This is a genomic window from Pseudorhodobacter sp. W20_MBD10_FR17, from assembly GCF_052119765.1.
Classification (GTDB): Bacteria; Pseudomonadota; Alphaproteobacteria; order Rhodobacterales; family Rhodobacteraceae; genus Pseudorhodobacter.
In genome coordinates this window covers 1-55,388 of record NZ_JBGQOQ010000022.1, presented here as the reverse complement: position 1 = coordinate 55,388, position 55,388 = coordinate 1, and the positions used below count along the sequence as shown (strand labels likewise).

General features: G+C 59.4%; 56 protein-coding genes, 1 tRNA gene and 1 riboswitch (1 of these 58 running past the window's edge). Of the genes, 17 read left to right on the top strand and 40 right to left on the bottom strand.

The window, feature by feature from the left end; genetic code table 11:
* The 5 genes from ACEN2J_RS14590 to ACEN2J_RS14570 form a co-directional block, all read right to left on the bottom strand.
* Window positions 1-1,783 carry the 5' portion of an acetate--CoA ligase family protein gene (locus tag ACEN2J_RS14590; protein WP_442106836.1) on the bottom strand. It extends 212 nt beyond the left edge of the window, so the window shows 1,783 of its 1,995 coding nt (coding positions 1-1,783); its start codon is at window positions 1,781-1,783; the stop codon falls past the left edge of the window.
* Between the two features lie 298 nt (window positions 1,784-2,081).
* On the bottom strand, window positions 2,082-3,245 hold the full coding sequence (locus ACEN2J_RS14585) for an acyl-CoA dehydrogenase family protein (RefSeq protein ID WP_442106835.1): 1,164 nt from the start codon (window positions 3,243-3,245) through the stop codon (window positions 2,082-2,084).
* Window positions 3,246-3,248: 3 nt separating this feature from the next.
* Window positions 3,249-3,995 (bottom strand): SDR family oxidoreductase, encoded by a 747-nt coding sequence (locus ACEN2J_RS14580; protein WP_442106834.1) that lies wholly within the window; start codon window positions 3,993-3,995, stop codon window positions 3,249-3,251.
* A complete protein-coding gene (locus ACEN2J_RS14575) occupies window positions 3,992-5,452 on the bottom strand; it encodes a carnitine 3-dehydrogenase (RefSeq protein ID WP_442106833.1) in 1,461 nt (486 codons plus the stop codon). The genes ACEN2J_RS14580 and ACEN2J_RS14575 overlap by 4 nt, the downstream gene beginning before the upstream one ends.
* 133 nt (window positions 5,453-5,585) lie before the next feature.
* Entirely contained in the window at window positions 5,586-6,500 is a 915-nt protein-coding gene (locus ACEN2J_RS14570; RefSeq protein WP_442106832.1) for a 3-keto-5-aminohexanoate cleavage protein, read from the bottom strand.
* 69 nt (window positions 6,501-6,569) lie between these two features.
* Between ACEN2J_RS14570 and ACEN2J_RS14565 the strand changes: the two genes are divergently transcribed.
* Complete coding sequence (locus tag ACEN2J_RS14565) at window positions 6,570-7,535, top strand: GlxA family transcriptional regulator (RefSeq protein ID WP_442106831.1); 966 nt, start codon at window positions 6,570-6,572, stop codon at window positions 7,533-7,535.
* A 34-nt stretch (window positions 7,536-7,569) separates the two neighbouring features.
* Here the strand turns inward: ACEN2J_RS14565 and ACEN2J_RS14560 are convergent, their stop codons facing one another.
* Window positions 7,570-9,582 (bottom strand): M3 family metallopeptidase, encoded by a 2,013-nt coding sequence (locus tag ACEN2J_RS14560; protein WP_442106830.1) that lies wholly within the window; start codon window positions 9,580-9,582, stop codon window positions 7,570-7,572.
* 11 nt (window positions 9,583-9,593) lie between these two features.
* Between ACEN2J_RS14560 and ACEN2J_RS14555 the strand changes: the two genes are divergently transcribed.
* The gene (locus tag ACEN2J_RS14555) at window positions 9,594-9,791 is read left to right on the top strand and encodes a hypothetical protein (protein WP_442106829.1); all 198 of its coding nucleotides are present in this window, start codon (window positions 9,594-9,596) and stop codon (window positions 9,789-9,791) included.
* 73 nt (window positions 9,792-9,864) lie between these two features.
* Window positions 9,865-10,332 carry an MmcB family DNA repair protein gene (locus ACEN2J_RS14550; protein ID WP_442106828.1) on the top strand — a complete coding sequence of 156 codons (468 nt, stop codon included), beginning with the start codon at window positions 9,865-9,867 and terminating at the stop codon, window positions 10,330-10,332.
* Between the two features lie 95 nt (window positions 10,333-10,427).
* Here the strand turns inward: ACEN2J_RS14550 and ACEN2J_RS14545 are convergent, their stop codons facing one another.
* A complete protein-coding gene (locus ACEN2J_RS14545) occupies window positions 10,428-10,637 on the bottom strand; it encodes a DUF6324 family protein (RefSeq protein WP_442106827.1) in 210 nt (69 codons plus the stop codon).
* 114 nt (window positions 10,638-10,751) lie between these two features.
* Between ACEN2J_RS14545 and ACEN2J_RS14540 the strand changes: the two genes are divergently transcribed.
* Together ACEN2J_RS14540 and ACEN2J_RS14535 are read left to right on the top strand one after the other, a co-directional pair.
* Window positions 10,752-10,828 (top strand) — tRNA-His (locus tag ACEN2J_RS14540).
* A 159-nt stretch (window positions 10,829-10,987) separates the two neighbouring features.
* The gene (locus ACEN2J_RS14535; RefSeq protein WP_442106826.1) at window positions 10,988-11,410 is read left to right on the top strand and encodes a hypothetical protein; all 423 of its coding nucleotides are present in this window, start codon (window positions 10,988-10,990) and stop codon (window positions 11,408-11,410) included.
* A gap of 338 nt (window positions 11,411-11,748) precedes the next feature.
* Here the strand turns inward: ACEN2J_RS14535 and ACEN2J_RS14530 are convergent, their stop codons facing one another.
* The 4 genes from ACEN2J_RS14530 to ACEN2J_RS14515 all read right to left on the bottom strand — a co-directional run bounded on the left by ACEN2J_RS14530 (window position 11,749) and on the right by ACEN2J_RS14515 (window position 14,271).
* Window positions 11,749-12,177: a Panacea domain-containing protein gene (locus ACEN2J_RS14530; RefSeq protein WP_442106825.1), complete on the bottom strand. Its 429-nt coding sequence runs from the start codon at window positions 12,175-12,177 to the stop codon at window positions 11,749-11,751.
* 399 nt (window positions 12,178-12,576) lie between these two features.
* Window positions 12,577-13,179 carry a hypothetical protein gene (locus tag ACEN2J_RS14525; protein ID WP_442106824.1) on the bottom strand — a complete coding sequence of 201 codons (603 nt, stop codon included), beginning with the start codon at window positions 13,177-13,179 and terminating at the stop codon, window positions 12,577-12,579.
* Window positions 13,169-13,495 (bottom strand): hypothetical protein, encoded by a 327-nt coding sequence (locus tag ACEN2J_RS14520; protein ID WP_442106823.1) that lies wholly within the window; start codon window positions 13,493-13,495, stop codon window positions 13,169-13,171. The genes ACEN2J_RS14525 and ACEN2J_RS14520 overlap by 11 nt, the downstream gene beginning before the upstream one ends.
* 566 nt (window positions 13,496-14,061) lie before the next feature.
* Window positions 14,062-14,271 (bottom strand): hypothetical protein, encoded by a 210-nt coding sequence (locus tag ACEN2J_RS14515; protein WP_442106822.1) that lies wholly within the window; start codon window positions 14,269-14,271, stop codon window positions 14,062-14,064.
* A 360-nt stretch (window positions 14,272-14,631) separates the two neighbouring features.
* Here ACEN2J_RS14515 and ACEN2J_RS14510 point away from each other — a divergent pair, with 360 nt between their 5' ends.
* Window positions 14,632-15,876: an ImmA/IrrE family metallo-endopeptidase gene (locus ACEN2J_RS14510; RefSeq protein ID WP_442106821.1), complete on the top strand. Its 1,245-nt coding sequence runs from the start codon at window positions 14,632-14,634 to the stop codon at window positions 15,874-15,876.
* Between the two features lie 9 nt (window positions 15,877-15,885).
* Window positions 15,886-16,365 carry a DUF4411 family protein gene (locus ACEN2J_RS14505; protein ID WP_442106820.1) on the top strand — a complete coding sequence of 160 codons (480 nt, stop codon included), beginning with the start codon at window positions 15,886-15,888 and terminating at the stop codon, window positions 16,363-16,365.
* Window positions 16,366-16,471: 106 nt separating this feature from the next.
* On the opposite strand, the gene ACEN2J_RS14500 is transcribed toward ACEN2J_RS14505, so the two are convergent.
* The 13 genes from ACEN2J_RS14500 to ACEN2J_RS14440 form a co-directional block, all read right to left on the bottom strand.
* Window positions 16,472-16,870: a hypothetical protein gene (locus ACEN2J_RS14500; protein ID WP_442106819.1), complete on the bottom strand. Its 399-nt coding sequence runs from the start codon at window positions 16,868-16,870 to the stop codon at window positions 16,472-16,474.
* Window positions 16,867-17,349 carry a hypothetical protein gene (locus tag ACEN2J_RS14495; RefSeq protein WP_442106818.1) on the bottom strand — a complete coding sequence of 161 codons (483 nt, stop codon included), beginning with the start codon at window positions 17,347-17,349 and terminating at the stop codon, window positions 16,867-16,869. The genes ACEN2J_RS14500 and ACEN2J_RS14495 overlap by 4 nt, the downstream gene beginning before the upstream one ends.
* Entirely contained in the window at window positions 17,346-17,837 is a 492-nt protein-coding gene (locus tag ACEN2J_RS14490; RefSeq protein WP_442106817.1) for a hypothetical protein, read from the bottom strand. The genes ACEN2J_RS14495 and ACEN2J_RS14490 overlap by 4 nt, the downstream gene beginning before the upstream one ends.
* Window positions 17,827-18,300: a hypothetical protein gene (locus ACEN2J_RS14485; RefSeq protein WP_442106816.1), complete on the bottom strand. Its 474-nt coding sequence runs from the start codon at window positions 18,298-18,300 to the stop codon at window positions 17,827-17,829. The genes ACEN2J_RS14490 and ACEN2J_RS14485 overlap by 11 nt, the downstream gene beginning before the upstream one ends.
* Before the next feature lie 2 nt (window positions 18,301-18,302).
* Entirely contained in the window at window positions 18,303-19,100 is a 798-nt protein-coding gene (locus ACEN2J_RS14480; RefSeq protein WP_442106815.1) for a hypothetical protein, read from the bottom strand.
* A gap of 430 nt (window positions 19,101-19,530) precedes the next feature.
* The gene (locus ACEN2J_RS14475) at window positions 19,531-20,097 is read right to left on the bottom strand and encodes a hypothetical protein (protein ID WP_442106814.1); all 567 of its coding nucleotides are present in this window, start codon (window positions 20,095-20,097) and stop codon (window positions 19,531-19,533) included.
* Window positions 20,090-20,479 (bottom strand): hypothetical protein, encoded by a 390-nt coding sequence (locus tag ACEN2J_RS14470; RefSeq protein WP_442106813.1) that lies wholly within the window; start codon window positions 20,477-20,479, stop codon window positions 20,090-20,092. The genes ACEN2J_RS14475 and ACEN2J_RS14470 overlap by 8 nt, the downstream gene beginning before the upstream one ends.
* A 79-nt stretch (window positions 20,480-20,558) precedes the next feature.
* Window positions 20,559-21,374, bottom strand: a complete 816-nt coding sequence (locus ACEN2J_RS14465; RefSeq protein ID WP_442106812.1) for a hypothetical protein — start codon at window positions 21,372-21,374, stop codon at window positions 20,559-20,561.
* A complete protein-coding gene (locus tag ACEN2J_RS14460; RefSeq protein ID WP_442106811.1) occupies window positions 21,367-21,897 on the bottom strand; it encodes a hypothetical protein in 531 nt (176 codons plus the stop codon). Before ACEN2J_RS14460 ends, ACEN2J_RS14465 begins: the two co-directional genes overlap by 8 nt.
* Window positions 21,887-22,825, bottom strand: coding sequence for a helix-turn-helix domain-containing protein (locus tag ACEN2J_RS14455; RefSeq protein WP_442106810.1), 939 nt, complete (start codon window positions 22,823-22,825; stop codon window positions 21,887-21,889). Before ACEN2J_RS14455 ends, ACEN2J_RS14460 begins: the two co-directional genes overlap by 11 nt.
* Before the next feature lie 97 nt (window positions 22,826-22,922).
* Window positions 22,923-23,120 carry a helix-turn-helix transcriptional regulator gene (locus ACEN2J_RS14450; protein WP_442106809.1) on the bottom strand — a complete coding sequence of 66 codons (198 nt, stop codon included), beginning with the start codon at window positions 23,118-23,120 and terminating at the stop codon, window positions 22,923-22,925.
* A 137-nt stretch (window positions 23,121-23,257) separates the two neighbouring features.
* Window positions 23,258-23,962, bottom strand: a complete 705-nt coding sequence (locus ACEN2J_RS14445) for a hypothetical protein (RefSeq protein WP_442106808.1) — start codon at window positions 23,960-23,962, stop codon at window positions 23,258-23,260.
* The gene (locus tag ACEN2J_RS14440) at window positions 23,955-25,226 is read right to left on the bottom strand and encodes a tyrosine-type recombinase/integrase (protein ID WP_442106807.1); all 1,272 of its coding nucleotides are present in this window, start codon (window positions 25,224-25,226) and stop codon (window positions 23,955-23,957) included. Before ACEN2J_RS14440 ends, ACEN2J_RS14445 begins: the two co-directional genes overlap by 8 nt.
* Before the next feature lie 502 nt (window positions 25,227-25,728).
* Between ACEN2J_RS14440 and ACEN2J_RS14435 the strand changes: the two genes are divergently transcribed.
* Window positions 25,729-28,074, top strand: a complete 2,346-nt coding sequence (locus tag ACEN2J_RS14435; RefSeq protein WP_442106806.1) for a Tex family protein — start codon at window positions 25,729-25,731, stop codon at window positions 28,072-28,074.
* Window positions 28,075-28,122: 48 nt separating this feature from the next.
* On the opposite strand, the gene ACEN2J_RS14430 is transcribed toward ACEN2J_RS14435, so the two are convergent.
* The 7 genes from ACEN2J_RS14430 to ACEN2J_RS14400 all read right to left on the bottom strand — a co-directional run bounded on the left by ACEN2J_RS14430 (window position 28,123) and on the right by ACEN2J_RS14400 (window position 35,451).
* A complete protein-coding gene (locus tag ACEN2J_RS14430) occupies window positions 28,123-28,818 on the bottom strand; it encodes a hypothetical protein (RefSeq protein WP_442106805.1) in 696 nt (231 codons plus the stop codon).
* A gap of 114 nt (window positions 28,819-28,932) precedes the next feature.
* Window positions 28,933-29,832, bottom strand: coding sequence for a carbohydrate kinase family protein (locus tag ACEN2J_RS14425; protein WP_442106804.1), 900 nt, complete (start codon window positions 29,830-29,832; stop codon window positions 28,933-28,935).
* Window positions 29,829-30,878 carry an ABC transporter ATP-binding protein gene (locus tag ACEN2J_RS14420; protein WP_442106803.1) on the bottom strand — a complete coding sequence of 350 codons (1,050 nt, stop codon included), beginning with the start codon at window positions 30,876-30,878 and terminating at the stop codon, window positions 29,829-29,831. Before ACEN2J_RS14420 ends, ACEN2J_RS14425 begins: the two co-directional genes overlap by 4 nt.
* A gap of 3 nt (window positions 30,879-30,881) precedes the next feature.
* Window positions 30,882-32,369, bottom strand: a complete 1,488-nt coding sequence (gene argH, locus ACEN2J_RS14415; protein ID WP_442106802.1) for an argininosuccinate lyase — start codon at window positions 32,367-32,369, stop codon at window positions 30,882-30,884.
* Window positions 32,366-33,202 (bottom strand): carbohydrate ABC transporter permease, encoded by an 837-nt coding sequence (locus ACEN2J_RS14410; protein WP_442106857.1) that lies wholly within the window; start codon window positions 33,200-33,202, stop codon window positions 32,366-32,368. The genes argH and ACEN2J_RS14410 overlap by 4 nt, the downstream gene beginning before the upstream one ends.
* 29 nt (window positions 33,203-33,231) lie before the next feature.
* Window positions 33,232-34,128: a carbohydrate ABC transporter permease gene (locus ACEN2J_RS14405; RefSeq protein ID WP_442106801.1), complete on the bottom strand. Its 897-nt coding sequence runs from the start codon at window positions 34,126-34,128 to the stop codon at window positions 33,232-33,234.
* 66 nt (window positions 34,129-34,194) lie between these two features.
* Window positions 34,195-35,451 carry an extracellular solute-binding protein gene (locus ACEN2J_RS14400; protein ID WP_442106800.1) on the bottom strand — a complete coding sequence of 419 codons (1,257 nt, stop codon included), beginning with the start codon at window positions 35,449-35,451 and terminating at the stop codon, window positions 34,195-34,197.
* Between the two features lie 155 nt (window positions 35,452-35,606).
* On the opposite strand from ACEN2J_RS14400, the gene ACEN2J_RS14395 reads away from it, so the two are divergent.
* The 3 genes from ACEN2J_RS14395 to ACEN2J_RS14385 are packed head-to-tail and all read left to right on the top strand — an operon-like array spanning window position 35,607 to window position 40,068.
* On the top strand, window positions 35,607-36,830 hold the full coding sequence (locus tag ACEN2J_RS14395; RefSeq protein ID WP_442106799.1) for an ROK family transcriptional regulator: 1,224 nt from the start codon (window positions 35,607-35,609) through the stop codon (window positions 36,828-36,830).
* Window positions 36,817-39,168, top strand: a complete 2,352-nt coding sequence (locus ACEN2J_RS14390) for a PIG-L family deacetylase (protein WP_442106798.1) — start codon at window positions 36,817-36,819, stop codon at window positions 39,166-39,168. Before ACEN2J_RS14395 ends, ACEN2J_RS14390 begins: the two co-directional genes overlap by 14 nt.
* The gene (locus tag ACEN2J_RS14385) at window positions 39,169-40,068 is read left to right on the top strand and encodes a DMT family transporter (protein ID WP_442106797.1); all 900 of its coding nucleotides are present in this window, start codon (window positions 39,169-39,171) and stop codon (window positions 40,066-40,068) included. It begins immediately after the preceding gene.
* 27 nt (window positions 40,069-40,095) lie between these two features.
* On the opposite strand, the gene ACEN2J_RS14380 is transcribed toward ACEN2J_RS14385, so the two are convergent.
* The 3 genes from ACEN2J_RS14380 to ACEN2J_RS14370 are packed head-to-tail and all read right to left on the bottom strand — an operon-like array spanning window position 40,096 to window position 43,156.
* Window positions 40,096-41,145: an ABC transporter substrate-binding protein gene (locus ACEN2J_RS14380; RefSeq protein ID WP_442106796.1), complete on the bottom strand. Its 1,050-nt coding sequence runs from the start codon at window positions 41,143-41,145 to the stop codon at window positions 40,096-40,098.
* A complete protein-coding gene (locus ACEN2J_RS14375; RefSeq protein WP_442106795.1) occupies window positions 41,115-42,494 on the bottom strand; it encodes a sensor histidine kinase in 1,380 nt (459 codons plus the stop codon). The genes ACEN2J_RS14380 and ACEN2J_RS14375 overlap by 31 nt, the downstream gene beginning before the upstream one ends.
* Window positions 42,491-43,156 carry a response regulator transcription factor gene (locus ACEN2J_RS14370; protein ID WP_442106794.1) on the bottom strand — a complete coding sequence of 222 codons (666 nt, stop codon included), beginning with the start codon at window positions 43,154-43,156 and terminating at the stop codon, window positions 42,491-42,493. Before ACEN2J_RS14370 ends, ACEN2J_RS14375 begins: the two co-directional genes overlap by 4 nt.
* A 122-nt stretch (window positions 43,157-43,278) precedes the next feature.
* On the opposite strand from ACEN2J_RS14370, the gene ACEN2J_RS14365 reads away from it, so the two are divergent.
* The 5 genes from ACEN2J_RS14365 (at window position 43,279) to ACEN2J_RS14345 (ending at window position 48,020) form a co-directional block, all read left to right on the top strand.
* A complete protein-coding gene (locus ACEN2J_RS14365) occupies window positions 43,279-44,247 on the top strand; it encodes a Bug family tripartite tricarboxylate transporter substrate binding protein (protein ID WP_442106793.1) in 969 nt (322 codons plus the stop codon).
* The gene (locus ACEN2J_RS14360; RefSeq protein WP_442106792.1) at window positions 44,247-44,687 is read left to right on the top strand and encodes a tripartite tricarboxylate transporter TctB family protein; all 441 of its coding nucleotides are present in this window, start codon (window positions 44,247-44,249) and stop codon (window positions 44,685-44,687) included. Before ACEN2J_RS14365 ends, ACEN2J_RS14360 begins: the two co-directional genes overlap by 1 nt.
* Before the next feature lie 73 nt (window positions 44,688-44,760).
* A complete protein-coding gene (locus ACEN2J_RS14355) occupies window positions 44,761-46,275 on the top strand; it encodes a tripartite tricarboxylate transporter permease (RefSeq protein ID WP_442106791.1) in 1,515 nt (504 codons plus the stop codon).
* 90 nt (window positions 46,276-46,365) lie between these two features.
* Entirely contained in the window at window positions 46,366-47,724 is a 1,359-nt protein-coding gene (locus ACEN2J_RS14350; protein WP_442106790.1) for an acyclic terpene utilization AtuA family protein, read from the top strand.
* Complete coding sequence (locus ACEN2J_RS14345) at window positions 47,721-48,020, top strand: DUF4387 family protein (protein WP_442106789.1); 300 nt, start codon at window positions 47,721-47,723, stop codon at window positions 48,018-48,020. Before ACEN2J_RS14350 ends, ACEN2J_RS14345 begins: the two co-directional genes overlap by 4 nt.
* Before the next feature lie 92 nt (window positions 48,021-48,112).
* Here the strand turns inward: ACEN2J_RS14345 and ACEN2J_RS14340 are convergent, their stop codons facing one another.
* From ACEN2J_RS14340 to gcvT, 5 genes are all read right to left on the bottom strand, one after another.
* Window positions 48,113-48,736, bottom strand: a complete 624-nt coding sequence (locus ACEN2J_RS14340; protein ID WP_442106788.1) for a flavin reductase family protein — start codon at window positions 48,734-48,736, stop codon at window positions 48,113-48,115.
* Between the two features lie 85 nt (window positions 48,737-48,821).
* Window positions 48,822-49,271 (bottom strand): thioredoxin TrxC, encoded by a 450-nt coding sequence (gene trxC, locus ACEN2J_RS14335; RefSeq protein ID WP_442106787.1) that lies wholly within the window; start codon window positions 49,269-49,271, stop codon window positions 48,822-48,824.
* An 83-nt stretch (window positions 49,272-49,354) separates the two neighbouring features.
* A complete protein-coding gene (gcvP, locus tag ACEN2J_RS14330; RefSeq protein ID WP_442106786.1) occupies window positions 49,355-52,198 on the bottom strand; it encodes an aminomethyl-transferring glycine dehydrogenase in 2,844 nt (947 codons plus the stop codon).
* 91 nt (window positions 52,199-52,289) lie between these two features.
* Window positions 52,290-52,649, bottom strand: coding sequence for a glycine cleavage system protein GcvH (gene gcvH / locus ACEN2J_RS14325; protein WP_442106856.1), 360 nt, complete (start codon window positions 52,647-52,649; stop codon window positions 52,290-52,292).
* Window positions 52,650-52,681: 32 nt separating this feature from the next.
* A complete protein-coding gene (gene gcvT / locus ACEN2J_RS14320; protein ID WP_442106785.1) occupies window positions 52,682-53,806 on the bottom strand; it encodes a glycine cleavage system aminomethyltransferase GcvT in 1,125 nt (374 codons plus the stop codon).
* Between the two features lie 154 nt (window positions 53,807-53,960).
* Window positions 53,961-54,062, bottom strand: a riboswitch (glycine riboswitch).
* Window positions 54,063-54,135: 73 nt separating this feature from the next.
* Here gcvT and ACEN2J_RS14315 point away from each other — a divergent pair.
* A complete protein-coding gene (locus ACEN2J_RS14315; RefSeq protein ID WP_442106784.1) occupies window positions 54,136-54,702 on the top strand; it encodes a gamma-glutamylcyclotransferase family protein in 567 nt (188 codons plus the stop codon).
* Between the two features lie 85 nt (window positions 54,703-54,787).
* On the opposite strand, the gene ACEN2J_RS14310 is transcribed toward ACEN2J_RS14315, so the two are convergent.
* Entirely contained in the window at window positions 54,788-55,264 is a 477-nt protein-coding gene (locus tag ACEN2J_RS14310; protein ID WP_442106783.1) for a YHS domain-containing (seleno)protein, read from the bottom strand.
* Window positions 55,265-55,388 lie beyond the last annotated feature (124 nt).

Sequence of the window (55,388 nt, the reverse complement as noted above, 5' to 3'; positions counted from 1 at the left end):
CGATTTCATCGGTTGTTGCAGGGCAAATCAGGGTCACCGTATCGGCCAACAACTCAGCCGTGACACCCCCAAACCCAAGCGTCAGCGTGACGCCGTAAACCGGGTCGCGGCGAATGCCGATCAACAGCTCGGCCACAACGCCCGTCACCATTTCCTCGGCCAAATAACCTGTGGCGCCGATCATAGGGGGGTGGCCTTGCAGCGTCTTAAGCCCCAAACGCACCGCTCCGTTTTCGGATTTATGCGCGAACCCCATACCTTTTAGCGCAAGCGGGGGTGTAAGCTGGCCTGCCAATGCGCCCAGCGTCTGCAAATCAAGTGCCGAAACACCGCGCGGCACGGCAAGCCCTGCTTGGGCCAACAGCCCCTTGGCCGTCGCTTCATCCATCAAGACAGCGCGGGTCGGCTTGCGCGACGGCAAGGGCCGCCACCCCGCCAGACCCGGCGGCGTTTGCGCCGCAACCAAGGCCCCAAGCGCCGTCTCAAGCCCCATCAACGGCACGGTGCCCCGCGCCATCATCGCGATTGCACGGTCCTCATCAAAGTTTTCGGGCAGTGATGCCACGGGAAAGGCCGGTTTCCCCGTGATTTGCGCAGCATCCTCGATCGCTTGCAACGCGGGTTCGAATGACGATGGGTCACACAGATCAGGGCGCGGCGGATCAATGATGAACACGCCCGCATCATAGCCCGCCAGCATAGTCGCAAAGACATCAGTAGTGCGCGGGCCATCGCCCCAAATAAAGGTATGATAATCCAATGGGTTTGAGATTGTAACGATCGGCCCCAGAATATCGCCAAGGCGCGCACGCTGATCGGCGGACGGCGGCGCGAAGGTGATGCCAAAGGGAGCGGCCAAATCGGCAACCAAGCCGGCCTCGCCACCCGAACACGACAGCGAACACAAACGCGGCCCGATTTGCGGCCCATGCACATGGATGATTTTAAGGGTTTCGAGCAGTTCCGGCAGCGTCGCCACCTCTGCCAAGCCCGCTTGGCGCAAAAATGCCGAAGATGCCGCCCCGCCCCCCGCGAGAGCCGCCGTATGCGATGCCGCCGCCACACGCGAGGCCTCGGTCTTGCCCGATTTCAAGCAGACGATGCCCTTGCCCGCCATACGTGCAGCCTCGGCCACCGCCGCAAACCCGGGCGCATCATCAATGCCTTCCACATAAAGGCCCAGCGCGGTTACCCGTTCATCCGCCAAAAGCGCCGCCGCCATATCGGCCAACCCCACCTGCGCCGCATTGCCCAAGCAAGCCACATAGGCAATCGGCAAACCCCGCGCCTGCATGGTCAGATTGATCACGATGTTTGAAGATTGCGACAACAGCGCCACGCCGCGTTCCACACGGCGCCCGCCATGCTGATCGGGCCACAGCAACGCCCCATCAAGATAATTTATGACGCCATAGCAGTTCGGCCCAAGGATTGGCATGTCGCCTGCCGCCTGCACCAAGTCGCCCTGCAAACCAGCCTCGCCCGCCTCGGTCCAGCCCGAAGCAAAACAAATCGCACCACCTGCATTCATTGCAGACAGCTCTGCCACCACACCAACAGTTGCGTGACGGTTTACCCCAATAAAGGTCGCGTCCGGGGCTTCAGGCAAATCAGCAAGGCTGGCAAAGGCGGGCAGACCGCCAATCGAAGGCTTTGTCGGGTGAATCGGCCAAACCGGCCCTTCAAACCCCATTTTATGGCATTGTGTGATAACGTTTTCGGCCCATACCGACCCGAAAACCGCAATGGATCGCGGGCGCAAAAGGCGAGAGAGGTCTTTCATGCGACCGCCCCGCTTGCGGATAGGTCTTTAGGGCGCTGCCCCGCCTCGCTTGGCAAGCCAATCGAGGCCCCCCGGGATATTTTCAAACAGATGATGCTGCGAACACGTCGCCCTGCCCCCAGCCAAGGGAGCAGGGAAACATCACCTGTTACGGTCATCGGCGTCCCCGCCTGTACCGTGTATTCACAATAGCCCAGCATGGTTAACAATCCATTATCATCTGTTTGAAAGTATCCTCGGGGGGAGTTCCTTTGCGACGCAAAGGAACGTGGGGGGCAGACAGCCCCCCTGCCCAGTGTCACCCACCATGCGCCCGTAGAAGTTGGCGACTGATAATATGGCGCTGAATTTCAGACGTTCCTTCCCAAATCCGCTCAACCCGCGCATCACGCCAAATCCGTTCCAAGGGCAAATCATCCATCAAGCCCATGCCACCGTGAATCTGGATTGCCTCGTCGGCAACCATCGCCAAGACCTCACTGGCTTTCAGCTTTGCCATCGACATATCGGCCTCGGTGACACTGCCCTCATCAAAGCGCCAAGCGGCATCCCACGTCAGCAATTCGGCAGCTTTTAGCTCCATCGCCATATCTGCCAGCTTGAACGAAACTCCTTGGAACTTGCCGATCTGCTGGCCAAATTGTTCACGCTCGGCGGCGTATTGCACTGCATGGCCCAAGGCGCGGTCGGCACGGCCAAGACAGGTGGCGGCGACTTGCAAGCGGGTCGCGCCCAGCCAAGCATTCGCCACTTCAAAGCCTTTATGGACCTCGCCCAAAACTTGGCTTGCGGGCAAACGGCAATTGTCGAATTCCAGCACCGCGTTGGTATAGCCACGGTGCGACACGTTGCGATACCCATCACGGACCGAAAACCCCGGTGTGCCTTTATCGACAAAAAATGCGGTGATCAGCTTTTTCTTGCCGCGTGGAGTGTCTTCCTCGCCGCTGGCCATAAAAACAATCGCGAAATCGGCAATATCGGCGTGGCTGATAAAATGCTTGGTGCCATTCAGCACCCAGTCGTCCCCATCCAAACGCGCGCTGGCCTTCATACCGCGCAGATCGGACCCTGCCCCCGGCTCGGTCATCGCCAAGCAGTCCCATTTTTCACCACGGATACAGGGGTGCAGATAACGCTCGCGTTGCTCCTCGGTGCCCGCCAACAGGATATTCGACGGCCGCGCCACGCAGGTCCAGTGCAAGGCATAATTCGCCCGCCCCAGCTCGCGCTCATAGAGCAGCCAAGACAGCGTATCAAGGCCTGCGCCGCCCACATCCTCGGGCATGTTCGCTGCGTAAAGCCCCGCGTTGATCGCCTTGGCTTGCACCTCTCGGATAATCTCCATCGGCAGGTGGCCCGTACGTTCCACCAGCGCCTCATGCGGATACAACTCGGCCTCGACAAAGGCTCGGGTGGTGTCAACGATCATGCGTTGTTCGTCAGTCATGCCAAAATGCATTGGTTAAACCTTTGGATCAGGGTTAATGGTAAAGCCGTCAACGGCGATGACTTGGCCGGAAATACGCGGCGCCGAGGCGAGGAAAACCGCCATATCGGCCACGTCCTGAGCCGTCACCAAACAGCCCATCGCGGTGCCTGCAGCATAACCTTGTGCCACCGCCTGTGCCGTCATGCCCTTCGCTTCTGCCTCGGCGGCGAAAACACGGTCGATGCGCGGCCCTTCGACCGAACCGGGGGCGATGGCATTACAGCGAATCCCTACTGGCCCCAGCTCCATCGCTGCCGTTTTCATCAGCCCGATGATCGCCCATTTCGCCGCCGCATAGGGACTGCGATACGGAAAACCGTACAGCCCTGCGGTGGAAGAGGTAAAGATCATCGCGCCCCCATCTTGCACCAAGGGCGCAGCGTGTTTCACCGTCAGAAATGCGCCATCCAGGCAAATGGCCAAGCAGTCACGCCATGCGTCCAGATCGGTATCGACAATCGCCGAGGTGGGCCCTTTGATGCCTGCATTCACGCAAACCACATCCAGGCCGCCCCACGTCGCTTGCACCTCGGCCATCAGCGCCGCCATACCCTGCTCATCCGCCACGCTAACCGTGCTGCCGCGCAAGCCCGCGGGCAAGGCGGCAATCGCGGCGGCGTCAACATCAGTGACCCAAACCTGTGCACCGGTCGCCGCAAAGGCCTGCGCCATCACCAAACCGATGCCATTGGCCCCGGCCGTGATCAGAACGCGGCTCATTTACGCTGGCCCGTGAACCGCCCTACGCTTGCGTCATGTGGCAGCGCTGCATGCGCCTTGGCCACCGGCATCAACCGATCCAAAATCGCCGCAGGGGCTCCAACCGCGCGCCCTGCCTTCATATCGACATGCAGCAGCATCTGCTCAATCGTTGCCACATCCGCCCCGTCTTTTTGGATGCGGACAAAGATGTGCAGCCGCTTGTCATCTGCCGACAAAACCTGCACCGAACCGGTCAAGCGGTCGCCCAGCTTTGCCTCGCCCTTATGCATGATATGGCTTTCAGCCGTGTAATAGCTAAATCCAGTGGCGACATAGTCCATATCCGCGCCGATAAAGCGCAAGAACGCGTCAGAAACCTCTGAACTTGCGAACAAATAGCGGCTTTCGGTCATGTGGCCGTTGTAATCGATCCACGATGGCAAAACCTGCAAATGCGCCAAGGCCATCGGCTCGGCGGCAACGTCACGGCTTCCATCGGCATAGGCCACGCGGCGGCGTTCGTCATGTTCCCGTAGCACCTTGCCAGCGCCCCAGTTCCGATCTTTCAGGCTGCGCAAAAAGCCGACCAAGTTACCATCGCGGATGCGTTCCAGCTCGCGGATGGTATAGGCACCCGATTGCGCATCGGACTGGCCCGCGATCAGGTCTACCAGCTCGTCCGTAAACTCGGGCACGTCGGTCAGCTTGGTCCAAGGCCATTGCAAACACGGACCAAATTGCGCCATGAAATGCTTCATCCCCGCCTCACCCCCCGCAACGCGGTAGGTTTCAAACAGTCCCATTTGCCCCCAGCGCAGGCCAAAGCCCATGCGGATTGCTTCGTCAATTTCTTCGGTCGTGGCGACGCCGTCTTTGACCAGCCACAACGCCTCACGCCAAACGGCTTCTAGGAACCGGTCGGCGATATGCGCATCGATTTCCTTTCGCACATGCAGGGGAAACATGCCAATCTCGCGCAAAATCTCTTTGGCGCGCTCAATCGCGGCCAAATCGCTGGCGGCCGAGGGCACGACTTCGGCAAGCGGCAGCAGGTACACAGGATTGAACGGATGGGCGACAAAGATCATCGCGGGGTTGGCCGCGTTTTGTTGCAATTCTGAAGGTTTAAACCCCGAAGTCGAAGAACCGATCAGAGTATCGGGGCAAGATTGTTGGATTTGTGCAAAAACACGGTGCTTCAGCTCTAGCCGTTCCGACACGGATTCCTGAATATACTCGGCGCCTTCAACCGCTTCTGTAATCGTATCGGCAAAGCTCAAAACGCCCTCGGCCATCATCGGAATATCCGACAGTGCAGGAAGTGCCGCCCGCGCATTCGCCAGCACCTCACCGATTTTGCGCGCGGCTTCAGGGTCGGGGTCGAACACCGAAACATTCCAGCCGTTCAGCAAGAACCGCGCCGCCCAACCGCCGCCAATCACCCCACCACCAATAATCGCCGCTTTCCGTGTCATGCCTTCGCCCCTTACTTAGGACAGAGATCGGCGCACCGAACCTGCCTTTTTATTCAATGAAACACTGTCGCCCTGCCTTACGCAAAACAGCGAATGCAGGCTGCCCGACGCGAGCCCGCATCCAAAGCTTGCGTCACTTAGGCAACGGCGCCCGTTTTTCCAGCTTCAGGCGCGTGCGCACCTCAGCAGGGGTAATCACCCGCGCCCCCATTGCGGTGATGATGCCCGCCGCGCGTTCAACCAGCTGCGCGTTGGTCGCCAGAACACCCTTGTCCAGCCACAGGTTGTCTTCCAACCCAACGCGCACGTTACCGCCCGCCAAAACAGATGCCGCAACATAGGCCATCTGATTGCGCCCGATAGAAAATGCTGACCAGTTCCAATCGCTTGGCACGTTGTTCACCATTGCCATAAAGGTGTTCATGTCATCAGGTGCCCCCCACGGCACGCCCATGCACAGCTGAACCAGCACCGGATCAGGGATCACGCCCTCGCGCGCCAATTCCTTGGCCAACCACAAATGGCCCGTATCAAAGGCCTCTATCTCAATCCGCACACCTGATGCGGCCATACGCTTGGCCATATCGCGCAACATGCCAGGCGTGTTGACCATCACATAATCGGCCTCGTTAAAGTTCATCGTGCCGCAGTCGAGCGTACAAATCTCGGGGCGGCACTCCACCACATGCGCCACGCGCTCTTCGGCACCCGCCATATCGGAATGGGCGGCCATCTGGCCCATCTTTTCCGTGCCATCAAACAGTAAATCGCCCCCCATGCCCGCCGTCAGGTTCAGCACGACATCGGTATCAGAGTCGCGGATACGCTCGGTCACTTCGCGGTACAGCGCCGGGTCACGGCTCGGCTTACCCGTCTCGGGGTCGCGCACATGGCAATGCACAATCGCAGCCCCCGCCTTTGCCGCCGCAATCGCGCTCTCGGCAATCTGCTGGGGTGAGCGTGGCACATGCGGGCTACGGTCTTGTGTGCTGCCCGATCCGGTTACGGCACAGGTGATAAAAACATCGCGGTTCATTTGCAGCGGCATTGGATTCTCCCTTTTGAAAGGCAGCTTAACGCCCTTGGCAAAACCTGTTTTGCATTTTACGAAGTATACATGACAAAACCCGCAACTCTTTTCGCCCCCTCAAACGCACCACTGACCCTCGCAGTGCTGGTATTGCCGCAGGCTTCGATCCTAGAGGTGGCAAGCACCTTGGACCCGATGCGCTCGGCAAACCGCCACCTTGGCACACAGGCCTACCGCTGGCGTATACTTACCCCTGATGGCGCGCCGGTGCCGCTGACCTGCGGGATAGAGCTGCCATCCACCGGTACTTTGGAACAAGCCGGACAGGCCGACGCATTGGTGGTGATCGCAGGCTTTAAACAAGCCGAGGTCGCCACCCGCCCGCTGATTGCCGCCCTGCGCCGCGCCGCGGGCCGCTATACGATGATCGGCGGCATAGATGCAGGGCCTTGGGTGCTGGCCCGCGCGGGGCTGCTAAATGGCTATCGCGCGACGGTGCACTGGGAGGACTTCGAAGACCTCGCTGCAGCCCACCCCGAAATTGATGTGGCCCCAGATCGCTTTGTGATTGACCGCAACCGCTTTACCGCAGGCGGGGCCGCACCTGCGGCTGACCTTATGCTGCACCTTATCGCGTCACGCCATGGTGCAGCACTTGCGCGGCAAGTGGCTGCCAGCTTCATCACCACACCGCACGCGGGGTCCGAGCCGCAAATGCAGATAAGCCGACAAAGAGTCGATCCGCGCCTCGCCAACGCCATCGCCCGCATAGAATCGCAACTCGACAGCCCCGAACCAATCGCCGAGCTTGCCCGCAATCTCGGCCTGTCATCGCGCCGCTTGGAAACCCTATTTCGTACCACGTTGAACCAAAGCCCAGCGGCCTATGCACTTGGCCTGCGGCTCGCCTCCGCCCGCAGGATGATTACAGACACCCACCACCCACTGGCCGAGGTGGCGCTGCGGACTGGGTTTTCCAGCCAATCCGCTTTTAGCCGCGCCTTTCAGCGCGCGTTTGGCCATACGCCATCAAGCTTGCGAAACCATAAATAGGGCCCGCGAATTTTCACAGAAAATTCGCAGACGGTTAGACCACGCCTAACAATCCGCGCCCTTTCAACAAAGGCTCCACGCCCGGCATACGCCCCCGAAACTGCAAATACAGCGCTTCGGCATCCTGTGATCCGCCCGCCGACAGGATGAATTCCTCCAGCCGCGCCGCAACCTCTGGATCAAACGCATCACCAACCTCTTCAAAAGCGGCAAAGGCGTCGGCATCCATGACCTCGGACCACATGTACGAATAATAGCCCGAGGAATATCCGTCACCCGAAAACACATGCGCGAAATGCGGCGTTGCGTGACGCATGCGAATGGCATGTGGCAAGCCAAGCTCGGCCAAAACTTCGGCCTGTTTCGCCATCGGGTCAGCCGGTGCCGAAGCTTCATGAAAGCTCAAATCCACCAAGGCGCTTGCCAAAAACTCTACCGTGGCAAAGCCTTGATCATAGGTCCCCGCCGCCAACAGCCGCTCTAGCATATCGGCAGGCATCGGCGCGCCGGTTTCAACATGCCGCGCGTGTTTTTGTAACACTTCCGGCACTTCTAACCAATGTTCATAAAGCTGGCTTGGCAGCTCCACAAAGTCGCGCGCAACGCTGGTGCCCGAGATAAACCCATATGTTACATTCGACAGCATCTGATGCAACGCATGGCCAAATTCATGGAACAACGTCCGCGCATCATCGTAAGACAACAGCGCAGGGTCACCCTTGGCAAAGTTGCACACATTCACCACGATTGGCCGCACATCACCGCCCAGCTTTTTCTGCGACCGCATGGCCGAACACCACGCGCCCGAGCGTTTAGACCCACGCGCAAAATAATCGCCCAAGAACACCGCAATATGCTGCCCTTTGCGTGTGACTTCCCAAGCGCGCACATCCTTGTGATACATCGGCACATCAAGCGCCCGAAACTCCAACCCGAACAGCCGGTTGGCGCAATCAAACTGCGCAGCCAGCATCGCCTCAAGGCTCAAGTACGGCTTCAGTACCGCCTCATCTAAATCATGCTCTGCCTTTCTGCGCTTTTCTGAATAATAGCGCCAATCCCAAGCCTCTAACACGCCGTTGATGCCATCCTTATGCATCATCGTTTCCAATACCTTGGCATCCGCATTGGCTTTGGCCTTTGCAGGCTCCCACACCCGCATCAACAAATCCCTAACGGCTTGCGGGGTTTTCGCCATTTCCGGCTCTAATTTAAAATCGGCAAAACTGGCATAGCCCAACAGCTTTGCCCGCTCATCGCGCAACGCCAAAGTTTCCGCCGCAATGGCGCGATTGTCATTGGCATTGCCATTTTCGCCACGCGCCACCCAGGCCTCATAGGCCCGCTGCCGCAACGCGCGGCGGGGTGAAAATTGCAAAAATGGAACAATAAGCGACCTATTCAACGTGATAACTGGGCCAGAAACACCCTTTTCCGAACCTGCGGCCCGTGCGCTGGCAATCACAAAATCGGGCAGGCCTTCCAGATCATCCTCGCTGATTTCCATGAACCATTCCCGTTCATCCGCCAGCAGGTTTTGGCTGAACTGGGTGCCCAGCACCGCAAGCCGCGCCTTGACCGCCGTCAACCGATCAGCCGCATCGCCACGCAATTGCGCACCGGCGCGGATAAACATTTGACGGTACAGTTCCAGCACCCGCAACGGCTCACCCTCCAGCGCGTCCCGCGCATCCCAAACCGCCTCGACCCGCGCAAAAAGGGCAGCATTATTGGTGATTTCAGACGAAAACGCGCTTAACTTTGGCGCCAAATCGCGTTGCAACGCTTCTCGCGCAGGCGTGCTGTCAGCACCGGCAAGGTTGTAAAACACCCCAGCCACACGATCCAACATAGCCTCGGATTGCTCCATCGCCTCAATCACATTGGCGAAATCGGGTCTGGCCGGGTTTGCGGCAATGGCGGCCACATTTTCGCGCGCCTCGGCCAGTGCGGCCTCAAAAGCGGGGGCAAAATCGTCATCTGAGATTGCAGCAAACGGCGGAAGGGCAAAATCTTGGGTCCAGTCGGACAAAAGCGGATTGGTCATGGGGATCTCCTTTGAAGCGCAAGCTATGCAGCCCCGCTGCATTCGTCCAGTGCGCGCGTATCGAATTGTCACTAGACCACAGCACTGGCACGCCACGGTCATTGGATCAGGCCCGCGCTTTACTGGCCCCGCATAAGGCACTGCTGTTTACTTTCATCGCCCCAAACACCACGCTGAAACTGGCCCAAAACACGACCGAGGCCTTGTGACTTATCTGGAAAATGCGTAACCTCCAGCCCAACACCCTTGCAAAATGTTCCCGTTTCGTTCACAAATATAGGCATGATACCGCAACCGCCAGCACTTACCCCCGGCCAAAAACTGGCGCGCGGCACCTGCCGCCACCTGCAATCGCGCGGCTTTGCTTGCATTGAGGAACTGGTCCCCGCCCCCGGCCTGCGTGTCGACGTCATGGCACTAGGGCCAAAAGGCGAGATTTGGGTGATCGAATGCAAATCGTCTCGGACCGATTACCTTACAGATCAAAAATGGCACAACTATTTGCAGTGGTGCGATAGGTTCTTTTGGGCGGTTCACACCGATTTCCCCACCGAATTGCTGCCCGATGGCACCGGCCTACTCTTTGCCGACGGTTATGACGCCGAGATTATCCGCATGCCACCCGAGGCAAAACTGGCAGGTGGGCGGCGCAAGTCCGTTACCCAAATTTTTGCCCGCACCGCCGCGCAACGCTTACAAGCCGTGCGAAACCCTAGGCCAAACCAAACCCTACGGATTCAGCCCCAATAGGCCCCCCAAAAGCGCGCGCCTACACTTTATTCATCAAATACCCTCGCCGAGGGCATCCGCCTTCAACCGCAAATCAGGCCGTAGCCCAGCTGCGCTCAACGCTTCTTCTTGCCGCCACCATCGGTCATCGCCCGCGCTGCCGCCGCTGCTGCACGCAGCTCTTCGGCAATCTCTTCGGCTTCCTCGGGGTCAAAGTCCAACGGCAAATCTACGCCGTCACCTTCAACATACAATCGCACCATGCCCAAGCTTGTCGGCCCAATCTGTAAATTGGCCGCAACTTCGCTCTGTTTATCAATACCCATGACCCAATCCTCTGACCAATTTGGTTTTTTCCCGCATAAACTGAACCGTCCCCCCTTACAAGCGTCCCAAAGGGTATTGCATTCACCGCGAACCCGGTCTAAATCGCCCCCAGTGCCGCGTTAGCTCAGTAGGTTAGAGCGCTTGATTGTGGATCAAGAGGTCCCCCGTTCGAGCCGGGGACGTGGTACCATAAAAAAACAAAGACTTAGACGATAAATGCCTCGCCAAAAGCGAGGCATTATTGTTTTGGGGTAACGGCACGGGTAACATTTGCGCTGGGTAACGATTCTCCCACCCCCATATTCCTGCCCGTTTAAACCTTCTGCAAGGAGGACACGAGATTCTGTCAGTGATTCTCCCCGACGGCGGCAACACGCCCGATCTGAACAGAATCGTCGAGAACCTGCACCGCCGCGACCTCGGCGAGATCGAGCGGGCCGAGCTGCTGGCGAAGTGGGTGCGGATCACGGTAGATCGGACACCGAACAAACCGCGCCAACTTGGCGCGGTTTCTAAGGGAGGCCGTGGCAATATGGGCGGCATCAAGCTGGCTTCTCGCGACCTCGGCGTTTCGGAGGGCAACCTCCGCCGCGCCACAAGGATCGCGGCCCTTGGCCCTGAAGCGAGGGCAAAGTGGGTTACAGACAGAAGCCGCAAACTGTCTTTACGTGTGCTTGAGTTTTGCAGGGCAAACTTGATGGTCCGGGTCAAACCACAAGACGCGCATATACTGAGGACGGTGAACGCAAAAAACTCTCCCGCGCCCAGTTAACCGAATAGAATACAACTCATCTAGATCATCCAGTAGAAGTTCTGACAGCCGGTCTTTCGCGGATTTCGATAACTTATCGATGGTGATGAAATGGCATCCTCCAGCCTGTTGATCTGCCTCACACATGGTTTCAAGATCTGAAAGGGTTCGCAGCACCGCCATAAACTCAGCCCCATCGCTTAGACTTAGCCATGAGAAAGGGCCATTTCTGTCTGCGGCGTTGAAACGCCACGATATAACACCGCCACGGAAAGACGGGGGCGATGATGCAATTCTAGGCTGTTTCTGACCTAAAGGACTGATATTCGCGACAGGTCCTTTTTTCTTTGACCTTGCCATTAAAGGCTTCCGTAGTATTCCGCCATCGCAGCTACAGGTATTGGGTGGTTGCTCCGCTCACCGGCAGAAAGCCCATCTCGGGCATCTTTCCATGGAGCTTCTGAGTGTGTAAGGTCGCTTAGCCATTGTGCGGTCTTGTCGCCATAATATTTTAGAACAGAATCCACCGTCTCTCGTGCATCGTCGTCTAACGCATCTGGTTCGCCGCCAATGATGCCTTCTGACACTCGAAAATTGCCCCTATGCTTCTCGTACAATGCTGGGCAAACAGGTCCGTTGGCCCAAGCTTCTATCCGACTATTGAATAGCTGACGCTCATCCCAGACGAGCGACCAGCATTGCGAATAGTACACAAGCTTTTGCAGCTTCATCGCGCTCATTTCACCGCGAGCGCGAAGGATGTATGTTGCAACATCGAAAACAGTCATTTCTTTTCCCTCACCCAAGAGCGGGTCACCATATCACCAATCAGGACATGCATATGCCATATCACAGGTTAAAATATAAGGCATTAAGTAAACAAATATCGAGATGGCGTCATGTCACATTTATGGAAAAGGCGACTGCGGCAAACGATGTCAGTTTTCACACCGTCGCGCTCCAACCCTTGACCGATGATCGAGAGGCCCCGATCCCGCAACGCATAGGCTGCGCCACCAAGATCGCGAGCCTCTCCCCTGCGGCCAAGGATGCGGCGCGAGGCAAGGGTGGAGGCGCGCGCCACCGGAAGGCCTTCTTTGGTTTTCGGCGGGCATGGGTAGCCGAAAGGGTGTAGTTGGCCCTGTGGTGGCGCGGCTGCCGCGTCTTTCAGGCTATTGCGGGGGCGATCAGCGCCCCGCGCATCTTTCCACGACGACAACCGGCACTCCGTCCCATTCAAGGCCCTGTGATATGATCGACAAGCCCCGGTCGCGCAGCGCATAGGCTGCGCCACGAGCCACGCGCCGACCTTTGACCGCCTCGGCAAATGGCCTGCGGGTTACTTTGCAGGCCGCCCAGAGGCCAAGCATGCGGGCCGACCCGACATTTGCGGGGCAGAGGTAATCCGCAGGCCATTCGAGAACCGCAAGGTGCCGCGATACTTGCGCCGGGGTCGGCGGGATCTCAAGCGCGCGCTCCGGTTCATCATCCGCCCGCTCGGGGATGCCGAAGTCTTCCAAAAGCTCCTCGAACGTCGGCACATAGTCGGGCATGGCCGACCGCATCCCGCGCGGGCCAGCGCTGCCCCCTTGGCGGCGAACCCAGCGGATCGCGTCAAGCATCGCTTGGCTAACTAGATCGGGCGTCCAGCCTTCGTATGGGGCCGGAGGCGGGCCAGTCAAGTCGGCCATCTCAGCCGCCGCCCAAGCAAGTACGGCGCTGGCCGATTGCTGCGATGATCCGCGTCCGGAGTTCAGGCTTCCGGCCATCGCCCGGCCATCAAGCGGCAAGATTGGCGCTCCGGCTGGCAAAAGAACCGGCAGGCCTAGGCACATGGCGGCGGATACGGAGGCCACAGTCGTCTGGCTCTTGGACCGTCAGCCCGGCCCAATGACTAAGGGTGCCGGGCCGCTTCCAGACCGGAGTGCCATTGCTCGTGACGCTGATCGGGGTGACCGGGTCATAGCCTGCTGCGATCAAATTGCGCGCGAAGCGAGGAAGGACGCCGCCACGGCCATACCTCCCGGCGGGCTGAGACCAAGCGCCATCAGGGGCGACGCGGATTGAGTTTTTAGGGCCGTATTCTAGGGCAAGGGAGTTCGTCACGGGCAGCTCCTTTTCTGGGCAATCAGGGCGCTCAACAGGGGATCGGACGTTTCCCGCGCGCGCACACGCGTATAGGTTAATAATTATATACTATAGGGATTCTTACCTTGGACAAGCAAACCGGGGTGAGTTTGAAGAATTTACACTGCGCTTCGGGTGGTAAGGGGCTGGGGCCTGAAGCCCCTGCCCCTATGCACCTCGGCCCTCCAAGCAGCGGTCCCAGGTCATTACTGTCGCGCACCTAATCAACGTCTGAGGTTTGGCAACCCGCGCGTGAACTGCAAAATCTGCGGCGGTCCATTCATCGCCCCGATACTGCCCGCCCGCGTCTGGTCATTTAGTCCATGGATTTCACCCGCCTCATGCGTTGAGTGCCGCGCCGCCGACCGAAGGCACCGACAACCCGCTCCGGAAAAGGCCAAAAGGCGCGACGTGCCGCCCCATAAAGGGCCGTTTCGCGATTTTATAGGTTGGGTAGCCAAAACGCTACAAGGCCGCTGTACGGCGACATTTGGAAGCCTGCGCGGATCGAGGGGCGACCATAAGGCCGCCCCTTTCCCGTCAACTCAGCCCGGCACGAAGCCAACATCAGCGTGAGCGCCGCTCAGCAGCGCGCCGGCATCGGCGGCCAGCCGCGTCTTGATGCGCTGGTATATGCCTTCTGGGTCGCCTCCCATGACGTTGAACGAGATCGACTGGTGGACCTTCACCGCGCCCGCACCGCCGCCGCCCGGCGCGCTGCCGTTCGGGTGGACGTAGCCGCCTTTGCTGGGCATTACGACCTCCGGCCCTTGCTCGCCGACCAGTATGACCGACCGGCTGACATTGGCCCGCCCTTGGCCCGCGTCCCGTCAACGCCGGAGAGCTCGTCCACCCCCGCTATCGAAACTCCAACTAAATAATTTTATAAATCATGACGCAAAAGGCGGCGCGCCAAAGGCCCTGACCTGTGAATTATGTTATACTGGGCCTTAATATGACAACAAAATGGCCTAAATGTACATCATGAGACCCGGTAGTGAATTAGGGGCGGCTTCTTATTTGATTGACAAGTTGCACTAGGTTCTGCTCGTAGTCATGCTGACAGGGAATTTGATTGGGCTGCGCGCAAAGCGCGCTAATATTGGACGAATAACGTGAGCGTTGAGGGCATCAATCCTGCGGTCCTTGAATGGGCGCGCACCACGGCGGGGCTTTCCATTGAGGAGGCCGCGCACAAACTCGGCTTGTCTTCTGGCGAGCGGGCCAGTGCGGAAGAGAAGCTGGAAGCCATCGAGAAGGGCGAGAGGCCGCCCACGTTGGCCCAGCTTGCCAAGATGGCGGGAGCTTACCACCGCCCCCTGCTTTCGCTTTACATGCCAGAACCACCACGCCCGGCTGACCGGGGTGAGGACTTTCGCACAATGACGACGCCGGTTGCGACGGATGAGGCCGCGCGGCTGGACGCGCTTGTTCGAGACGTGCGGGCGCGGCATGCGATCTTGCGCGACCTGATGGCCGACAACGATGACGCCCAGCCCCGCGCGTTCATCGGCTCCCTTCCCATTACTACGCCCGTCCTGCAAGCCGCCGGGCAGATCAAAGAAGCCCTCGGCATCGAAGGCGACAAAGAGCTGCGCCGAGGTATGGCGAAGCCTGAGGATCTGTTCACAGAGCTGCGCCGCCGCACCGAGGCGCTCGGGGTGTTTGTCGTCCTAATAGGCGATCTGGGCAACTACCGCACAGCGATCTCCGCCCGAGTGTTCCGGGGCTTTGCCGTGGCCGATAACCTCGCCCCTATGATCGTCATAAATGATCAGGATGCAAAGGCGGCTTGGTCCTTTACCCTGATCCATGAGCTTGCGCATTTGTTTGTCGGAAGCACGGGCGTCAGCGGAGCGCCCAGCACGGTCCAGCCGCGCACCACCCTCGCGCGTGTCGAACGTTTCTGCAATGACGTTGCGGGCGAAGTGCTGTTGCCAGCCCACGCCCTCGCGGCGGTGGAGCGTACAAGAAATGCAACGGAGCTTATGGCTCGCGCCGAGCAGCTTTCTGCCGAATGGAAAGTCAGTTCCGCCATGGCGGCTTACCGGCTCTGGCGCATTGGGAAGGCCGACGAGCAAGCCTATAGCGAAGCCGTGCGAATGTTTCAGGACCGCTGGCGGCTACATCGGCAACGCGAGAAGGACAAGGCAAAGGGGGCCGATAGCGGCCCGAGCTATTACATCGTGCGCAGACACCGCATCGGGGATGCGCTCTTGAAATTCGTCGGGCGGGGCTTGCGGGCAGACGTGCTAACCCACACCACAGCGGCCAAGGTTTTCGGCGTCAAGCCCGGCGCGGTCGAAGGGCTACTAGCCGGGGTTCATGGCCTCGGCGGCCCTCGCAGGGTGCAGGGGTAACGATCTGGTATGTATCTGCTCGACGCCAACAGCCTAATAACGGCCAACGCCACCTATTACCCGATCAGGCGTTTGCCCCAATTTTGGGATTGGCTAATCGTGCAAGGAAACGCTGGAGTGGTGAAAATCCCCAACGAGATTGCCGACGAGATCACGGCGGGCAGCGACGGGGTTTCGGATTGGCTCAAGGGAGCGGATGCGAAGGCCGCGCTGCGGCTGAACGAGGCTGTTGATATTGGTCTGCTACGCCGTGTGGTGAATGAGGGATATGGGCCAGACTTAAACGATGCCGAAATGGCAAAGATCGGAAAAGACCCATTCCTTGTTGCCTACGGATGGGCGAAGCTGGGCCGAACGGTAGTCACCAAAGAGACACACGCCGCGTCGAAGATCAGGGCCAACCGCAAGGTGCCGAACGTCTGCGAGGACTTCGGCGTTCGCTGGATCACGCCATTTGCATTTTATGAGGAAGCCGACTTCCGACTGTAGCCCCGAAGCCCCTCGCTCTGGCGCAGGGGGCCGCTTCGTCCCCTTTTCAGATTGGTAGGGCTACCAGACCTCCCCCTGCGCGCCTGTGGCTGCGCATGGGGGCGTTTCAGGGCCTTGCCGCCCTTGATGCTGCCTGCGCGGCCTTTCGGAGCTTGGCCGCCGCCTTCGGGTCCATTGCGGCCAGCCTGTCGGCCACCTCGGTCACGTCGCCTTCGATCTGGCGGGCCGTGACAGCGAGGGCCAAGGCCAGCGCCGTGGCGCTGACCGCCTGTGCCTCGGCCTTCGCAGCCGTCATATCGCGCCGCATGACGGCCCGCCGTGCGCCGCGTGATGCGTGGCGCGCCTCAAGGGCGGGTCGCAAGGCAAGGCGGAAGGCAATGCGCAGGGTAAGCTTGCCTTGGCCGTCAAAGAGCGCGCGATCAACGCCGAGGAGCTGGGCCGCCACCTCGGGCGGGATCGGCCGATCCAAAAGCGCAACGGCTGGTGATTTGCTGACCTGTGTCATTGCTCGGCCCACCTCGCGGCAAGGGCCACCGCATTACGGCCAAAGCCCGCTGCGCGTCGCCTCACGGCGTAGAGCTCGGTGCGCGCTCCTTCTGCGGCCCGGCATCGCTTGGCCTTTTCCGGTGCGACAGGCGGGCGGTGAAGGGCGCTGATCTCGACTTCAATCGCGGTTAGAGCTTCGGCTAAAGCGCGGTCATAGGCCGCGACAACCTCCGCCACCATTCCCTCGGCGTCGGCGATCAGCACAGCGCCCGGCGGCACCCCAACAGGCGCGGCGGCGTATGGCGTCACAGCCTCGGCCTCAGCTCGCACGGCAGCGATGATGCCACGCATGGCCGCGAGAAGGGTGCTATTGCCCCGGCCAGACGCTGGGGGAAGGTATCCCGCCTTTCGCCACTTCTGCCAATCGCCGGGCGAGATGCCCAGTTCGGCGCAAATGTCAGCCTTGCTGATGATTGGATCGGACGGCGCTGCTGTCATTTTCGTGCCCTCCGCTTCGCGGGCGTTGGCTTCTCGCTGAGGTCGATTTGCGGGACTGCCCGCGCGATCTCGCCTTGTGTTTCCCGGATCGCATCCTCAATTATCCGGCGCTCGCGGACATCGCGGGTGGCGCGGGCCGGTATCGTGAAGGTCCGTGACATCACGGCCCCGCACAGCAGCGAAATCGCATGCTCGGCGTCCTCGACCGAGACAAGGCGGCGGGCGTCTACAGCAAGAGCAAGCTCGGCAGCGTCGGCACGGGCGGATCTTGCGGCATCCTGCGCAGCCGCGAGGCTGGCCGATTTGGCCGTGGCGCGGATGGCGTCCAGATAGGCGCGCACGCCCGCGACAAGCGACACCTTACTGGCGCGCGCAATCAGAGTGCGCGACCGGATCAGTGCCTCGATTTCGCCGGGCTTGGCCCCACACAGGGCGCGCAAGGCCGCCACGGATATCATCGTTTCCGATGGTCTGGCGTCATTCGTCATCGGGTTTCTCCCCCTTCAAAAGCGCAACGGCGTGGGCGTGGGCCGAAGCGAAGTCACAAGCTGTGGCCTTGACCTCGGCTGCAACCTGCTTTGCGGTTTGAGGAGAAACACGCCCGGCAAGATCAAGACCGGCCAGTCGGGCGGTCGCGATCCCGGCCAGCGCGGTCAGGACAATTTCAATCTCCTCGGCATCGACCAGACCAGCGCGGCGGCGCGAGTTCGCCGCCGCGACTGTGGCGGCCTTGGCGTTGTGCGCCCTGACCGCAGAGGCGTTGGCTTCGGCCCGCCTCGCGTCCTCGCGTAGGAACTCCGCGTAACCTTGGACCGCACCATCGACCGTTGTCAGGCCCCGCCGATGCGATGGAATGTTCCCTGCTTTAACGAGGCGGCGGATCATTTCATAGCTGACCCCGATCAGCGTGGCGGCGGTGCTGGTCGCGATTTCATTCGGGCGGGCGTCCATGGTTAGCCCCGCGCTCGCCGAAGTGCCTCGGCGGCAGCGCGGCCTTCGGGCGTCATGCCGAAATACTGATCGCTCGACGCCAACGGCCCAGCTTGCCCCGCACCGCCTGCGGCAGCGGTCGTGCCTGCGCCAATCAGCCGGTTCGCCTCCGCCGCCGCCCGTTTCCAACCTGCCGCAGCGGTTTCGCTTTTTGACCGGGCCGGAGCGGCCTCGCCGCCGAACTCAGCTAGACCAGCCGCACGAGCGCCGGGGCCGGGTGTGCGGGCAACCGGCCCTGTCGGCATCGTCGCGAGCAAGGGCGCGATCTGTTCGGCGGTTAGGCTCGCGTCACCGTCAAGGATCATAGCGCACACAGCGGCGAAGCGACCTTGAGCGCCGGGATGCGCAAAAGCGCTTGCGATGCGCCGACGCTCAGCCTGAGCCGCAGGGGTGCCGAAGGAAGCAAAGCCCGGAACGGCTACTGCATCGGCGCTGGCGGTGCCGTCGGTTGGCAAGGCCGCGATAAGTCCTGCTGCCGCCTCGGCACCGATTGGGGCCAGTAGGGCTGCGCGCAACGCCTGCTGACCGCGATCACGGTCGCGCCCGGCCCGGACGACGGCGGCAATGCGCTGGCGCTCTGTCGTTGCTTCCGCCTTTGCAGCCTCGGCATTTGCGGTTGCCAGCTCCTCGCCCTCGATCTCCGACATGACGCGTTTGCGGGCAGCGGTGCGGGCCTCGCCTGTTGCGCCCAGACGGGCGAGACGGGCGTCAGCCTCGATCTGGCGGCGGGTTTGTGCGGCTTGACTCATGTCAATCGTCATCGCGATCTTCCTTTTTGGTTGCTTGTGGTTTCGGCATGAGTTGGTCGGCGGCGCGCTTGAGCAGCGCTTCGACCGCCGGGCTGTATTCTGTGTGCTTTTTCATAGATTTTTTCCTGTTCGTGTGATTTCGAAAACTACCCAACCGCAAATCCTCGCGGGCGGAACAACCAAAGAAGCCGGGCCAAAGGATTGCCGCCCGTGGCCGCCGGGAATAGGGTTCCTAAGGCCCCCCCCCTGCTCCTCCTGCGGTCCGTGCGGCGATGGTTGGCACCTCCCAGCCCGTTCGACATCAGGGCTGGGAGGTGCGGCCCGCGCCAGCGCAACAGCGCTGGGGGCCTTTCAGGGACATCCCCGCTTCGGCGACGAAGTGGTATCGCCTGCTGTACAGCGCGGGAATTGCAGACCACCAATAGCCTTGCCCCCGATGCAATTAGCTTGGCAGGCTGTCCGACGACGCCAGCAGGGCGCGCGGATCAGCATCAGGGCGACGCGAAACGGTAACGCCAGCGGCCTCCATAGTGCGGACGATTTTTTCCTCGACCAGTTCTGCCTGCAAAATTTCCGCCTGTGCCTCTGCAGCGCGCTTGACGCGAGTGCTTGCGGTCATGCCGGTCTCGCCCCCTAGGCGGTCCTCGAGCTGCCCCTTCACGACTTTGCGCAAGGTCTCGCTACCGATTAGAGCCACAAGGCCGAGCAAGATTTCCACCGCATTCGTTGCGTCACGGCCCGCACCCGTGTGCTGGATTGGCAGCTCGGGGCCACGCCATGCGGGATCAAGAGCATAACCGACCCCCAGCCGGTCAACGGCGGACGTGGCCGCGCGGTCCAGCCAATCGTCAAAATTGGCAAGGGCCGCTTCAAGATCCTGCGGGGCGGCTTCGATGGCTTCGAGACGCGCTTTCGCCTCCGCCGTGGCCTCGCGGCTTTGGTCCAAAAGGTCATGAAGGCCCATGGCTGCCGCCTTGGTTTTGGTCAGCGATTTAAACAGCTCAAGCATTCTGGGCCTCCTCGGCCAGAGCCGTTGGAATGCTCAAGCCCTCGCTCTTTGCAAATTTCAGCGCCGATTTGAGGTTGGCGCGGGCCGACGCGGCGGCCTCGGCCACCTCGTCGAGCTCTACCTCACGCACTGTGATTTCGGCGTTCAGGTCGGCCAGTTCCGCCTCCAGTCGTTTGGCCTCCTCGGCGCTGCTCTGGGCCGCTGCGGCGTCGCCCGTGATGGTCATTTGGCGGACGCGATTGATGCGGGCCTGCAGGTCGCGGCGCGCGTCACGCTGATCGTGCAATTCGTCGTTCATCCCGCTGCGGGCGGAGTTGGCCTTTCGGGCAATTCCTGCCAACGCGGTCAATCGGGCGGGATCGTATTGGACTTGGGTGGTCATCGGGTGCCTCTCTGTTCGATGAAACAAAGGTAGCCCAGAAGGATCTCGGTTTACTGCCGCGATAGACCGAGGACGATTTTCACGCCTTGCCCCGCAGAACCTTTACGAGCCCGGTGGTTTCGAGCATCTGAGTTTTGATAGGAAGCCGTTTCAGCCGCCAAAAAGTTGCCTGAGGTTCCGGCGCGGGTGCTGTTTCGCGCTCGCGCCTATCGACCTGCCATGCCCCAGCCTCGTACCTCTTAAACCTCGCAATCATCGCCGCAGCGGCGGCATGGTCGCTCATCGCTGCCCAATCGGCCACCTCGCCTCGAACATGCCGCAGCAGGTCGTCACGCTTTCGACGGGCAATGCGCGGCCCCGCCGTGGCGGTGCTAGGGGGCTGAACATCGATCAGCCTGCCGAGCGGCTCCGACCGATCGCTTCCGGGCGTTTTACGCGCCTCGCGGATTGCCTCGCCCGCCGAGATCATCTTTTCCGCGTAAGCGACGACGCGCCGATCCCGATTGTAAACGGCGGCAAACTCCGAGACAGCGAGATATAAATCGAGCGCATCGTCGGCGTTCAAATTCCCCAGACGCACGGGCGTGTCATTCTGCCAGATCGCGGCCAAGGCGCGGCCCTGCACCCGCCATTCGCGCTCAGGATCACCCGCCGCGCCGATCAGCGAGGGGGCGTCTGACCGATGGATGACGTTTAAATCGAGGGGCGGCACGGCATGGCTGCCGGGCCGGTCGTCGGGGCTGACCGGCTTGTGCGGCCCCTGTGGGGCGCGCACAGGCTGTTCTGTCAAAGCCTCCTCCAATCGCTGCCCGTCTGCCCGGACATCAGGGTCAGGGCACACCGCAGCCCATTCGATCAGCTTCCGGCGGGCCTCGGCGTTGATGTAATCACACATCCTGTGTCTCCCAAATAACGCTCTTAGCGCGCAATCCGGATGTCGCTTTCCGACCCTCGATATCCCACCTGATAATCAGAGTTTCGGCCCCGTCCTTGCGAATATACGGCTCGACGGCCACCACCCTTGCCACCTTCCCGCCTATGGCGATCTCGGTCCCGACCGGCGGCGGGGCGTCGAAATTTATGGGCGAGCGTTCGACCGTCCGGCGATGCTCAGGCATCGCCATGCGGTCGGCGTGTATCTTGCGGACCTTTATCAGATGATCGCGCAGCACCGCTTCGGCCACAGCCTCAGGCAAGCCGCGCTCGACCATAACCTCAAAAAGTATGGCGACGTGATCGCGCCAGTATTCAGCGCGGGCATCTTTTTTCTGGATGCGCGAAAGCACGGCCTCGATCAGCCCGTGATCCAGATCGGGGGCAACTCCGGGCAAGGCGATGACCTCCGCCGGTTCCGCCCGGCGTTTTGGCCAGCTCATGAATAGCTCAGGGTTCGAGTATTGATAGACCTCAGCCGACATGGCGCTCCCCCGTCATCCCGATGTGGTTCATGACGACGCGGCCCATGTCGTAGACCTCCCGACGCAGATCTGAGCCACCGTGGACGGCCCGCAACAGTTCCAGCGCGGTTTGTGAATAAACTTCGACCTTCTGCGCCGCTATATTGAGGGGAAGCCCTGAGAGAGCTTCGGTCAGTGCTGCCGCCGCGTCGTCGCGAGCGGCGGCACACCCGGCGGGGCCAAAGCCGTCGATCAGATCATCGACATGACCCGCATCAAAATTATATTGAGACGCAAGCCATTTATGGGCGGCATCCTTTGCGGCCTGAATAGCATCCGGTGCATAAGCGGGGGTGGCCCCGTCTAACGGGGCCTCCCCGCTATTGGACGCAGTGCTCTGTGAAGCCAAAACCTTGCCACTCGCGCCTTTATCTTCAGCCTTGGCAACAGAACCTGACCCCGGCGCTTTGCGGCCATCAGGGCCGCCCGCGCCGGTCTGCTTTTTAAGGTGGTTCTCTTGTAATGGTTCCTCCGGCATATTTGCCGTAGTTTTCGCGCCAAAAGTGCCGGAGTTTCTCTTGCGCTTCGGCTTCGTAAACTCCTCCGCAGATGCCGGAGTTTCGCCCCCAGAAACCACGGCATTTTTGCCGGAGTTTCCAGCCGACAATATCCACTTGTAGCGGTTGCTCTGGCGACGACCGCCACCGCTTTTGATGGCCAGATGGCCGCCTTGAACCAGCTGGTCGAGAACGCGGCGCACCGCTCGTTCGGACGCGTCAACGTGAGCGCAAAGTGTTGCCATGGACGGCCATGCTTCACCGACATCTTTGTTCATGAAGTCGAACGCTATGGCGTCGGCGATCCGGACAGCCTTATCCGGCATTTTTCGATCTTTGCGGACCTGCCGCGTCCATTCGATCTGCATCAGGTAAAAATCTTTCCCGCTCATGCCGCACCCGCGGATGCAACAGCCGGTCTCGACCACGCGTCAGGCTTCTCGCCCGCCGCACAATCGTCGGCGGGGCGATCGGTCAAGGGCCGGAGCATCATGCGGCCTGCCCCACGCTGGCCTGTTTCTGAATAAATGCCTCAATCGCATCGGCTTCCCAGAAGCGGCGACGCTGAATGTATATCGGTTGCGGGAAATTTAGTTCCTCGTCACGAATCCAGCGCCACAGGGACATGTCGGTCACTCCGAAGCGGGTGCGTACGTCCTTTGCGCCAATCAACCTTTTATTTTCCACGGCAATCACCTTTCTATTTAGTTTCGGTGCTCCGTTATAATTCGTTTGTCGGTGTTAGCGGAGTGGAACCAGCGCCGCTAATAAGCGAATAATCACTACCCAATTGGGCATCGCTAATTTCCCTTGACACTATCAGATCAACTTTTTCGTAACTTAGTCATCAGCTCTTTTAGCCATGTTTGTGGCCCGCGATCCTTTTGTCCGCTAATGCTCTCGACAATCCGAACGATCACCTCATCAAGCCCATCACCACTCCGCCCGCCGTCTAACGTTAGGCCGCATCCTATCCAGATTTGAGCAAGCTGCCGGGCCATGGTCTCAAGTGGGTGACCCAATAGGGCCGCATCCAGCCCTATACGCTTGTCTCCCTGCGAAAGTTTGCGAAGCCGGTCTGCAACCATTTCCGCGCCAACTAGCGCAATCCGAGCTTCTTCCATGAGGTCTCTCAGCGTTTCAATTTCCGAAAGGAATTCTCGCCCACGATCTGATTGGAGGTCGCTATCTTCCATTCGACCAAAATCTAACCCATTTCCCAGCGCGAGTTTCCACGTCAGTTTTTTTGCCTTTTTTACCCCAACAGTAAAATCAGCAATTTTACTCGCCCCGAATGATATTTCGCGCAGGCGCAGATAATTACCGATCAGGTGGGGTACAATATCTTGCTGCTTTTGGTCCTCATAGAATAGTTTTACCATCCAAACTTGACTGCTTGCAGGATGCGCTTCGGCGACCAGCTTCAATCGAATATCTTCCCAAATTTGTTCGCCTTTCAGTAGCTCAGCAGTATGGCAAGATGCTTCAAAGAGCGGAGGCGCTTCTTGTTCATTGTTAGGATCAAACATCGCGGCACCCTGCGGCAATGAGCGAAATCACATTTGTCGGAGTTCCGTTAACCAATTCGAAGACGTACCGCCCCCAGCCTGTCAGGGCCTCCCGTTTTTCGTCAAGGTGGTCGTGCCGGTTGTAAACGCTGGCGATCCCGCGCCGTGTCCCGGACTTATGGTTCAGGACGGCCTCGACAACATGCGGCGCAAACCGCAAGGCGGCCATCCCAGTTGCTGCCGTGCGGCGCAGATCATGGAGTGTGAATTGCGGGATAACAACCGGCTCGTCACCTTCAGCCGCATTCCTGTTCGCGGCCTCGGTCATCAGGCTAACGAGCTTGGTCTTGGCCCGTGTAAAGCCACTGACCGGCGTTTCGCCGGTCGTCGTGAACAAAAGCTTGCCCCGGCCAATTTTGGGAATTTCAGAAATGATCGCCTGCGCCTCGGGCGAAAGCGGGACAACATGCTCGTCGCCGTTCTTTGAACGGGACGCTGGCAACGTCCAGACATCACCAGTCAGATTTATTTCTGCTCGCGGCATTTCCGCGACCTCCCGAAGGCGCGCACCCGTCAAGAGCAGCAGTCGGATCATCGGGCCGAAAGGGTATCCCATTTCACCGGTCGCGCCCCAGACGAGCTTGACCTCCTCATCGGTCAGCACCCGGTCGCGGGCCTTTTCGGGGGCTGGCGGCCTGATGCCGTCCAATGGATTGTCTTTGATGATGTCGCGACCCTTAGCCCAATTGAAAAGCGTATTCATGTGAGCGCGCAGCCGGTTTGCGGTCACAGGGCTGCCGCGATCCACAATGCCGTCAAGGATTGCCAGAACGTCACGCTTGGTTATCGACTGGATAGGCCGGTCGCCCCACGGCCCTATGATCTCACGGGTGAACATGGCCATCACGTCATCGGCACGACGATTGCGCGACGCGTGGCGCTTCATGAAAAGCCTAATCACCTCCCCCACGCTGTCCCGGTCGGGTGCCTCAACGGACTTTGCCTTCTCGGCCCGCTTCATCGCGGCAGGGTCATTGCCTCGATCAATGCTCTCAAGAACCACCCCAGCCGCAGCCCGTGCATCCCCAAGGCCCATTGACGGCCAGCGCCCGAGGGTAAGCTTGGCGGGCTTGTTGGCAACACGATACCGAAGCGCCCATGACTTGGACCCACTCGGCTGGATCACAATGTACAGGCCACGGCAAGACGCGTCCGATATCTCGAGGCGTTTTTCCGGATCCGCTTTGAGTGCCTCTATGCCCTTCGTCGTCAATGCTTTCGCCACGATAAACTCCCACCCTTTGTATCGCCAAAATGATCTGTTACCCCGTCTCGCTGACCACTTGATTTAGGCGCGGGGTAACACCGGGGTAACGGATTTCCACTTTTTGAAGCGTTACCCCGTGTTAATAACAATGGCAAACAAATTCGCAAACGACTAATTTTATAAAGGCATTTGTCAATTATGGTGTCTTGATTTGTTAGAGCACTTTAGGGGGTGAGTTTTGATTGTGGATCAAGAGGTCCCCCGTTCGAGCCGGGGACGTGGTACCATCCCCCCCTACCCCGTTGTTTCGGCGTAATTTGTCTTGCACCTGCTTGGCAACACGCTAGCGTTTAAACGTCGTAACATTGGAGATTCTACCATGAAATACTTGCTCGCTCTCGGCCTTCTTACGCTTCTTTCCGCCTGCGGTGGCGGTGTGCCACTGATTCCTTTCATCTAAGGTCTTGGCCCCGGCGAAAGGGCTGGTTATGGTCCGGTTTCCCAATAGGAAGCCGCTCCCATGACCCCCGATCTCGCCGCCCGCATTGCCCGTCTTATCGCCTCGGAAATTGGGGCAAACCCTGGGCAAGTCATTGCCGCCGTTGATCTTTTGGATGGCGGCGCCACTGTTCCTTTTGTCGCCCGCTACCGCAAAGAGGTGACAGGCGGGCTGGACGACACCCAGCTACGCAACTTGGCCGAGCGGCTCGTATACCTGCGCGAACTCGAATCGCGCCGCGCGGCGATTCTTTCGTCGATCACCGAGCAAGGAAAACTAACTGATGATCTGACCGCCAGCCTTAAAGGTGCCACCACCAAGGCCGAGCTGGAAGACATCTATCTGCCCTATAAACCCAAGCGCCGTACCCGCGCGATGATCGCCCGCGAAAACGGTCTTGGCCCGCTGGCCGAGGGCATTTTGGCCGATCGCAATGCCGACCCTTTGGCGCTTGCCGCAGATTTTCTGAACGCCGAGGTCGCCGATACCAAGGCCGCATTAGAAGGCGCGCGCGATATCATCGCCGAAGGGCTGGCCGAAAACGCGACTCTGCTGGGTAAGCTGCGCAATCACATGAAATCGGTGGGCCGCCTTGCCGCCACAGTTGTTGCGGGCAAAGAAGCCGAAGGCGCCAAGTTTTCCGACTATTTCGCCCATTCCGAGCCGTGGCACTCGGCCCCATCGCACCGCGTTCTGGCCATGCTGCGCGGACGGAATGAGGGTTTTCTGAGCCTTGATCTTGAAATCGACCCCGACGCGCCGCGCGGTGCCTCGCCCTGTGAGGCTATGTGTGGTGCGTCTTTGCAGGCCAGCGGCACCGGAAAAGGCGACCAATGGCTGCGCGAAGTTGCAGCTTGGGCATGGCGAATCAAGCTTAAAACCAGCCTGACGCTTGATCTGATGGGCGATGTCCGCGACCGCGCCGAAGCCGAAGCGATTCGCGTTTTTGCCCGCAATTTAAAAGACTTGCTGCTGGCGGCTCCTGCGGGTGGCAAGGCCACGATGGGCCTTGATCCGGGCATTCGGACCGGCGTTAAGGTTTGCGTGATTGACCCTACGGGCAAATTGCTGGCGCATGACACCGTCTACCCGTTCCAGCCGAAAAACGACCTGCGCGGGGCACAGGTGACCCTTGCGCAGATGATTGGCAAACATGGTGTTGGGCTGATCGCCATCGGCAATGGCACCGCCAGCCGCGAAACCGAAAAGATGGTGGCGGACCTGCTGGCCGTCTTGCCTGCGACAGCCAAAAAACCGACCAAAGTGATCGTGTCCGAGGCAGGTGCCTCGGTCTATTCCGCATCGGAACTCGCCGCTAAGGAATTCCCGGACTTGGACGTATCAATCCGTGGCGCGGTGTCTATCGCCCGCAGATTGCAAGATCCCTTGGCAGAACTTGTGAAAATCGAACCAAAGGCCATCGGCGTCGGCCAATACCAGCATGACGTTGACCAACACCGTTTGGGCCGCTCGCTTGAGGCGGTTGTCGAAGACGCCGTGAACGCGGTGGGCGTTGATTTGAACACGGCCTCGGCCCCTCTACTCGCCCGCGTGTCCGGCGTCGGGCCCGGTTTGGCCGAGGCAATTGTTGCCCACCGCGATGCCAATGGCCCCTTTGCCAAGCGCCGCGATCTGTTGAAAGTCGCGCGGCTTGGGCCGAAAGTCTTCGAACAGGCGGCAGGTTTCTTGCGCATTTCTGGCGGCGCCGAGCCACTCGACAGCTCCTCAGTTCACCCAGAAGCCTATGATGTTGCACGCAAAATCGTGGCGGCCTGTGGCCGTGATCTGCGCGAAGTCATGGGCTCGCCCAAACTTGCACAGCTTGACCCGATGAGTTTTGTCGATGACCGTTTCGGCCTGCCCACGATCAAAGATATCCTGTTGGAACTGGAAAAGCCCGGCCGCGACCCGAGACCAGAGTTCAAAACCGCCACCTTTGCCGATGGCGTTGATGACATCAAAGACCTGAAACCCGGCATGATGCTGGAAGGCACGGTGACCAACGTAGCGGCCTTTGGCGCCTTTGTTGATATCGGCGTGCACCAAGACGGACTTGTCCATGTCAGCCAATTGGCCGACAAATTTGTCAGCGACCCGCATGAGGTGGTTAAAGCCGGTGATGTGGTAAAAGTGCGGGTGGTTGAGGTGGATGTGCCGCGTAAACGCATTGGCCTGACGATGAAAAAAGACAGCGGTGAAGCACGCGAACAAGCGGTCGAGCGTCGGGGCGAGCGGAGTAGCGACAGATCGGCCGCCAATGCCCGGCCCAAACCTGCACAGATGCAAAGCGCGCCAAAACCCACGCCGACATCTGCGGCAGCGTCAAACCCGTTTGCCGACGCCCTGCGCGGGAAATTCGGTAAATAATAAAAAAGGCCCGGCAGTGATTGCCGGGCCTTTATCATATTATTTCAATCAGTTGGTCAGAATATAATAGCTGTTACGCTTACGGCCTTGGTTGGCCACGGTGACGTTGAAATACCCGTTCCAGCGCGGCACAAAATCGCAATAAAACTTGTCATAAACCCGCGCGGGGCAGCTTACGCGGTTACCGTTCTCGTCGCTCACAACCACCGAAAGCGGCGCATCGCCATCGCCCGAGACCCCGATTTCAGCATAAGAGTTACCGTAGAACGGGATCCGCCAAACATCAATCGCGCCGGCAGGCAAACGGCTCATTTGGCGTGACGCCCCGCCAATACGGCCACGCGCCCCCTCGGCTTCGACATCGTCAATCAGGCCCAAAAGGGCTTCATCTCCCGCCGCAAATTCACGGGCCGAGGCCAGCATCATTGCCACATCTGCAGGCGCATCGGCCACATCGGCGTCTTCGGTGACGCCATCGGCAAGCTTTTGTTCGCCTTCGCGCACAACATCCGTCATCTCAACGCCCGCCGCAAGTTTGGCCGCCGTCAGTGCCATCAAAGCGTCCTTATTGGCCAGTCCAATTGTATAGAGCCCCTGCGCCAAATCGTATTGCGCCACGCCGCCTGGTTGGCCGCTCGCCGCCTCATCCATGTTCAGCCCTGTTTTATCCTGCGCCAAAACAGGTGCGGCAAGTCCGACAAGGGCTGTGGTGGCCAGAATAAGGTTCAATGATTTAAATGTCATTTTATGCTTCCTTTGTTGAAATATTCCGCATCCCTGCGGCGCCTTGCATAACAATTACACCGAAATTCTTGTTTGAAAAGCCTGTATAACATGACAATTTCCGTCATTCCTTGGTTATTCGGCTGCGGTACGATCTTTCTCCAAGCGGTCAAGCCCGCGCGCGCCACCACTGCGGGCCAGCGCCACACTTGCCACATAGGCACCCGCATCCAAGCACTGGGGCAGCGCGCAACCCTCTAACCAACTGTCCAGAAAGCCCGCGTTGAATGCATCGCCCGCGCCAACCGTGTCTACCACATCAACGTTAAGGGCTGGCCGCGCGGTGATGGTGCCGCCGGTCAGTGCCTCGGCCCCGTCACGACCGTTTTTTACCACAACCAAACCGGCATAATCGGCCACGGCGGCATGGCGCGCAAGGGCCTCAGCCTCGGCACGGTTCGGCAGAAACACATCCACGCCCCGCAGCAGATTCACCAAGTCATCTCGCGCCAAAATTTCGGCATCCCAGGCGCAATCGACAGAAATACTCATCCCTGCAGCCTTGGCCAGCGCCACCACCTGCGGCATGTCGGCAAGGCTTGCCAGTTCGCCAATATGCAAATGTGCATACTGACCGCTAGCGATTTGCGCGGGCACCGTATCGGGGATGGCAGGGCCGCTGCGGCGGGTCACAAAGGCGCGGTCCCCCCCAGTTATCATCGCAATCGTGATCTGCGGATCGGCCCCGATGGGCGCATAGACACAGGCATCAAGCGCAATCCCTGATGCCGCCAGCTCCTCGGCGATTTTCCCGGCAAACGGCTCTGCCGGAATGACCGAGGCCAAACCAACCCCCCGCCCCATCGCCGCCAAATAGGCCGCCGTAATATAGGCCCCGCCCCCTGCCGCCATGATCATAGAGCTGGCGTAAACCTCTTGCCCCGCAACGGGCGTGCCCGACAGGCCCGACATCACCACATCGCAATAGAGCCGCCCCGTACACAGCACCCGCTTGCCTGAGCCGGGGGGAATCATCGGATCGCCCTTCCGTCCGAGCCAAACAAATGCAGGTTTTCAGGCGCCACCGACAACTGCACCAAAGCCCCCAAAGCAGGCGGATTGCGGCCATCTGCCCGCGCGACAACCTCAAACCCGCCAATATCGACATAGGCCAGCGTCTCAGAACCCAAAGGCTCTAATACAGTGATCCGCCCTTCAAAACTGCCCGCCGCGTCGGTGACGTGCAGATCATCCGGCCGAATGCCAACAGTCACAGCCGTACCTTCGGCCGCGCCTGTAACCCGCGCGATCTGACGTCCAGCCACCTCAACCCCTTGGCCAAGGGCGCGCCCCGGCAAAAGGTTCATCGACGGCGCGCCGATGAACTGCGCGACAAAGATATTCGCAGGCTTGTGAAACACCTCAGCAGGCGTGCCAACTTGTTGAATATGCCCATCCTTCATAATCACGATTCGGTCGGCCATCGTCATTGCCTCAACCTGATCATGGGTCACAAAAATGATCGTTGTGTTAACGCGTTGATGTAGCTTTTTAATTTCCAGCCGCATTTGGCTGCGCAGCTGTGCGTCGAGGTTCGACAGCGGCTCGTCAAACAAAAACACCGCAGGGTCGCGCACCATCGCACGGCCAATCGCCACCCGCTGGCGCTGCCCGCCAGAAAGCTGCGCGGGCTTGCGGTCCAGATACTCGGTCATCGACAACATCGCCCCGACCTCTTCGATCCGCCGCTCTTTATCAGCGGCGGGCATCTTGGCGCGGCGCAACCCGAAACCGATGTTTTTGCGCACCGTCATATGCGGGTAAATCGCATAGTTCTGAAATACCATCGCGATATCGCGGTCTTTGGGTTCCAGATGGTTCACCACCTGCCCGCCAATCGAAATCTCGCCACCCGACACGTCCTCTAGGCCCGCAATCATCCGCAAAGTCGTGGATTTTCCACAGCCCGAAGGGCCAACGAAGACCACAAACTCGCCGTCACCGATATCAAGGTTCAACCCGTGCAAAACCTCGGTCTTGCCATAGGCCTTTGTCAAGTTCCGCAAACTTACCGTTGCCATATCTTACTCCACCAGCAATGCGTTAAACGCGGTTTCAAGCATACCAGCGGCCCGCGCGGCCCGATCACGGCGCAACTGGTTTATCTCGCCGCATTCGCCCAATTCGTAGGTATAATGGTTTAACGCGTCTTCGATGGCCGCAGGGGCAGGCCCACCGAAACGGTCGCGTACGGCGACAAAGTTCTCGGCACTGACGGCCACCGCAAACCCTGCGGCATCAAGGCCCGGTTTGCGCCCCGTCTCATCCGTAAATGCCTGTTGAAAGGCCGCGAACCCATCGCGCAAAGGAACGCCGCGCGCAATCACATCTCGCGCGGTTTTCGCTGCAATCTCATGCGCTTGACGAAAGCTTAAACCCTCAGACCGCACCAAAGTATCTGCGAGTTCGGTCACTGTCACACAGGCTGCATCCATATTGGCGGCCACGCGATCGGCCCTGATGGAACAGGCTGGTATCAGTGCATCCAAGAGCGCGAGCACACGGCTTGCGCTGTCAAACGCGGCATAGCCTGCCACCTGCACCTCGCCCTCACTATCATTCATATCGGTGAACGGCGTGTTGTGCATTGTGTTCACCACCGCATCACATCGCCCTACCGTCATACTGGCCAAATGGCGCAAATGCTCAATCGGCACAGGGTTACGCTTTTGCGGCATGATCGACGAAATCTGCACCATCGAATTGGGCACATAAAGCTGCCCCACCTCAAACGCCGACCAAAACTGCATGTCTTGGATCACCCGCCCAAGGTGCAAAAACATCAGCTTCATCGCTGAATACAGACCCGTGACGTAATCCACCCCCGCGATGCAGCCATAGGAATTGCGCAAAGGTTCGGCAAAACCCAACAACTCGGCCACGCGGTGCCGGTTGATCGCAAAGCCCGAGGTTGTGATCGCCGCCGCCCCCATCGGGCAATGATCCAGCAAGCCACGCGCGGCGCAAAGCCGCTCACCATCGCGGTTAAACACCTCAACCACTGCCGCCAGATAATGGCCATAGGTTGTGGGCTGCGCCGGCTGGCCGTGGGTATAGGCCACAATCAGCGTATCCCGTTCGCGCCGCGCGGTTTTTATTAAATCAAGCGCTAGGACCATCGCCTGTTCCATCAGCGCATCTGCCTTGTCGCGCAGCACCAGTTTGAACACCGTGTGGTCCATGTCATTGCGTGACCGCGCCGTGTGCAAAGCGCCTGCCACATCCGGTCCCAAACGGCGCTTTAGCTCGGCCTCGACAAGGAAAAAGTAATCCTCATATTCGCCGGTATAGCGCAGTTTGGTCAGGTCAATCTCGGCGTCAATTTCCACCAGCGCGCGGGCAATTTTGCTCGCCACATCGCGCGGCAAAATGCCTTCCTCGGCCAGCATCACCAAATGCGCACGGTTGATCGCCCGCACAGGCCCCGCATAGTGCAGCTTGGCCGCGTCAAACAGCGGTTCCAACACCGTATCACGGTAGGTCGGATCAGGGAATTTCGTGGTATCAGTCATCCTTTTAGCCCCGCCATAGCCACGCCGCGAATGATGTAGCGCTGGAACAGCAGAAACACGATCAGCGTGGGAATTGTGGCCAATGCGGCCCCTGTCATAATCAGCTCCCACTCCACGGCTTGCTCGACGCTAAAGGTCGTCAGGCCCACAGGTAGGGTATAAAGCTCTTGGCTGTTGGTCACGATCAGCGGCCATAGAAACGCGGTCCAGTTGCCAAGAAACACGAAAATCGCCAAGGCCGACAGCGCCGGTGTGACCAGCGGCAAGGCCACCGACCACCAAATCTGAAACTCGTTCAGCCCGTCAATCCGCGCGGCCTCTAGAAAATCATCCGGCACGGTTTCAAAGAATTGCTTCATCAAGAAGGTGCCAAAGGCCGTCATCACGCCGGGAAACATGATGCCCCAATAGGTATCCAGCCAGCCAAAGGTTTTCGACATCAGATACCACGGGATCACCAACATTTCGGTCGGAATCATCAGCGTCGACAGAATGGCGATAAACACCAGATTGCGCCCACGAAACTTAAACTTGCACAGCGCATAGCCGACCAACGCATCAAAAAACACAGCCGAAATCGTGGTCAACGTGGCAATCAGGAATGAGTTGCCAAACCAGCGCAAAAACCGCCCGTCCGACAGAACATAGGTATAGTTTTCAAACGTCGGCTCTTTGGGGATGATGTTCAAATCATACATCTCAAACGGATATTTGATGCTGGCCGACAGCATGTAGACAATCGGCATCACCATCACAATCGCGCCCATCGCCAGCAGCGTCCAGCGCAGCACCGCCCACGGGTCACGCGGGCCTTTGGCCGTGCGCGCCTGCATCAAACTGTTGGCGCTTGCCTTTACCTCATTCATGGCTTTTCCTTTAACACGCGCAATTGCACCAAGCTGACCACTAGTAAAATGGCAAACAAAACAACAGTTTGCGCCGCCGCATAGCCCATATCAAAACTGGAAAACGCGGTTTGATAGATCATCAAAACCAGCGGCTTGGTGCTGTCTAAAGGCCCGCCGGGGTTGTTGGTGGTCATGTTGAACACTTGGTCGAAAATCCGAAGGAATCCGATGGAGGAGAACACCACCAAAAACACGATCGTCGGCTTCAGCAGCGGCAAGGTGATCTCGGACATGATCGTCCAGCTTGATACGCCGTCAATCCGTGCCGCCTCATAATAGCTGGTAGGGATCGCCCTCAGGCCGGCCATAAAAATGATGATCTGAAAGCCCAGACCCGCCCAAACGGCCGGCAACAAAATCGATGGCAGCGCGTTGCTAGTCGAGTTTAGAAAGTCGATCTGCGCAAAGCCCATTGACGCCAAAAAGTTGTTAAACAGCCCAATCGGCACCGGCTGATAAAACCAGCGCCACACCCATGCCATCGCCACGGTTGAGGTAAGGAACGGCAGGAAATACAGCGCCCGCAGCGTGCTGTGCAGCAGCCGCGTTTTATCCAGCTGGTAGGCAATCACAAAACTCAGCACCAAGGAAATTGGCGTGCCAAGGATCAGATACACAAAAGTATTGCGAAAGGCTTTCCAGAAAACCGGATCGTGCCACAGCTTGACATAATTTTCTAACCCGACCCATTCACGGGGGCCAAGCAGGTTCCAGCTTTGAAAGCTAAGGATGATTGCGTTCAGCGTCGGATAAAACCGGATCACGCAGTAAAACAAAATAGGCAGGGCCAAAAAGCCCCAAGCCCATACCACCTGTTTTTGGCGGATGGAAAGGTTGCGATAAAACGCCATTGGCCCCAAACCTGTGTTGCCCCGAAAAATGCGGCCCGGAACGCCCGGGCCGCAGGTCAGGAAGGGTTACTTTTTGTAATAGCCGTCCAAGATGGCTTGCTCGGCCGTCGCCGCAGCGGCCAGCGCATCAGCCGCCGATTGCCCCTCAAGGGACATCCGGCTAACCGCATCGACCAACACTTGCCGCTGGCCAGATTCGTCTGCGAAAACAGTTGTTTGCGAATAACCAAGACCTGCCACAAACGGCCCGAACACTGGGTCGGCAAGGTTTTTCTCAGTCATCGCAGCCGATGGTTTTGCAGGCAATTCGCCAACCGTATCCAGCCAGATCTGCATCGCCTCATCCGAGGTGATATATTCCATGAATTTGACCGAGGCTTCGTACTTCTCATCCTTGGCCTTGGACGTGATCGCGTTCACCCAATAGCTGGCATAGTTCGACTTGGCTCCATCCGGCCCCGCTGGCAATTCGGCCACGGCCCAATCAAGGCCGCGCGTATCTTTGAGCGCGCCAATGCGGAAGGATCCGTCAATGTGCATCGCCGCACGGCCTGCTTTGAACGCGGCTTGCGGCTCATCCATAAAGGTTGATTTGGTGATGCCATATTTGCCCTCAAGGTCGGCATAAAACTGCAGCGCCTTTACACCGGCTTCGGTGTTATAGGTCACAGTTTTATTGTCGTCCGAATAAGGCACGCCGCCGAACTGGCGCAGCAGCACTTCACGCCACCAATGGTGATCTTGCGCGGTCATACCGCTGGTCAAACCCTCGGCGGTGATGTTGCCAGCGCCGTCCTTGGCCGTCATCTTTTCAGCCATTGCGACCATTTCATCCAAATTGGCTGGTGGCTTGTCATAGCCTGCCTCTTTGAACATGCGCGTGTTATAGAACAGGGCCAAAGACCGCACGGCCGTTGGCAACGCCATGTAATTGCCGTCGATTTTCATCGCGCGGACCATCGGGAAAAACTCGGCCTCGATCTTATCGGCAGGGAATTGCGCGGCAGGCAATGGCTGGATCAAGTCGGCCTGCACATAGTCATTCAACCAACCGTAAAACAGCTGCACCACATCCGGCCCTTCGCCTGCCGGAATGGCGGCGGCAACCTTGGTGCGGTAATCGGCATAGGGAAAGGTGCTTTGTTTGACCGTAATATCAGGGTTAGCCTTTTGGAAATTGTCGATCAGCACGTCCATCGCCTTGATGCGGGCGTCAAAGATATACTGCCAATATTCAATCTCAACCGCCTGTGCAGGGGCCGCCGCAATCAACGCGGCAAGGCTGGTCGCCGCCGCCATTGTAAATGTCTTGAATGCTTTCATTCGTAGTCACTCCCATGTTGTCCGCACTTGCGGCGGTTTTTTGGTTCGAATCCCCCCCTTTTCGATCGGGTGGGTCACATAACTGAAACCAAGTGTTGACGGCTTCGTGACAAAGATCAATATTTTATTCAAATGTTTTGAGTTAAGGTTGATGAATGTCGTTTCACCCCCAACAAATCGCCGGTAAAAACGCCGAAAAGACCAAAGCGCATAATCGTCGCGTGGTTTTGGGCTATTTGCAGACCCGCGATTCGGGGCGGGCCGAAATTGCCAAGGCCGCAGGGCTTTCAACACAAACCGTATCAAACCTGATGGCCGAATTGGAAACCGAGGGTCTTGTCTTGCGTACGGGGCGCAGGGCCGCGGCACGCGGTCAGCCGCCCGTGGTTTACACCTTTAACCCCGCAGGCGCTGCCGCCTTGGGGTTTGAGGTGCGGCCAGATATGCTGACGATGGTGCTCACCGATCTTGGCGGCACAGCCTTGACCAGCCAGCATATCCGGCTGCCCCAAACCGACCCGGAATTTGTGCTGGCGCAAATGGCCGCTTTGGCACGGCAGGCCGCAGCGAACAGCCCCATAGCCCGCATTTTGGGCGCAGGTCTGGTGATTCCCGGCCCCTTTGGCGTCGAAGGGTTAAGTGCGGCCGGTGCCACCACCCTGCCCGGCTGGGACCCCGCCACCCTGCCCACGCGGGCCGAGGCTGCTTTGGGCCTGCCCGTCCATATCGACAAAGACGCCACCGCCGCCGCCTTGGCCGAGGGCATGTCAGGCGCGGCCCAAGGTCTGCCCACCTATGCTTTCCTCTATTTCGGCTCCGGCCTCGGGCTTGGAATTGTGGCCCAAGGCCAGCCCTTGCGCGGAGCGTTTGGCAATGCGGGTGAAGTGGGGCATGTGATTATTCACCCCAATGGCCGCGCCTGTGATTGCGGCAATCACGGGTGTCTGGAACAATATGTCAGCCGCCTGTCAGTGCAGCGCCACCTGATCGCAAAGGGGCACCTTACGCCCGACACCTCTGGCACCGATGCCACCCTGCTGCGCCTGTTGGCAGACCAAAACCCCTACCTGACCGAGTGGCTGGAAACCGCCGCCGAGGCCCTGTCGCGTGCAATTGGCATGTTGGAAAACCTGTTCGATCCGCAATCCACCGTGCTGGGCGGTGCGCTGCCCGATGCGCTGATTGATGCGCTGATAGCCCGTCTAAACCTGCCCTCTGGCTCGGTCGCAAGCCGCGCAGATCGTACCACCCCGCGCGTACAGCGTGGCACCTCGGGCCGGTTTACGGCAGCACTTGGTGCCGCCGCCCTTGTCATCCACAACACCGTCACCCCGCGCCTTGATGCCCACCGAATGGAAACACCCCATGCCCCTGACTGATGCCGCCCGTATTCGCTTGCAGACCACCCACCCCACTGGCCTCATGCTGTGGCGCGCGTTGCAACCCTTGCGCGGGCTGGTGCGGTTCATGAACTCTGGCGCGCATCCGGATGATGAGCATTCCAGCATGCTCGCCGCGCTGACCTATCGTGATGGGCTGTCCGTTTCCTATGTCTGTTCGACCCGTGGCGAAGGTGGCCAAAACGACATCGGGCGCGAGGCAGGCGCCGCCCTTGGCACCCTGCGCACAGCCGAAATGCACGGGGCCGCAGATGTGCTGGGCCTGTCGATGTATTGGATGTCAGACACGCCAGAGGACCCGATCACCGATTTCGGCTTTTCGAAATCGGGCGTGGAGACGCTGGGCAAATGGGGCCAGGCCCATACCCTGCGGATGCTGGTGCAGGCGATCCGCGCTGAGCGCCCCGATATCCTGTGCCCCACGTTCCTTGACATCCCCGGCCAGCACGGTCACCACCGCGCCATGACCCAAGCCGCACATGAGGCGATGGACGCCGCCGCCGACCCCGCATTCGAGGCCGATGGCGCGCCGTGGCAGGTGGCCAAGCTGTACCTGCCCGCATGGTCGGGTGCGGGCGATGCCTATGATGATGATCTGCCCCCGCCCCCTGCCACCGTCCACATCTCCGGCGCAGGGCATGAACCCCCTTCGGGTTGGACATGGGCTGAGATCGGCCAGCAATCGCGCGTATACCATGCCACCCAAGGCATGGGCCGCTGGACCGGCGGGGTTGAGCCAAAGGGCTGGCCGCTCCACCTTGTGCGCAGCACTGTCGGCCCCGACCATGCCGGAAATAAGGCCAAAATCACCGATAACCTGCCCAATTCGTACTGCGATCTGCTGCCCGGCAACGCCAGTGCCGCCGACCTTGACGCGCAGCTTGCCGCTTGTGTGGCGACCTACCCAGACCCCGCCGCCACTTTGCACCACGCTTTCCTTGCCATTGCCCTCGCCCGCACTGCCCGCGCGCAATGTGTTGAGCGCAATCAACATTACGCGCTGCACCGCATTGATCGCACTATCGAGCAACTGTCGCGCGTGGCGTACCTTGCCTCAGGCGCGCGCCTTACCGCACGCTTGGCCACCGACCACGCCGAACCGGGCCAAACCATCGGCGCAACTCTGGCCCTGATCGCCCCCGCGCATCTGTGCAAAACCAACGCTGAATGGCATCTGCCAAAAGGCTGGCACGGCACAGATGACAGCATCACCCTGCCGAAAACCGCCCAGCCCTTTAACCCCTTCCCGATGATCCACAACGCCCATGCCCCCCAAGGCCCCGTCGCGGTGAAAATCACCCTAACCTACGAAGGCATAACCACGAGCCTAACCCTCCCGCCCGAGCGTCAACTTCTCGTCCTCCCCTCAATCCAAGCCACGATTGAACCGGCTACCGCCTTTCTGAACACCGCTGCGCCGCAGCCAATCGCCCTACGCTTATCCGAGGGCGCAAGCCTTAGCGCCGCCAAAGGCTTCACCCAAACCCCAAGCGGCGACGGGCTAACCCTCACCGCACTTGCCCCCACGCAAACCCTATTGACGCTACCCGTTACCAAGGGCGGTCAGCCCGCCCAAACCACCACCCGCATCAGCCAGCCCCATACCGGCCCGCTGATCTTTTCTGCCCCCGCCACCCTGCGTCTGCGGGTAGCCGAGGTCGCGCTGCCGAATGCCCGCATCGCCTATATCGGCGGCGGAAATGACCGCGTCGACCACTGGCTGCGCGCGATGGGGGCCGATGTCACCACCCTGCCCGATACCGCCCTGAACGCCCCAAGCTTGGCCGAGTACGACAGCCTTGTGATCGGCATATTCGCCCTGCGATTCCGGCCCAGTCTGGCCGCGTTTATGCCCGCCATCCACGCATGGGTGCAAAACGGCGGCACGCTGGTTACGCTCTATCACCGACCTTGGGATAACTGGGATGTAGCCCACACCGCCCCCGCGCTGCTGGAAATCGGCAAACCCAGCCTGCGCTACCGCGTCACGGATGAGGCGGCACATGTCACCCCCCTGCTGCCCGATCATCCGCTGCTGAACACCCCCAACACAATCACGCCCGAGGATTGGCACGGCTGGGTCAAAGAGCGCGGCCTCTATTTTGCCAAAAGCTGGGCACCCGCCTACCAGCCCCTGCTGCAAATGGCCGACCCGGATGAAGCCCCGCACCAAGGCGCATTGCTGTCGGGCCGCTTTGGCAAGGGCCAGCACCACCATTGCGCCCTGATCCTGCATTTGCAGATGGAGGCATTGGTCCCCGGAGCCTTCCGCCTGATGGCCAACCTGACCAATCCGCCCCCAGACCAGCCGCAATAAATGGCCATCATTCCACGCCTAACGGCGCCCCACACAACCCCCGACACAGGCCCCGCCCGCAACAACCTGCGCGGCGCGGTCTGGCTGCTGATGGATATGAGCTTTAACATCTGGGCGTTGACCATCGTCAAATCCTTGGGTGTGTCGCTGCCGTCCATCCAGATCGTGCTGATCCGCGCACTGGTGGGGCTTGCCGTCCTCATCCCCTTTGTTCTCTATAAGGGCGGCATCCAACGCCTGACCAACCCACGCCTGCAACTGTTACGCACGGGGCTGTCGACCATCGCCATGACTGGCAGTTTTTTCGGCGTGGCCAAGCTGCCATTTGCCATGTTTACCACCGTCAATTTTACGCGGCCCTTGCTGATGATGACCCTCGCGGCCCTGATATTGCGCGAACGTATCTTGCCCAAACAATGGCTTGCAGGCGGCATCGGCCTTGTCGGCGTGGTGATTGCGGTTGACCCGAACAGCCTTAGCCCTGCCTATGCCACGGGTCTCGCGGCGCTGTTTGCCTCGGTCTTTGCAGGCACCGGCGCGGTCATTATCCTGCGCCGGATGCGGCATGAGGACCCCTTGGCCCAGATGGTTTGGCAAACCGCAGGCCTTGCCGTGGTGGCCGCTATCCCTGCCGCACTTTACTGGCAAGCGCCGGGCGCTCACTGGCCCATCCTGCTCTCAATCGGCCTGTTTTCCCAAACGGCACAGTTTTGCTTTATGCGCGCCCATTACTGGGCCGAGGCCGGCGTGATTGCCCCCTTGGGCTATGCCTCGCTCATCCTCTCGGTCTCGGTCGGCTACTTCATCTTCGGTGAAATCCCGACAACCGGAATCTATGTCGGAGCGGCCCTCATCATCGGCGCGGCCCTGATGGCGGGCCAAAGGCGCAAACGCCCTTAGCCCATTTTCTAGGGCTGCGTCATCTTTCTAGGGCTGCGTCATCGCCGCATCCCATTCGTCCAGAAAGTTCCGGCGTTTAATCCGGTCTAGATACACCAACAAACCGGGATCCAGCCTGATCGGCCGCACATGCGGGGCAAGCGCGGCTTGGTCCAACGGCGGCAAATCGGCCACCCCGTCAATCAACGCCCGCCCCTGCGCGCCCAGCATGAAATCCAACAACGCGCCCCCCAGTTGCGGCCGCAGCGCGCCCACCGGCACAAAACCCGTGCGCAACAAAGCCACGGTAAAATCCTCGGGTTCGATCACCACAATATCCGGCTGTTTGGCGTCTGATCCGGCGGGCAGCCGCGTTTGCGCATAACTGCCGACCACATTATAGGCCAGCGCCAGATCACCACTTTCCAGATCATCAATCATATCACCGGAACAGCAATACAAACGCGCATTCAGGCGGCCCATCACCTCGGCCAGCCGCCAAAACGCATCGGTCTGGCGCGCATCTTGGGTGGCAAACAAATAACCAGCCCCCGAGACATGCGGGTCATAGGTCGCAATCCGCCCGTTGAACCGTTCGGGGTTGGCACGCAACAGATCGATCAGATCACGCCTGCTGCGCGGCACCTCTAGCCCTTGCAAGGCGCGGCGTGATGCCAGCATCACCACCGGCTCCAGCGCAAAGCCGAACAAGCGGTCACGCCACCGCGCCCAATCCGGCAGGCCCAGAACGGCAGCCGACACATAGCCCGCCGCAAACCCGTCATTGGCCAGTTTCATCTGCAAATCCATCGCTGACGAAATCACCAAATCAAATGCAGCCCCTTCATCATGCACCGCGCGGTACACCTCTTGGCTGGAGGCAACCACATAGCGCAGCCGCAACGTGGGGTTTTGCACCAAAAACGCATCAATCAGCGGCGCGAAAATCTCGGTATCGGTGGTTGAGAGGACCGACATTTCAACCCCAATCCCCGTGCCAAAAACCCGCTGATCCTCAATTTCAAAGGCCTGCCCAACGGAAGTACATTGCACTGTGGCACATAGCGCTAAAGCGCTGGCAAGAATAAGCTGGCGCATGTGCCCCCCGTCTCTATCTGTGTTAATTCAAACCGCCCGCCAAGGGCTGCCGCCACCTCGGTCACAATCGTCAGCCCAAGGCCTGAGCCGACAACATCGCCCACATTTTGCCCGCGCGTGAACCGACCGGTCAACTGTACCACAGGCACGCCCTGCAGCCCGCGGCCTTGGTCATACACCTGCACCACCGCCATGCCCTCGGCCCGCGACAGCACGATGCGCACCTCGGTTTCGGCCTCGGAATATTTGATCGCATTATCGACCAGATTGCGCAAAGCACTTTCCACCAGCAACGGGTCGCCCGTTGTCATCAGCGGGCCTTCGCCAACGACGGACAACACCAGCTCCTTTAGCTCGGCCGTCGGTTCAAACGCCCGCGCCACACTGTGCGCCACGCTGGCCAGATCGACCGCCACGCTTTCCAGCTGGTCCGACCGGTACAGCACCATCGCATGGTCCAGCAACTGGCTGGCCGACCGCGCACTGGCCTCGACCCCTCGGATCATGGACCGCAACCGAACCCGCGTGCCTTCGTCATTTGACTGGCGCAGCGCAATTTCCGCCTCGGTGCGCACCGTCGACAGTGGGGTGCGGATGTGATGCGCGGCCTCGGCAATGAACGTCTCGGTCTGCGACAGTGCCCCCCGCAGCCGCGCCACAAACCCGTTCAACGCCCCGATCAGCGGTGCCAACTCGCGCGGCGAAGGGTGGCGCACGGGCCGCAGATCACGCGGGCCGCGCCGCCCCACCGCCTCGGCCAAACGGTTGATCGGGTTAAACAGCGACCCCGCCGACAGCAAACTAAGGGGCACCGCCAGCAAGAAAAACCCAAGGCCGATAAGAGCGGCGCGGTTGGCCAAACTATCGGCAATCGCCGCCTGCCCCAGCCGCGTTTGCCCCACCAGCACCACCACAGGCACCGGCCCCTTGCCAACAATCATACTGCGCGCCACCACTGCGATCCGCAGCTCGGCATCAAGGTAGGGGGCAGTATAAAACGCGGCGGCCAGTGACGCAGGCTGTACCGCAGGCAGTGGCAAGTCATCATAGCCCGTCACAGTTTCCCCACCAATATCAATGCGGTAGAATAACCTATCTTGGCCAATCGCCCCAAGCATCGAAAAGGTAGCATAGGCCAGATCAACCTCTATCCCGTCCTCGGTCGCGCGCAGCTGTTCGGCAATCGAGGTCGTTGCCGCCCCCAAAATCGCATCTTGCGTGGCCTCGGCCGCGCGGTCGGCGGTGGTACGAACGGTGAAATACAGCAGCACCGCCAACACCGCCGCCACCACCAATAGCTGCACAACCAGCTTGGCGCGCAAGCTGCCATTGGGCAAAATTCTCTTCATCCGGTCGTCAGCCGATAGCCCAGCCCGCGCACTGTCTCAATCCGCGCCGCCGACCCGGCCAGCTTTTTGCGCAAGCGCCCGACATACACCTCAATTGCGTTATCACTGACGCTTTCGGCATAGGAAAACAGCCGGTCGCACAGTTGGTCTTTGCTGAAAATCCGGTCGGGGGCGGCCAGCAGCACCTCAAACAACCGCAGCTCGCGATTGCGCAGATCGCGGGCCTCACCTTTGATGGTGACGGTGGCCGTCAACGGGTTGAACGACAGGTCGGCATAGATTCGCACGGTTTGCGCCGCCCCCCCCCGACGGCGCAAAACCGCCCGCACACGCGCCTCGAGCTCGGCAAAATCAAACGGCTTGGTAATATAATCATCCGCCCCACTATCGAGCACATCAACGCGGTCCGATACCGCCGCGCGGGCCGTCATCACGATAACCGGCGTGTCATGGCCCGCCCTGCGTTGGGCCTGTAAAAACCGCCGCCCATCGCCATCTGGCAGCATAATATCCAGCAATATCAAGTCATAGGTTGCTGCATTCAAACAGTCCTGCGCCTCACTTAGACTGGCTGCCCAATCCACCCCATGCCCATCCAACGCCAGCAAATCGCGCACCGACTGCGCCAGTTCGGCGCTATCTTCGACCAGTAAAAATCGCACGTTTCTTTTGACTCCCCCTACCCATGACAGGTTAGTGTCAGCTTTGGCGCTAATCGTTACCCATGCAAGAGGGCCAGCGCAAGCGTGGCCCCCAACGCATGATAAAGTCTGGGAGGACACCAATGAAAATGACTATGTTCAAAGTGCTGGGCACCAGCGCTCTGCTTTCCGCCATCTCAACAACCTCCGTGTTTGCGACCGAGTGCATTGCACCCGCAAACCCTGGCGGCGGCTGGGATTTCACTTGCCGTCAAATCGCCAACATCATGTATGAGATCAAAGCGATCGACGCACCGATGCAAGTGACCAACATGAACGGCGGCGGCGGTGGCGTTGCCTTCTCGTCTGTTGTCGCTGACCATAATACCGATGCTGACGTAATCGTTGCAGCCTCTTCGGCAACCACCACCCGTTTGGCGCAAAACGCCTATGCTGGCATGACCGCCGACCAAGTGCGCTTTGTTGGCGCGATCGGCGCTGATCCGGGCGTTATCGTTGTGGCCAAAGACAGCCCGTTCCAAAACCTTGGCGAAATGGTTGCCGCGATCAAGGCTGATCCCGGTTCGGTTGCCTTTGCGGGTGGTTCGGCTGTGGGTGGTTTTGACCACATGAAACCACTGCAAATCATGAAAGCTGCTGGCTTTGATGACATCACAAAAATCAAATACATCGGCGTTGACGGTGGTGCAGATGCGATCACCCAAACCGTTGGTGGCTTTACCCAAGCGATGACCGGCGACATGTCGGAAATCACGGGCTTCATCAAATCGGGCGACGTTCGCGTTCTGGCCGTATTGACCGAAGAGCGTGTACCCGGTTTTGAAGACATCCCAACTGCCAAAGAGCAAGGCTTTGACGTGGTCGCCGTTAACTGGCGCGGCGTTTATGTGCCCAAAGGCATTTCCGACGAGGAGTTCAACACTTGGGCCACCCGCCTGAAAGCTGTTGCAGAAAGCGAGCAGTGGAAAACGGCTATGGCCGAAAACGGTCTGGCGCCGTTCACCAAAGTTGGCAGCGACTTCCAGTCTTGGGTTGATGGCGTGATTGCCGACACTGTGACCCTGTCCAAAGAAATCGGGGTTATCCAGTAATGCGTGGCGACCGGATTTTTGGTCTGGTCATGATGATTGTCGCGCTGGGGTATATCCTCAGCGCGACAACCATTCGTACCAGCTTTATGTCAGACCCCGTTGGCCCCCGCATCTTTCCGTATCTGATTGGCGGCGTAACCATGCTGTGCGCATTTGCGATGATGCTAAAGCCCGACCCAGATGTCGAATGGCCGATTGGCGCGACGCTGCTGAACCTTACTATCGCGCTGGTTGCGATGTTTGCCTATGCGATGATGGTCAAACCTTTGGGCTTTATTCTGCCCACGATCATCGTTTCGGGGATCCTGAGCTATCAAATCAACCCCAAGCCGCAATTGGCTGTGCTTACCGGCCTTGGCCTTGGTGTCGGGCTGTATGTGATGTTCAAATTCGTTCTTGGCCTTAGCCTTAAGGGCCTGCCGCCTGCTTTGATGGGCTAACGCGGTTTGCAGCGTGCAAGCGCTGACCAAGACTTATACAGGCCTGACCGCCTCCTGCATTAAGGATTTCCTCATGGATCTGCTGCACAATCTTGCGCTTGGGTTTTCCATCGCATTGTCGCCCTATACCCTTGTACTGGCCCTTATCGGCTGCTTTGTTGGCACAATTATCGGCGCGTTGCCGGGGCTTGGCCCATCGAACGGCGTGGCCCTCTTGATCCCGATATCATTCTCCATGGGCTTTGATGCGATCTCCGCGCTGGTCCTGCTGACTTCGGTCTATTACGGGGCAATGTATGGCGGCCGGATTTCATCCATCTTGCTAAACATTCCGGGTGATGAACCCGCGATGATGACCACGCTGGATGGTTACCCGATGGCGAAGCAAGGCAAAGCCGGCGATGCGCTGGTTATTTCGGGTGTTGCCTCATTCGTTGGTGCGCTTTTGGCCACCATCGGTCTGATGCTCATGGCGCCTTGGCTGGCCCGTGTTGCGTTTAAATTCGGCCCTGCCGAGTATTTTGCCCTGTATATGCTGGCGTTTTGTACGCTTGGCGGTGTGGGTTCCAACAACCAAGCCAAATCGGCGATGGCTGCCTGTATCGGCCTTGGCATCGCGATGATCGGGCTTGATAAAACCACCAACATGCAGCGCTTTACCTTTGGCAACCTGCACCTGTTTGATGGCATCGATTTCCTTGTCGCCATCGTCGGGCTGTTCGCCGTGTCAGAGGTGTTCCACTTTATTGAAAGCCACGGCAAAAACAGCGCGATCGGCGTGAAACTTGGCAAAGTGCTGATCCCGTGGAAGATGCTGAACGATACCAAGGGCGCTATGCTGCGCGGCTCGGGCATCGGTTTTGTCGCAGGTATTCTGCCGGGTGCAGGCGCGTCGCTTGGGTCGTTCCTTGCCTATATGGGCGAAAAAGCGATCTCGAAAGACAAAGAGTCATTCGGCAAAGGCAACCCGCGCGGTGTCGCCGCCCCCGAGGCTGGCAATAACGCCGCCGCCGGTGGCGCGCTCATCCCGATGCTGACCCTCGGCGTTCCCGGCTCCGGTACCACCGCTGTTTTGCTGGCGCTGTTGCTGACGCTGAACATCACACCCGGCCCGCTGTTGTTTACAGAGCGCCCAGATGTGGTCTGGTCGTTGATTGCAGCACTACTGATCGCCAACGTCATGTTGCTGATTATGAACGTGCCTATGGTTAAGGTCTTCGTCAAAATCCTGTCGGTGCCGTCTTACATCTTGCTGCCCGGTGTCACCATGATCGCCTTTGTCGGCATCTATTCCCTGACCGGTTCCAGCTTTGACATGATGCTGATGGTGGCCTTTGGCGTGCTCGGCTACGTCTGTCGCAAGATCGACATCCCGACTGTGCCGATCATCCTAGGTATCCTGCTGGGCAACGCGATGGAAGATAACCTGCGCCGTGCGATGATCTTGTCCGATGGCGATTGGGCCTATCTCTTCTCTTCGCCCATCGCTATCGGGTTCTGGATTGCGGCGGTTCTGGGCTTCCTCGCCCCGATCTTCCTGCGCCAGTTCGTGAAAAAACCACCGCTTCCTACAACGGACGAAGATTAAAGCGTGTAGCGTTTCACCCATATAAACATGCGCCAGACAAGGCACGTTCACCTTGTCTGGCGAAATCAGTTCAACGCAAAGGGCTCTCATATGCCAACCCGCGTCCTCATCCCCTCCGGTGTCCTCTGCCTCGGCTTTGACCGCGCTGCCTTGGCACGCGGTGTGGCCGCCAAGCCTGACCTCATCGCAATCGACGGGGGCTCCACCGACAGTGGGCCTTTCTCGCTGGGGGCGGGCCAATCCAAATACGCACGCTCTGTCACCAAATCGGAATGGCGTGAATTGATGTTGGCACGTGCCGAGGCTGGCGTGCCGCTGGTCATCGGCACCGCAGGCACCTGTGGCGCGGATGCCTGCGTTGATTGGATGTTCGACATTACTCAGGAAATCGCGTCCGAGCTTGGCCAAAGCTTGCGCATCGCCCGCCTCTACTCGGGCCAACCCGCGGCCCGCATCACGGATGCACTGGCCGCAGGCCGCATACGACCCCTGACGCCTGCACCCGAGATCAGCGCCGAAACCTTGGCGCAAATGACCAATATCGTCGCTCTTGCCGGTGCCGAGCAAATCCAAGCCGCCCTGAATACTGGCGCTGATATCATCATCGCCGGCCGCACCACCGACACCGCCATTATCGCAGCCCTGCCCCTGATGCGCGGCGATCATGCGGGCGCTGCATGGCACGGCGCCAAAATCGCCGAATGCGGTGCGCTGTGTTCCACCAACCCCACGTCGGGCGTCATCCAAGTGGATTTTGATAGCGAAGGTTTCACGGTTGAACCCCTCGCGGCAGGGGCCACCTGCACGCCGCATTCCGTTTCCGCCCATATGCTGTACGAGAACTCCGACCCGTTCATCCTGTATGAACCGGGCGGGCATCTGGACGTGACGCAAACCAAATACACCGCGCTTGACGCCACCCGCACTCGTGCGACCGGCTCTAAATGGGTGCCCGGCCCCTACACGGTAAAACTGGAAGGGGCCCGCGCGGCAGGCTTTCAAACCACGCTCATCGCGGTGCTGCGTGATGCCCATTACGTCGCAAACGCGCAGGCTTGGGCCGATAAACTGCACGGCTTCCTCACCGCTCTCATCGCTAAACGCATGGAGCTTGACGCGGCGAGCTACGCCCTCGATTTCCGCCTGATCGGCGTCAACGCGGCCCTTGGCCAAATGGAAAACCGCACAGGCACACCGGTAGAGGTTGGGGTGATGCTGATCATCACAGCGCAAACGCAGGCCATCGCGGCCGAGATCGGAAAACTTGCCAACCCGCACATGCTGCACTACCCGCTCACCGAAAACGAAGAGCTCCCAACCTTTGCCTTCCCCTATTCCCCCGCCCAATCCGACCGCGGTGCGCTGTACGAATTTGCGTTGAACCATGTGCTCGAACTAGACGACCCAATGTCCGCCTTCCGCCTATTGGTCACCGAGGTAAACCCATGACCCAAGTCGCTGATATCGCCCTCAAAGTCCGCTCCAAAAACGCGGGCCCCTTTTGGGTCACTGTCGATGTGTTTTGCGGCACGCCAACCGCCTATCACCAATTGCGCAACGCCCTGAAAACCGAGGCCATCGCCGCCCTCTACCACCAACCCACGCAGCTTTTGAAACGCTTCGACATTCCGTCGCTGAACGTGATCAAATTCTCATTCCCGCGCCCCGTAATCCAAGGCCACCGCACCGACCGCGACATGCACGGCGCCCAATGGTCAACCTTGCTCGCGGAACTAGAGGTCTAGCGCACGGGTTGGCCCCCACTTTCTGTTCGGCACAAATATCCTGGGGGTGAATTGGCCCCAAGGCCAAGAGGGGGCAACGCCCCCTACCCCGCCTACACTCCAGACCCACCCTTAGGTCGCCCAAGCTGAAACAAATCCGAACTGCGCGCATACCAGCCCGCGCCATGCATCCGCGCGATCAGCCCCAATGCGGGCGTATCGATATGCCCGCGCTCTGCATCCAAAACGACGGCATCGGCAATATGCGCCGCCACCACGCGGCCAATCACAATCGTCTGCATCGGCCCTGTCACCACCGATGACAGCATGACACATTCAAATGCCACAGGCGCCGCCGCAATCCGTGGCGGCCTTACATGAACGGACGCCGCCGCCTCCAACCCTGCCACGCCAAGCTCGCTCACCTCGGCGCCCACGCCCGCACTTGTCGCATTCATCGCCTCGGCCAGCGGCTCGGACACAAGGTTCACCACAAACTCACCCGTATCCAAAATATTGCGCGCGGTGTCTTTCCAGCCGCGCATCCCGTCGCGCACCAACCCCACCGCCACCGTGGGCGGCGTGTGCCCCATCGCGTTGAAAAAGCTGAAAGGGGCAGCATTCACAACGCCATTCACACCCAGCGTAGAAATCCACGCAATCGGGCGCGGCGTGATGGTCGAGGTCAGCAGCTTATAGCCAACCTCGGACGCGATCTTATCAAATTCGAACAGCATTGGGGAAAACCCTTTCCAGACTCGCGCCAATTCTAGCCACTATCGAACCCAACGCCACCCTGCTTCGCAAGGGATGCGACACAGCCTAGCGCGCCTGCGCCGGCACCTTGCTGTCAACAAAGGCCACGATATCTGCTGCAGGCCGAGATCCCGGCAGCCGCGCCACTTCGCGCCCTTTGTGATACAAAATCAACAGCGGGATCCCTTGGATCCGCAGCTTCTCTGATACCTTGGGGTGATCTTGGGTGTTGATCTTGGCAAAGCGTGCGCGGCCTTCCAACGCCTTGGCCGCCTTAGCAAACTCGGGCGCCATCATCCGGCACGGGCCACACCACGGTGCCCAGTAGTCCACGATAAGCGGCAACTCATCCCCGCGCGTGGCCTTATCATGCGAGGCCACGTCCAGCTCGGCCACCTTGCCGGTGACCAAAGGATCACCACAAGACCCGCATTTCGCCCCATCCGCCAGCTTGGCCAGCGGCACACGGTTCATCTGCCCACAAGTGGTGCAACAGAGTTTTACAGTATCCGACATAGCAACCCCCTAAAACATTCCAGTTGCAGAATATATGGTCTTGCCGAGGCAGTCTTTCAACCCCGACAAGACCGGCGGCAGCCCTATTCCGCGGCATCCTCATAGGCCGATAGCGGCGGGCAGGTGCAAATCAAATTGCGGTCGCCATAAACGTTGTCAACACGGCCAACCGGCGGCCAATACTTATCCACACGGAACGCGCCGGGGGGGAAGCACGCCGCCTCGCGGCTATACTTGCGGTCCCATTCAGCCACCAAATCATTCACCGTATGCGGCGCATGGCGTAGCGGGCTATCCTCGGCCGAAATATCGCCATCTTGGACCGATTGGATCTCGGCACGAATGGCCAACAGTGCTGTGATAAAGCGGTCAATCTCGGCCTTGGTCTCGCTCTCGGTCGGTTCTACCATCAAAGTTCCCGCCACCGGCCAAGACATTGTAGGTGCGTGAAAACCGTTATCGATCAGGCGCTTGGCGATATCATCCACCGTCACACCACACTCCCCAAAGGGGCGCGTATCCAAAATACATTCATGCGCCACACGGCCTTTGTTGCCCATGAATAAAATCGGATAAGCCCCGTTCAGCCGCGCCGCGATGTAGTTGGCGTTCAAAATCGCCACCTTGGTCGCTTGGGTCAGCCCTTCGCCGCCCATCATCAGGCAATAGGCCCATGAAATCAGCAAGATAGACGCCGACCCATAAGGTGCCGCCGAAACTGCGCCCTCTTCCAAACCCGCAACCTCATTATGCCCCGGCAAATACGGCGCCAAATGTGCGCCCACACCGATTGGCCCCATCCCCGGCCCGCCGCCACCATGCGGAATGGCAAAGGTTTTATGCAGGTTCAAATGACTTACATCGCCGCCAATCCGGCCCGGTTTGACCAGCCCCACCAGCGCGTTCATATTCGCGCCGTCGATATAGACCTGCCCGCCAAAGTCATGCGTGATCTTGCAGACCTCGCGCACGGTTTCTTCAAACACGCCATGCGTTGAAGGATAGGTGATCATGCACGCCGCCAAACGGTCACCCGCCGATGCGGCCTTGTCGCGGAAATCATCCAGATCGACATCGCCATTCGGGGCGGATTTAACCACCACAACCTTCATCCCTGCCATCTGCGCCGAGGCAGGGTTCGTGCCATGTGCAGATGTCGGGATCAGGCAAATATTGCGATCCGCCCCGCCATTGGCACGGTGATAGGCGGCAATCGTCAGCAGCCCCGCATATTCGCCCTGCGCGCCAGAATTGGGCTGCATCGACATCGCGTCATAGCCGGTAATTTCACACAGTTTGGCCGACAGATCGTCAATCGCTTCCTTATACCCCAGCGCCTGATCGGCCGGCACAAACGGGTGCAAACTGCCAAACTCGGGCCAAGTGATCGGCATCATTTCGGCGGCTGCGTTCAGCTTCATCGTGCAAGATCCAAGCGGGATCATCGCACGGTCCAGTGCCAAATCACGATCCGAAAGCCTGCGCATATAGCGCATCATTTCCGATTCCGCGCGGTTCATATGGAACACAGGATGGGTCAGATAGTCCGTCTCGCGCAGCATCGCTTCGGGAAAGCCCAGCTCGGCGCGGTGCGGCGGCACACCTTCAATACCAAAGGCGCGCAGCACCGAAATCAGAACCTTCTCATCCGTGGTTTCATCAACCGAAATCCCCACGCGGTCCGTGCCGATTTTGCGAAAGTTAAGGCCTTCATGGCGGGCGGCGGCCAAAATGCCCGCTTGGCCAACGCCAACCTCGACCGTGATCGTATCGAAAAACGCATCGGGCGAGACCTTGGCCCCCGCTGCCCGCAACGACCGCCCCAACCGCACGGCGGCAAAATGCACCCGCTCGGCGATAGACCGCAGGCCTTTCGGGCCATGAAACACCGCGTAAAATGATGCCATAACCGCCAGCAAAGCCTGCGCGGTACATACGTTCGACGTGGCCTTTTCGCGGCGGATATGCTGCTCGCGTGTTTGCAGCGACAATCGATAGGCCATGTTCCCGTGACTGTCGATTGAGACACCCACAATGCGCCCAGGCATCGCGCGTTTCAGTTCGTCCTTGCACGACATAAACGCGGCATGCGGCCCGCCGTACCCCATCGGTACGCCAAAGCGCTGGCTGGACCCGACTGCAATATCGGCCCCCATGGCACCCGGTTCTTTCAGAATCGTTAACGCCAGCAAATCCGTGGCCACAATCGCAATCGCCTTTGCGCCATGCAACGCGTCGATCTGATCTGTATAATCAGTCACATGGCCGTAGGTGCCAGGATATTGGAAAATTCCGCCAAATACGAGGCTTGCATCCATGGTCGCAGGATCGCCAACCATCACCTCAATCCCCAAAGGGGCTGCGCGGGTCTTAATCACCTCAATCGTCTGCGGATGGCAGTTGCGATCAACAAAGAAGCCGCGCGCCTTAGATTTCGCACTCCGTTCCGCCATGGTCATTGCCTCGGCCGCCGCAGTTGCCTCATCCAGCAGGCTGGCATTGGCCACCGGCAGGCCGGTTAAATCGGCAACCATAGTCTGATAGTTCAACAGCGCCTCTAGCCTACCTTGCGCGATCTCGGGCTGATAGGGGGTATAGGCCGTATACCACGCGGGGTTTTCCAAAATGTTGCGCTGAATGGCGGGGGGCGTGACCGTGCCGTAATAGCCTTGCCCGATCAGGCTGGTCATCACCTTATTCTTGGCCGCAACACCGCGCATTTTTGCCAGCAACTCATGCTCGGCCAAAGGCGCCCAGCCCAAAGGCGTTTTTTGCTGGATCGAGGCGGGGATAGTTTCATCCATCAGCGCGTCGAGGCTTGCAGCGCCCACAACCCGCAGCATCTCGTCCATCTCCTCGGGCGATGGGCCGATATGGCGACGATTGGCAAAATCATAGGTGTTATAGGCAACAGGGGTATAGGTCATATCCATCCTCAAGCTCGGTCAGCACTCATCTCGGGCACGGCCCCCGAATTTTCGTTGAAAAATCGAAGGCCGCCAGCCCGGACACAAAAGGTCAGCCGATCAAATCATTATATTCATCTTCGGTCATGAAATCATCGAGCACAGACAGGTCGTCGACCTTTAGCTTAAAGAACCACGCATCACCGGTCGGATCGTCGTTCACCATGCCGGGCCGATCAGACAGCTTGTCGTTCACCTCGACAATCTCGCCATCAATCGGGGCCAGAATATCCGAGGCCGCCTTAACAGATTCGATCACAACCACTTCATCGCCCGTGGCGACCATGGTCTCCGGCTCGGGCAGCTCCACAAACACAACGTCGCCCAACTGGGTCGCCGCATGTTCGGTAATGCCAACAACGACAAGGTCGCCTTCAACGCGCAGCCATTCGTGATCTTCGGTATATTTCATCATCGTATCGTTCCTTAGGGGTTTATAATTCGTCAACGTTTATAGGTGGATGCACGGAATGGTAGGGCGGCCACAGTGACGGGCAACCGCTTGCCCCGCACCTCGCCCCACAGCTGCGTGCCCACTGTCGCGAGCGCGGCTGGCACATAGCCCATCGCGATAGGGGCCTCAACAGAAGGACCAAACCCACCCGAGGTTACGCGCCCAACGGCCACGCCCCCCTCGCCTGCATCGAACAGCTCTACCCCTTCGCGCATCGGCGCACGGCCATCGGGCAGCAGCCCTACACGCAGGCGCGCAGGCCCATCCGCCAGCTGCGCCAAAATCACCTCTGCCCCCGGAAAGCCGCCCGCCCGCGCACCTTCACGCCGGGCTTTTTGGATGGCCCAAGACAGGTTTGCCTCGACCGGCGACACGGTCTCATCCATATCATGGCCGTACAGGCACAAGCCCGCCTCCAGCCGTAAACTATCGCGCGCGCCCAAACCAATCGGTGCTACCGCCGGATGCGCCAACAACGCCTTGGCAAGACCCACCGCCCCCGCATTCGGCACCGAAATCTCAAAACCGTCCTCGCCGGTATAGCCCGAGCGTGAAATCCACAGCTCTCCAAACACCGAATGCGCGGTGATCACATCCATGAACCGCATGTCCATCACGGCAGCGATCATCCCGGAAATTGCATCCTCGGCCCCTGGCCCCTGCAAGGCCAGCAACGCACGGTCTGTTTGCTCTTCGACCTCCGCTACATCCGCCAAAATGGCCCGCATGTGTGCAATATCGCCCGTTTTGCAGCCCGCATTCACCACGACAAACCAGTGATCGCCGCGATTGGCAAACATCAAATCGTCAATAATCCCGCCCGTATCATTGGTGAACACCCCATAGCGCTGCCGCCCCTCGGCCAGCCCCGCCACAGAAACCGGCATCATCGCCTCTAACCCTGCGACGAGTGCGTCCATACCGGCCTTGGGGCGCAAAACCACCTGCCCCATATGGCTTACATCAAACAGGCCTGCCTGCGCGCGGCAATGCAAATGCTCTTTCAACACCCCCATCGGGTATTGCACGGGCATCTCATAGCCCGCAAACGGCACCATTTTGGCGCCCAATCCCACATGTAAATCAAACAAAACCGTCCGCGCCAGCTCGGCCATAAAGCCCCCTTAACCACGCCGGAAAACCCCCGGCACCCCGCGAACAGGCCAATCCCACCCGCAAAATGCCCCCTCTGTCCTTGCCCAATACAGGGCGCCTGAGATCGTTATCCCTTCGGCGGGCGCAACAAGTAACGCCACTCTCCAGAGTCCACCACCAGAACCGGTCCTTTTGCCTGAGAGTTTACCGGGGCGGTTGCTCCTTCGGCACCAGAACAGGGCTTGCGCCCAGACCGGATTCTCCCGATCCTGATGTCGAATACCTAGCCCGCGCACCCCGCACGTGGCAAGCCCGAAATGATTACGACGCAAAAGATACGGATTCCGACATGACCCAACAATTATTCGCCCCCCAACACTTCTTCGGCTATGGCTCGCTCGTCAATCGCGCCACCCACAGCTATCCGAATGCCGCAAGAGCAAGCCTTACCGGCTGGCGGCGCACTTGGGTTCATACCGCAGTCCGCCCGCTTGCCTTTTTGTCGGTAGAGCCTGCGCCGGACACCACGATCCAAGGCCTGATTGCCCATGTCCCAAACGGCGACTGGGCCGCACTTGATACCCGCGAAAGCGGCTATAATCGCCATTTGGCCGAGGTGCTTTTGCAAGACAACACGCCCCACCCCATCCAAGTCTACGCCGTCCCGCAATCCGCAGGCCCAGTAGAGGCGCACCCCATCCTCCTCAGCTATATCGATGTGGTCGTCCAAGGCTTTTTGCAGGAATTCGGACACAAAGGCGCCGAGGATTTCTTTGCCACAACAACAGGTTGGAACGCCCCCATCATAAACGACCGCGCGGCACCACAATACCCAAGGGCCCAACGGCTGACGGCTGGGGAAACGGCTGTGGTGGATGCAGGTTTAGCGCAGTGTGACGCCACCGTAATAGGCTGACCTATCGGGGCAAAAACCGCCGCCCTGAACGGGACTTATGGGCGGCATCGGCTGCGATACGCAGTTTTGGCGCAGGTATACGGCGCTAGTCGGCGAATGTCAGCGTATCCCAATGGGCCTGAGCCAGAGCGATCATGTCATCCGGCCCTTTATCAAAGACTTTCCCTCCGGCAGCGGCAAAGAAAACATATAATTTGTCCCCACGAATCCGCCATACTTCTGGATCGCCGGGCACTTCCTGTTTCAATGACATGGCCCGCGTGCAATATCCGCCGAATTGCGGGGCATAGGCCTCTGGATTGGCTTGGAACAGACCTGCGTCCTCTGGGCTTGCGAAACGCCATCTGGCGCCTTTCCACGTCACAGTTGTGGCATCTGTGCCGTCGATCGCCGCGCCCGCCGTAAAATAGGCCGTGCTGTCATAGCCATCAAGGGCGTGGCCTGACTTTGAAAGGCTGAAACGGCTGATGGTTTTGGCAAAAACGGCTGATGGAAGCAGCGCCAAAGCGGTGATCGCCAGTGTTGCCTGACCAAATGTCCGGCGGCTCATCAAAACGGTCATCTTGCGTCTACCTAGATCCACGAAAAACAGATTTTCGGGATTTTTATTAGGGCCTGTGGACATTCATCTTGAGGCAATCAAAGTTGCTGCAAGGTTCCAACTGGCTGTGTAGCTGCAGTCAGTT

What these genes read in the sequence shown, in the direction of transcription:
- ACEN2J_RS14585 (WP_442106835.1), bottom strand. Translation starts at nt 3,245, where the DNA reads ATGCATTTTGGCATGACTGACGAACAACGCATGATCGTTGACACCACC.
- ACEN2J_RS14580 (WP_442106834.1), bottom strand. Translation starts at nt 3,995, where the DNA reads ATGAGCCGCGTTCTGATCACGGCCGGGGCCAATGGCATCGGTTTGGTG.
- ACEN2J_RS14575 (WP_442106833.1), bottom strand. Translation starts at nt 5,452, where the DNA reads ATGACACGGAAAGCGGCGATTATTGGTGGTGGGGTGATTGGCGGCGGT.
- ACEN2J_RS14570 (WP_442106832.1), bottom strand. Translation starts at nt 6,500, where the DNA reads ATGCCGCTGCAAATGAACCGCGATGTTTTTATCACCTGTGCCGTAACC.
- ACEN2J_RS14565 (WP_442106831.1), top strand. Translation starts at nt 6,570, where the DNA reads ATGACAAAACCCGCAACTCTTTTCGCCCCCTCAAACGCACCACTGACC.
- ACEN2J_RS14560 (WP_442106830.1), bottom strand. Translation starts at nt 9,582, where the DNA reads ATGACCAATCCGCTTTTGTCCGACTGGACCCAAGATTTTGCCCTTCCG.
- ACEN2J_RS14550 (WP_442106828.1), top strand. Translation starts at nt 9,865, where the DNA reads ATGATACCGCAACCGCCAGCACTTACCCCCGGCCAAAAACTGGCGCGC.
- ACEN2J_RS14545 (WP_442106827.1), bottom strand. Translation starts at nt 10,637, where the DNA reads ATGGGTATTGATAAACAGAGCGAAGTTGCGGCCAATTTACAGATTGGG.
- ACEN2J_RS14530 (WP_442106825.1), bottom strand. Translation starts at nt 12,177, where the DNA reads ATGACTGTTTTCGATGTTGCAACATACATCCTTCGCGCTCGCGGTGAA.
- ACEN2J_RS14515 (WP_442106822.1), bottom strand. Translation starts at nt 14,271, where the DNA reads ATGCCCAGCAAAGGCGGCTACGTCCACCCGAACGGCAGCGCGCCGGGC.
- ACEN2J_RS14505 (WP_442106820.1), top strand. Translation starts at nt 15,886, where the DNA reads ATGTATCTGCTCGACGCCAACAGCCTAATAACGGCCAACGCCACCTAT.
- ACEN2J_RS14500 (WP_442106819.1), bottom strand. Translation starts at nt 16,870, where the DNA reads ATGACACAGGTCAGCAAATCACCAGCCGTTGCGCTTTTGGATCGGCCG.
- ACEN2J_RS14495 (WP_442106818.1), bottom strand. Translation starts at nt 17,349, where the DNA reads ATGACAGCAGCGCCGTCCGATCCAATCATCAGCAAGGCTGACATTTGC.
- ACEN2J_RS14490 (WP_442106817.1), bottom strand. Translation starts at nt 17,837, where the DNA reads ATGACGAATGACGCCAGACCATCGGAAACGATGATATCCGTGGCGGCC.
- ACEN2J_RS14485 (WP_442106816.1), bottom strand. Translation starts at nt 18,300, where the DNA reads ATGGACGCCCGCCCGAATGAAATCGCGACCAGCACCGCCGCCACGCTG.
- ACEN2J_RS14480 (WP_442106815.1), bottom strand. Translation starts at nt 19,100, where the DNA reads ATGACGATTGACATGAGTCAAGCCGCACAAACCCGCCGCCAGATCGAG.
- ACEN2J_RS14475 (WP_442106814.1), bottom strand. Translation starts at nt 20,097, where the DNA reads ATGCTTGAGCTGTTTAAATCGCTGACCAAAACCAAGGCGGCAGCCATG.
- ACEN2J_RS14470 (WP_442106813.1), bottom strand. Translation starts at nt 20,479, where the DNA reads ATGACCACCCAAGTCCAATACGATCCCGCCCGATTGACCGCGTTGGCA.
- ACEN2J_RS14465 (WP_442106812.1), bottom strand. Translation starts at nt 21,374, where the DNA reads ATGTGTGATTACATCAACGCCGAGGCCCGCCGGAAGCTGATCGAATGG.
- ACEN2J_RS14460 (WP_442106811.1), bottom strand. Translation starts at nt 21,897, where the DNA reads ATGTCGGCTGAGGTCTATCAATACTCGAACCCTGAGCTATTCATGAGC.
- ACEN2J_RS14455 (WP_442106810.1), bottom strand. Translation starts at nt 22,825, where the DNA reads ATGAGCGGGAAAGATTTTTACCTGATGCAGATCGAATGGACGCGGCAG.
- ACEN2J_RS14445 (WP_442106808.1), bottom strand. Translation starts at nt 23,962, where the DNA reads ATGTTTGATCCTAACAATGAACAAGAAGCGCCTCCGCTCTTTGAAGCA.
- ACEN2J_RS14435 (WP_442106806.1), top strand. Translation starts at nt 25,729, where the DNA reads ATGACCCCCGATCTCGCCGCCCGCATTGCCCGTCTTATCGCCTCGGAA.
- ACEN2J_RS14430 (WP_442106805.1), bottom strand. Translation starts at nt 28,818, where the DNA reads ATGACATTTAAATCATTGAACCTTATTCTGGCCACCACAGCCCTTGTC.
- ACEN2J_RS14425 (WP_442106804.1), bottom strand. Translation starts at nt 29,832, where the DNA reads ATGATTCCCCCCGGCTCAGGCAAGCGGGTGCTGTGTACGGGGCGGCTC.
- ACEN2J_RS14420 (WP_442106803.1), bottom strand. Translation starts at nt 30,878, where the DNA reads ATGGCAACGGTAAGTTTGCGGAACTTGACAAAGGCCTATGGCAAGACC.
- argH (WP_442106802.1), bottom strand. Translation starts at nt 32,369, where the DNA reads ATGACTGATACCACGAAATTCCCTGATCCGACCTACCGTGATACGGTG.
- ACEN2J_RS14410 (WP_442106857.1), bottom strand. Translation starts at nt 33,202, where the DNA reads ATGCAGGCGCGCACGGCCAAAGGCCCGCGTGACCCGTGGGCGGTGCTG.
- ACEN2J_RS14405 (WP_442106801.1), bottom strand. Translation starts at nt 34,128, where the DNA reads ATGGCGTTTTATCGCAACCTTTCCATCCGCCAAAAACAGGTGGTATGG.
- ACEN2J_RS14400 (WP_442106800.1), bottom strand. Translation starts at nt 35,451, where the DNA reads ATGAAAGCATTCAAGACATTTACAATGGCGGCGGCGACCAGCCTTGCC.
- ACEN2J_RS14395 (WP_442106799.1), top strand. Translation starts at nt 35,607, where the DNA reads ATGTCGTTTCACCCCCAACAAATCGCCGGTAAAAACGCCGAAAAGACC.
- ACEN2J_RS14390 (WP_442106798.1), top strand. Translation starts at nt 36,817, where the DNA reads ATGCCCCTGACTGATGCCGCCCGTATTCGCTTGCAGACCACCCACCCC.
- ACEN2J_RS14385 (WP_442106797.1), top strand. Translation starts at nt 39,169, where the DNA reads ATGGCCATCATTCCACGCCTAACGGCGCCCCACACAACCCCCGACACA.
- ACEN2J_RS14380 (WP_442106796.1), bottom strand. Translation starts at nt 41,145, where the DNA reads ATGCGCCAGCTTATTCTTGCCAGCGCTTTAGCGCTATGTGCCACAGTG.
- ACEN2J_RS14375 (WP_442106795.1), bottom strand. Translation starts at nt 42,494, where the DNA reads ATGAAGAGAATTTTGCCCAATGGCAGCTTGCGCGCCAAGCTGGTTGTG.
- ACEN2J_RS14365 (WP_442106793.1), top strand. Translation starts at nt 43,279, where the DNA reads ATGAAAATGACTATGTTCAAAGTGCTGGGCACCAGCGCTCTGCTTTCC.
- ACEN2J_RS14360 (WP_442106792.1), top strand. Translation starts at nt 44,247, where the DNA reads ATGCGTGGCGACCGGATTTTTGGTCTGGTCATGATGATTGTCGCGCTG.
- ACEN2J_RS14355 (WP_442106791.1), top strand. Translation starts at nt 44,761, where the DNA reads ATGGATCTGCTGCACAATCTTGCGCTTGGGTTTTCCATCGCATTGTCG.
- ACEN2J_RS14350 (WP_442106790.1), top strand. Translation starts at nt 46,366, where the DNA reads ATGCCAACCCGCGTCCTCATCCCCTCCGGTGTCCTCTGCCTCGGCTTT.
- ACEN2J_RS14345 (WP_442106789.1), top strand. Translation starts at nt 47,721, where the DNA reads ATGACCCAAGTCGCTGATATCGCCCTCAAAGTCCGCTCCAAAAACGCG.
- ACEN2J_RS14340 (WP_442106788.1), bottom strand. Translation starts at nt 48,736, where the DNA reads ATGCTGTTCGAATTTGATAAGATCGCGTCCGAGGTTGGCTATAAGCTG.
- trxC (WP_442106787.1), bottom strand. Translation starts at nt 49,271, where the DNA reads ATGTCGGATACTGTAAAACTCTGTTGCACCACTTGTGGGCAGATGAAC.
- gcvP (WP_442106786.1), bottom strand. Translation starts at nt 52,198, where the DNA reads ATGACCTATACCCCTGTTGCCTATAACACCTATGATTTTGCCAATCGT.
- gcvH (WP_442106856.1), bottom strand. Translation starts at nt 52,649, where the DNA reads ATGAAATATACCGAAGATCACGAATGGCTGCGCGTTGAAGGCGACCTT.
- gcvT (WP_442106785.1), bottom strand. Translation starts at nt 53,806, where the DNA reads ATGGCCGAGCTGGCGCGGACGGTTTTGTTTGATTTACATGTGGGATTG.
- ACEN2J_RS14315 (WP_442106784.1), top strand. Translation starts at nt 54,136, where the DNA reads ATGACCCAACAATTATTCGCCCCCCAACACTTCTTCGGCTATGGCTCG.
- ACEN2J_RS14310 (WP_442106783.1), bottom strand. Translation starts at nt 55,264, where the DNA reads ATGACCGTTTTGATGAGCCGCCGGACATTTGGTCAGGCAACACTGGCG.